The organism is Gilliamella sp. X-46 (assembly GCF_057063525.1).
Window position 1 is genome coordinate 1 of the sequence record NZ_JBXSQH010000009.1, and the last position, 57,671, is coordinate 57,671.

Below are 57,671 nucleotides of genomic sequence, written 5' to 3' on the forward strand. Positions count from 1 at the left end.
GGTATCTTTCCTTCCTAGAAAGGTGATTATAATACATAGCAATCTCCAAACTGTGGTGGTGCGAAGGAGCTAGTATAAATCACCTTTCTACTTTCTTCACTCCACCGTGTTTAAAATTGCACTTCATATTTGAATCCAGGGTTTTTAAAAGAAAAACATCTCCTCACAAAAAACACCCAACACTATTTTATTTATCATATTTCCCCATCATCTCATTAACTTAATTGAATTTATTCATCATGAGTAATTTTATGTAAACCTTCTTTGCTATGATTTATTCGCCTTGCAACTAAAAGAAGTGGTCAATTTTTTTTTATAAGCTATACTCTCAATAGGTTGCGGTAAATCAAAAATTAGTTTATCCATATTTTATAGACTAATCATTATAAGAAATACAAATAAGATAAACACTCTTGATATATAGGATATTATGCAACATAGCTACAACCGCTGTATATGGCGGTATTATTTTTTTAATCTTTTTCAGTATTTGTCTGGTCAACTTTTGAAAGTTGACCTTATATCTATCCTAAACCTCTGTAATGTAAAAACAAAAAATTGTCGTCACACTTTAGCTATAATTTTTAAAAAGTGGTCATGTTTTGGTTTAAAACCCCGATTGCGATTAACGCGTCATTCACGGTTACATTTATGGTTGACTTTTTTATTGTCACATAAAATATCTTTAACGTCGTTGATTTTGCTGCCATATTCCGTCAGTTTGCAGGCATTATCAGTTAATACTACCAATACTACCAATGCTATTAATGGTTCGGCGCCATATTTTACGTTTGATGGTGGCCGAACCAAAGCCACTACGACTGATAGTTTGTTAGGTATTACTTTATCCGACGGTACAACAATCACTCCTTCAACCAACTTTTCGACGCTCATAAACCCAATAGTATTGCCTAATGTAAACGAAACTTTTACTGATGTGGGTATGTTGATGCCAGTAACAAGAAACTCTATACTGCTAAGCTCGCTTGTTAATGCAAGGTATAACTATTGGGGGGATGATGATGGCGATGGGCAAGGAGCTAGAGGTGTAACCGCAACAGGTCGTTTAACTGTTGATATTCGGGATAAAAATAATCAAACCGTTGCTCGTAATGATACCTTAGATATTTGTAATGCACCTTATAAATTAGTATTACGTAACACTAATGGTAGTTTAACTACCCAGTACGGTGTGCCTAACCGTAGCATATTTACTGCCGATACAGTAACTTATTACATCAATCCAACATTATCCGCTAAAGTCTGTTATGCCAAGCCCGGGTTGCAAGAAGGTGTTGGTAGGTTTGCTGGTCCTGCTGATATGTGGGATTCAAGGAAAGGATTTATTAGCCAATCTATCTCTTCCGATTCTTATAATCTTAACTTCCCAACTGTGGGGGCTAATGGTTTATACTTTGATTTGGACATAGGAGGAAGTGGGCCGCTGACTTGGGCTCCTGTCACTCAGGGCGGTATAACCGCCAATATGACGCCTAATGCGAGCGGTACTAGTGTGCGTGTCATGTTAACCGGTCCTGCAGCCACTAACGATGAACAGAGTAATGATTTACCTGGCCGACTTCAAGCCGGCATACCTGTTTTACCCCAAATATTCGAATTACAAGGTAAAGATAGTCGTGGTAGAACCGTTGTAAAATATGGATTTGTTTTACAGAAGTGGTTTGTTAACCGTGGCTTGAGAACCGCGAAAGCGGCTAACATAACCGCTTGGTGTGCTAGTTTAGGTTACCGAATGATAAAAGTAAACGATGTCACCAATGCCGTTTGTGGCAATAATAGCTATTGTCAAGGCTCAGTTGGCGCTACACCGCCATCAAGTGGTAGCTATTACCAGCGTCGAATTAATGCTGGTTTGTTCAGCGAATGGGGGCGTATGTTAAATTATTCTGGTGCTGGTTTTTCTAATTCTGTTTATTGGACAAGTGATGTTACTGGTTCGCGTGCGTTTTATGTCTATGCATATAACGGACGAGTTTACCAAGGTAATCCAGCCACTGGCAACTATCATGGGCTATGTGTCTATCCTTAGGATTTCGTGTTTTACTCGCTCATCGTTGATAGGTGAATGGTGTGCTGACTTAATTAAGACGAAGTAAACAAAGAATAGTTGCCTAGCAAAGATGTTTTTTAATATGAAAACGGAATACGATAATAATATATACGCTAACGTGAGTGATAGCACGGTATGCTTTTCTACTTTTTGTCCGTGCTATTTTTTTGTATTTTGTTAATGCTTTAAGGTGATGAGATCTGTTTGTTCAATTCCTGTGTCGTAGGTGTCTTTTGAGTCAAAATACGTTGCTCTTGCATCAAAGAGGATTTCGTTGTTGAGTGAAATTCTTTTATAGTATTGTTCCAGTCGCTTATCCTGTGCCCAAGCGGGAATATTCGTATAATGATAGTAATAATAGACCCATTTCCCTGAGTCGACTTGGTAGTTGGTATATTCTATTTTGACGCTTTGAGTTTTCTCGATTTTATCTAGGATTATATTACCAAAGCAGAATGCCCCTTTACTGCCGATAAAGTATTTTTTCCCTTCTTCAGTTAATTGATATCTTAATCCTTCAATTTTGGTGGGGGATCTAGGCAGGGTGGTTATATCTGTATTGGCATCATAATATTGGGCTGTGATGTTTTTGGTTTTTAAGAATTTGAGATCGACAAATAGGTCGAGTATTTCAGTTTGTTTATCGAAAAACACATCGTTAGGAAAGATGTTTTGGTTATTTGGCAGGAAATAACATAATGCACGATTATCTTCTCTACTTAAAGTTTCTTGTAGCGATTGCTTATAATCTACATTATTGCAACCAAATAGTAATAAGCTGAAAGTAGTTATCAGTGGATATTTTAGATTCATGATCATTAATCTCAATAGTTTTTAACAATTAAGCCAATACCACGGCTATAGAGCTTTTTTGTTTGTTCATCATAATAAAACCTTACGGTATCGGTTTTTAATTCATTTTGGGGTATTAATTTGGGGGGTAATTTATCAATAACATATTGATATTCAATTTCAATATAATTGCTATACGGCGTTATTTTGGTTACCGACTTGACAATCACTTTGCCAAAACAAAATCCTGACGAACTCAAGTTAGCCCATTTTCTATAGTATTTTTTGCCTTCTTCGGTAAGGTTATAGATATAAACGATGCTATTTTTATCCATTCCGCTAATTTCAATTTGTTCTGTTAGCAAGCCTGCTTCTGTTAACGTTTGTAATAGGATCAATGTGTCAGAGTCGTATCGTCTGTCAAATATGTAATAAGGCGCAGTCATTACTATTGATATGCATTTTATTGGTTCGCCATTACCGTTTATGGTGTCAAATCGTTGTTGGATTTCGTTTTGCCATTGTTGTTCAGTTAAATTAAAAACCTCGGGCAGTTTTTCGAGTTCGGATTGGCTTTGTTGTGGCGGAGCATCGCACGCATTTAGAGTGAGTCCGATTATTGTTACAGCTATTGTGCTGAGAAGATATTTTATTAATTCCATAAGGTTTTTCCCTCTTTTATTGGGTATCGGTTTTCCCTGAAGGAAAATAACTCATGGTAACTATTTAATTCAGTTTGCGTCGGATATTTTTCAAAGAGTGTGGTTATCGGTAGTGGAAAGCAAAATTCTTTATCTAAATAAATAAATTTATTGGCAGATAATGCCGAGTCTTTTATTGATAATTTGCTGCAAGGATAAGTCGAGCTGATATCGGCCTTTTCAAAAACCTTAATGCGATTAAGCCAATCAAATTCCATGGGCTTAAAATCGTTATAATCGTCGTAATAATCGTTTTTGAACACAATGATGTGGTCTTTGGCAAATTTTATATATTCGATAATTTGACTGGTTCTGTTTTGATCGCTTTCTGCTATGTGATATCGATAGCCAAATTTTAAACTTTGGTTTTCAAAATCAAATTCAGGGTCGATTAACCATTCAAATTTTTGATAGTCTTTGTATTCTTTATAATCTTCTATTCTTGAAGAAATTTTTGTTTTTAAATTTTCGATGTTGGTTTTGTCATCAAATAACTTTTTGACTTCAAGTAAGTCAATAAATCCGAGTTTATAAACATTTATACATAATCGGTTTTGATTGTCATAAGCTGGCGCGACAAACCTGTCACAATGTTCTGTGTTAGATGGGTTGTATTTTTCACTATATATATATCCTTCAGGTATACTTAGTTCTGCGATACCTTCAATTTTAGTTGTGTTGGGACCTGTAAGATAAATATCACCTTTTTCGAATGTAAATGGATCGGTATTTTTGTTGGATTGAATTTGTGTAAAATAGCGGCTGATTTCGGGAACTTTATCTTTTGGTATTTCAATCGCTTTACTTTCTTGCTCTTTATGTCGATAACTGTTGTCGTTATCGGTTTTTGCTGATTGAATATAACGATCTAAAAGACATTCTCGCTCAAGGTCTGTTGGCCAGACTATTTTGTTTTCTGCATTTTTTAATACTTTTACATCGCGATGACAGTGACTGTTTTGTTCTGAACCAACGATGTCTTCGTAAAGTAAGATGTTGCCATTTACATCAAAGATCGATAATAATATTTGTTTATCATTATCATTATCACTATCACTATTTTTATCTTTATTTTTTGGAGTGGTTTTTTGGGCATAGTAGAGTTTTTCTGTGCCAACTTGAAGAAGGGTATAATTATTATATTCACCAATTGTTTTGCCCGTAATATCAATCAAACGTTTTTTAGAATTATCACTATCTTGTACCCAACTTGCTGTACCATATAAAGGCGATACGGCATAGTACTGATTTTGATAATGCATTTTCCCATCATAATCATAAATTTGATAAACATGATAACCATCTTGATAATTGCCTAGCCAAAAATAACCTGCTGAAAGGTTTTTGGGGATGCAATCAAAATTAGTCGTCCACGCTTTGGAACCAACATCGGTTTCTTTGCCTGTTTTGCTATTAACTAGATATTGGCTGTTATTTTTTTTACATAGCTGCATTATTGTATCGGATGTGATTATTTTGCATTGTGGTTTGGTTTGGGATTGCGTTTTTTGTGTCAGTGTTGTTTTAGGGAGTTTTTTAAAAAATTTACCTTGTAGATTTAAATAGCCTTCATCATATTCTGGGGTAGTTACTTCGGCATAACCGTTAATAAAGGGGCCGATTTCGAGATAATAACGCCCTTTGGGTGTAATTAGATTACCATCGGTATCAATGACAACCGATAATGCTGTGTCTTGATAATAATAAGCTATTCGTTCTTCGCCTAGATAAGTTAAGGTATTAATGGTTTTAAACTTCAATATGTCGCCTTTTTTTTCAAAAGCAAATTTAAAATTATCTATCTTTCTTATATTGCTGTAGAGGAGGCTATCGCGACTATTGGTTAACTGCACAATCCAATAATGATCTTGGTATGTTATTGAGTTAATGTTTTGGCTGTTATCAATAATTACTGTGCCATCACGATCAAATAGTAGGTTGTTATAAGTAATATATTGGCTAGCATTATCAGCTAACGCTAATGTTGAAGATAATAATAAGCTTAAGTTTGTTAGGTATTGGGCGAGCTTGATTATTTTTTTATTCATTATGGTAAGTAATTTTCCTTTTCAATTTTATTTTTGATTAAGTTGTTAGATAAACGATGCACATTTGAAAATGAATGATTTAATTGCATAATTTATTGATAGTTAATCTGTTTTTTATAAACACGTTGTTATTGAAAACATCTACTATGCGACAACTTAAACACTATTCCTTGGTTTATTACCGGTTGCTGATTATAATCTATAATATAGTCAATGAATTAAATCAAATTTATAAAATAGCATAAATTAACATAATGTAAATTTATTTATTCATAATAAATAAGATATTAGGTATGTATAAATATTTTTCTTATTAATACCTTGTCTATAAGTAAGTCTTCATTTCCGGATAACTAGGTCGCTTGTAAAGGTCGATTTGTTCATAGTCAAAAAATAAAGTCTATGCTAGACTGAATCAAACTCTGAAGCTCTTTTGCCTAAGTGATATTTCAATTCATATGGTGGATTAGCCGCGGTATAGCACAGAAATGGCTATGCTTCCCGATTTGGATAAGGTGTTTAAATATATGCAATTAGTTGATAATTATCAGCGTCGATTTCAATATCTGCGTTTGTCGATTACCGAGCTGTGTAATTTTCAGTGTCAGTACTGTTTACCCAATGGTTATCGACCTAACAAGGCTCATAAATTTTTGTCGCTCAGTGAGATTAATAATGTTGTTGCAACATTTACTGAACTCGGTGTGCGTAAAATTCGGTTAACAGGTGGCGAGCCCACTTTGCGTCGTGATTTTATGGATATTTTGTCGATGATCTCTGCTTACCCAAGTGTAAAAGAACTCGCTATTACAACCAATGGTTCTCGTTTATTAAAAAATATTCATCATTGGCATCAAGCCGGTTTGAATGCGATCAATATTAGTATTGATAGTCTGTCTCCGCATTTATTTAAATTAATTACCGGTCAAGATAAGCTTAAAGAACTAATGCAATGTGTGGATAGATCATTAGAAGTAGGTATAAAAAAAGTCAAAATTAATACCGTTTTGATGAAAAATATGAATGATAATTTAAAAGATTATTTGTCATGGATTAAATGTCATCCAGTCGAATTACGTTTTATTGAGCTGATGGAAACGGGCGAAAGCCTTGATGTGTTTAATCGCTATCACCAGTCCGGTAGTTTGATTGAAACACAGCTAATTGCACAGGGTTGGCAATTGCAATCTAAAAATCCGCTATCAGGTCCAGCTAAAGTTTATGTTCATGACGACTATCAAGGCAAAATTGGGCTGATTATGCCGTATTCAAAAGATTTCTGTAAAAGTTGTAATCGATTGCGCGTATCATCAATAGGTAAGTTGCATTATTGTTTGTTTGGTGATGCCGCCGTTGATTTGCGTGATTTGCTCCAAAGTCCAGCGCAAAAGCAACAATTAATTGCAAGAATCTTTTCTTCGCTAATGATCAAACCAGAAAAACATCTGTTACATGCTCATAATGTCGGTATTACGCCTAATTTATCCTATATTGGTGGATAATTGGGTATTTTGTTTTGGTACATTCATCAGTTGCCAATGCTGTATTGCCCAATCTAAAAGCTGCTGTTGTGTGGCATCTTGCCAATCTTTTGGCACACATTGCCCTAAAAATTGCAGAGCTTGAACGGTTAATGCTTTAAGATTGTTTAAATCAATCGGGTTGGCATGGTTTTGTTTTGATAGCTTATTGCCGTTGTTATCGAGTACTAGCGGTAAATGGCAGTAGCTTGGCACAGGAAAGCCGAACAGTTGATACAGTGAGATTTGTTTAGCGGTAACCGGTAATAAATCTGCTCCACGCACAATTTCAGTAATGCCTTGCTGATGATCATCTAATACCACCACTAAATTATAGGCAAATAAGCCATCTTTACGATGAATAATAAAATCTTCTTGTGCGTTAGCTTTTTCAACGGTTTGTAAGCCACGAATTTGATCAGTAAATTGAAAAATAGGATGATTTTGTTTTAAACGAATGGCAACTTGTTTATTATTGATAGATAAATGCCTTTCACGACAAAAATTATCATAGATACCATGGGTCAGACTTTGAATTCGCTGTCTAGTACAATCACAATAATAGGCTTGTTGGTTATCGATTAGCGTTTGTAAAATAGCTTGGTAACGTTTGCTGCACGATGATTGGTATAAAACCTCATCATCCCAATATAAATTTAGTGCTTCAAGAGTTTTTAATATTAGTGATGATGCCCCTTTGACTTCTCGTGGTGGGTCGATATCTTCAATACGAACCAACCATTTACCGAGGCAAGATTTAGCTTGGAGATAACTCCCTAGCGCCGTTACCAACGAACCAAAATGTAATGGTCCTGATGGTGAAGGGGCAAAACGACCGATATAATGCATAGGTCTAGTTGAGAATGATGGATGGAGCTGGTGTTACATGCCCATCTGTTTTTCGCGAAGTTCCGCAAGTGTTTTACAATCGATACATAAATCTGCTGTTGGTCTTGCTTCTAAGCGACGAATGCCAATTTCAACGCCACAAGATTCACAATAACCAAAGTCGTCTGATTCAATTTTCTTTAATGTTTTTTCGATTTTTTTGATCAGTTTTCGTTCTCTATCTCGAGCACGTAATTCTAAACTAAATTCCTCTTCTTGTGTTGCTCGATCGGCTGGATCAGGAAAATTCGCAGCTTCATCTTGCATGTGAGAAACTGTTTTCCCCATTTCATCTTGTAATTGAGTAAGCCATGCTTTTAATATCAATTCAAAATGTTTTAATTGTTTAGGGTTCATGTACTCCTCGCCTTGTTTTTCTTTGTAAGGCTCAAGCCCCGCAATTGAAAGCAGGCTAAGAGAAGATGTATTTAACTTTTGTTCCTTTTTCACAGCAATCCCCTTAAGTACAGATTATTTGCAAGCGGTAAACTATATCAATAAATTAGCTGTTGGCAAATTTTTTTTATTATTTTTTGTGTGTAAAAAATAAGCAAAATAGTGCAACTGTATGTTATTAATTAAGATAAGTAGTTATTCCCACTTTTTTAATCCATTTTTAGGGCATTTAGTTACTAAGTCGTACAGCTTATCGTTATCCGGTAAAACAAGTTTAGGACTGATGTCATATAGTGGGTAGAGCACAAATTCTCTGCTTTTCATGTGGTAGTGTGGAACGGTGAGCCTTTCACTTTCTAGTACTAAGTTGTCATACAATAAAATATCAAGATCTAAGGTTCTAGCTCCCCATCGATTGTCTTTACGTACACGACCTTGCGCTTTTTCAATTGATTGTAGTTCGTCAAGTAGTTCAATCGGAGATAAATTTGTCGTTAGTTCTATGACGGCATTAAGATAATCATTTTGATCTTGTGGACCAAGAGGTTTGCTTCGGTAAAAAGGAGAAATAGCCGTAACTGTTGTGTTAGGCAAATTTTTTAACGCTGCAATTGCACGATTGGCTTGTGACAATGGATCTTCAAGATTACTGCCTAAGGCGATATAACAAGTTGACATAATAAGATGTTAAATTTTGATTTGATTATTTTTGTAGGAAGCATTTTAACATATAAAATAATGGCTAAAAATGATTATATCAATGGCTAACATGTTATGATTTTAGGTTATTAGAATATAACTACTTAATCTTTAACTTATGGCTAATTATACGTTATTTTAGTTATCCATAAGTAAACCAATTTCCCTAATTGCTTATCGACTTTGCTTAGTTTGAGAGTTTTGCATGAATTTAGGTCAACAGTTAAGTTTTTTAATCAGAAATACGCCAATAATCAGTGACCCTCAAGTTATTGATTGTGCTATTAATGGGATAACTGATTATTTTGCTTGCACTTTACAAGCTTGCCATGAAGATGATGTTCATAAATTGCTAGCATGGATAGCAGATGAAGGCGGTAATGCCAGAGCTTGGCTAATTGGTCAGAAAAAGTTAGCTAGCGCAAGGCAAGCCGCGCTACTTAATGGTTTTCAAGCTCATTGTTTAGATTATGATGATGTACATTCAGATGTTCGTGGTCACCCCTCTGCCGTTATTTTATCTGCACTTATTGCCAGTGTTCGATTAGATAATGCTGAGCAAAAAATTGATGGTCGGCGTTTTTTAACCGCCTATGTTATTGGTATTGAAGTGATGGCCTTATTGGGGCAAAGCGTTAATCCACAGCATTATGAAAAAGGTTGGCATGCAACTATTACTTTGGGTGGGATTGCGGCAACAGCGGCTATTTGTTATCTCTATGATGAGTCGTTTTTATCGCAAGCATTAACGTTAGCGGCGACTCAAGCATCAGGTATGCGTTTGTTAATGGGCACGCCGATTAAGTTTTTGCATGCTGGGATAGCAGCCGAACATGCCATACAAGCGGTTGAGTGGTTAAGAGCGGGTATACATGCCGATCAGGATTTTTTAGATGATAAATTAGGTTTTTTGGCTATTTATGGACAAGGTAATACACGTTTTGATTTAAGTCATTGGGGTAAAACTTGGAAGATTGTGCATCCCGGATTATGGTTTAAAAATTATTCTTATTGTTCAGCTGCTGCTTATATTGCTGATGCGGGGCAATTGCTTTATCGGAATGCTAACTTTAGTGTTGATAAGATTGAGAGTATCACTATCTTTTTTTCTCCACCACAAAGTGATGCAGCGTTAATTTATCAAATGCCTTTGCTTGCTGAACAAGGGCGTTTTTCGGCTGAGTATGTTTTAGCATTAACCCTTTTAGGATTGCCACTTAGTTTTGAACAGTTTTCAGCAAAACCTATTGCACATGGCATAAAAAATTTGATGCAGAAGATGAAACGAAGCTATCAAATACAACTTACACCCCATCCACAGGCGTATAATCAACGTTATGTTGTTGTTGAGATTGTTAATAGTACAGGTGAAAAGTTGGACCAACGAATTGATATTCCAAAAGGTTCGCCAAAAAATCCATACAGTCAGCAGGAATTATCATTGAAGCTGGTCAAAGCCGTAGGTGATCAAAAGACTGCGTATAATTTATTGAAAGATATTCGTGCGCTTGCGGTCGGTTTAGATCTGCATACATTTTTATTATCACATCTTTTAACGCTTTAACGATTAAAAACTCATGCTATAGTTAAGTCAGTTTTTAATCGTTAAATTTCAAAATCGATTTCATCGGTTAATTGGCGCAAAAAGCGTTGTGTTATTTCATTTTGTGGATTATCGATTATTGATTTTGCCGGTCCTTGTTCAACAATTACGCCATCAGCCATAAAAATAACTCGGTCTGCAACATACTTAGCAAACTCCATTTCGTGGGTCACGATAATCATTGTGATATTTTCTTTAGCTAGCTGTAGCATTACTTGTAGTACTTCGTGTACACGTTCGGGATCAAGTGCGGATGTTGGTTCATCAAACAATAATACTTTGGGTCTGACTGCAAGTGCTCTTGCGATAGCAACACGTTGTTGCTGACCACCAGATAAGGTTATGGGATATTGTGTGCCGTAAGGTAACATGCCAACGCGTTTTAATAATGATAGACCAAGTTGTTCGGCCTCTTTTTTATCTATCTTTTGTCCAACAATTAATGGATAGGTGATATTTTCTAATGCGGTTTTATTTTTAAATAAATTGTAGTGCTGAAAGACCATTGCAGATTGCTTGCGTAAATGGGTTTCTTCTTTATTACTATAATGCTTAGCATCTAGCATTGCTGTGCCAATTTGAATGGTGCCGGTGTTTGGTTTTTCTAATAAATTTAAGCAACGTAATAAGGTCGATTTGCCCGATCCTGAAGGTCCAATAATTGCAACCACTTCGCCTTGTTCAATGTTTAGGTTGATCTCTTTCAAAACTTCATTATTAGCAAAGCGTTTAGATAAATGTGATACTGTAATCATAACTCGTCTCCTTAACGATGATAGGGGGCTGTGAGTTTCTGTTCTAACTGTTTTTGTATCCAAGAATAGATAACAACAGTCAACCAGTAAACAATACCTACAGCTAAATAGGTTTCAAAGTAGAGGAATGAGTTAGCGGTTAACATTTTTCCGGCTGCTAATAGTTCTTGCACGCCAACAAAAAAGGCGACAGACGAATCTTTAAGTAATGAGATAAACATATTACCGGTATTCGGTAAGGCATTGACCATGGCTTGGGGCAGTATAATACCTCGATAAACTTGTATTTTACTTAAACCTACTGTTAGCCCTGCTTCTTTCTGTCCGTGATCGACCGATTCTAAACTTGCTCGGAAAATTTCGGCTAAATAGGATGAATATTTTAAACTAAAGCAGATAATGGCCGCCGTTGTTGCCCCCATATGTTTTAAAACAGGAAAAATCTGCGGTAACCCGTAATAAATAATAAACAGTAAAACAACGGAGGGTATTCCTCTAAACAGAGATATAAACAGTGCGAAAATAGTATCGATAATCATTATTTTATTGCTACGCAGTAATGCAATCGCTAACCCTAATATAATGGCAAACATAATCGATATGATGGTAATAAAAAGGGTAACCGGCAGATAAGGTAATATCTGCGGAAACACACTTAAAAAATAGTTTACATTAAAATTCATAAGGTAATATCTTCGCCAAAATATTTAATTGCCAGATTTTTCAATGTGCCATTGGTGCGTAACTTTTCGATGGCTTGATTGAATTTTTCACGCAGTGCTTGACCTTTTTCATCTTTACTAAATGGAAAAGCAACTTGCTCAATAGTAATGGGTTCACCAACTAATTTGAAAGGTAGATTTTTACGCTTAATTTCAGCCAGTAATATTGGTTTTGAATTGACATAGCCATCAACCCGTTGATATTCCGTATCATACATTGCGCCATCTCGTGTCTCATAGGTCTTGATGGTGATATCATTGTTAGGAAAGGCTTTTTTTAGATTGTTTATATGATTTGAGCCTAGCACACCAGCAATAGTTTTACCTTTAAAATCAGATAATTGATTGATATTATTGTTATCTTTGTGAGTCACAATTTGGCTACCGTAAAAGCTATAGGTGTTGGAAAAATCATATTTGGCTTGACGAGCAGGTGTAATTGCAACCGCATTGGCTATAGTATCTAACCGCCCAGAATCAAATTGCCCCATCAAGCCACCAAATTCGGCAATGTTCCATTCGACTTTATAGCCTAATTCTTTGGCAATCGCCTCGGTAACTTCAACATCAAATCCGACTAATTTGCCATCTTGTTTATAGCCGTTTGGATAGCTTTGTCCTGTAGAACCCACTTTAATAATATTTTGCTCTGTGACTTGATGGTTGGATTGATTATCACAACCAATTAAGGTTAGGCTAGTTAATAAAAGAGCGGACAGTAGTGTACTTATTTTTTTCATTGTTTATTACTCCTTTTTTTCCATTCGGTATAGCTTTTATGATTTAAAATTTTTTCAAAATAGAGCGTAGTATGATCTGGAGTTAAATCTGCTTGCCCTATTTTTTTATAGCCTTTATTTATGTACGTCTGGGCAAGCCATGGATGATTTGCGGCGGTGCCTAACGTGACGGCAGGTAACTTTAGTTGGTTGATTAAAATTTGCCGTTCAACAAAATCCCATAATGCATTACCATAGCCTTGACCTTTATATCGTGGATCGGTTGCAAACCAACCTAAATGGGGTAATCCATAAGGTCCTGGATTATTGCCCCACGGAAAGCGAATGCTTAAAGTTGATAGTAGCTCACCATCTTTTTCAAATAAATACACGGCATTGGACTCAATATGGTCAGCAATCTGCGATTGCTCGACTGCTGCTGCGGCAAACTGAATACCTAATTGAGTTGTGGCTTTATAAGCACTATGCAGTAGGGCTTGATAAGCTGGAATATCTTTATCAGTCATTAAGCGAAAACTCATGCTAATACTCCACACTGTTGAGCATATTGAATGACTTGTGTTACTTTTTCAGGAGCAGATCCAAGATAGTTAATTGGATCTAACCAAGTATCAAGCTCGGATTCGGTAAATTCTTTGTTTAAACTTGGATCTTCTAATAATATCTCTTTAAATGGTCGATTTTGTTCAAACGCTTTCATAGCGCTTTGATAAACTAGCTGATGAGCAGTTTGTTTGCCTAATCGCTTACCAATTTCGAACATGACTTTTTCTGATAACAGCAAGCCATTTTGTAGTGATAAATTAGCTAACATCCGATCAGCATTGACTTTTAGATCTTTAAGTACCGCTAATGCTGTTTGTAGTTGCGCTGAAATGTAAAGGTTAATTTCGGGTAGTGCGATCCATTCGGCACGCCAGCTCATGGCATCGCGTTCATGTTCAACTTTCATTGATTCGTGAATTAACGCGACGCTTTTTAAAAGTGGAGCAGTCAAACTGGCTAGACCTTCTAATGCTGCTGGGTTGCGTTTATGTGGCATGGTGGTTGAGCCAATTTTTCCTGTCGAGAAGGGTTCTTCAACTTCGTTAATTTCTGTACGCATCAAGTTGTAAAATTCATTGCCTATTTTGCCTAATGTGCCACTGATTAGCGCGATGACTGATGCATATTCAGAAAAACGGTCACGAGCTGCTTGCCAACCAATATTAGGGGTATTTAGTCCGAGTAACGTTAATGCTCGCGATTCTACTTGTGGGCCTAATTTGCCTATTGATGCATACGTACAAATTGCGCCACTAATATTACCAACTAGTACCCGTTGTTTAATTTCACTTAAACGTTGTAAGTGCCGAATAAATTCATCTAACCATACCGCAAGTTTAAAACCAAAGGTTGTGGGGAGTGCTTGCATGCCATGTGTACGGCCAACCATGGGTAAATATTGATACTGTTTGGCCAAACGTTTTAGCTCAAGTGCCACTAGTTTACTATCGCGTTCAATAACTATAAATGATTGTTTTAATTGTAAAACAGTTGCAGTATCGACAATATCTTGTGTAGTTGCTCCGTAATGAATATATTGACCCGCATCACCGACTTGTTTTTGTAGTGCGTTAATGGTCGACATTAACGAGTGTTTGGCTTTTGCGGCTTCTTCGGCAATGTGTTCAATTGATAGTTTAGATGCATCGGCTTTGGCTATGATTGCATTGGCTGCTTCGGTTGGAATAACGCCTAGCTCGCCTTCCGCTTTAGCTAAAGCGACTTCGACGTCTACTTGTTTTTGCAAGCGATTTTGTTCTGACCAGATCGCCCTCATTTCGTTTGTACCAAAGTTATTGCCTAAAATTAAAAAATCTAAAATATGTGACGCCACCCAACTACCCTCAATCATGGTTATTATCCTGTTAAATAATTATTAGTAATTATTGAGAGATCGTCTAATAATCTGTTTGTCTATGGATATAACTAATTGGAATAAAAGATTAATAAAAATGGGTGATTTTTGAGATTAAGTTGTAATCAGGATACTTTTTGAGTCGTGAGGAGGAGAATACTAAACAAGTTAATATTTTGAAAAAAAAACGTTCGGGAAAGTTATTGATTTTATTATGTTTTTTATTTTTTTGTTTGCTTGATATTGTTAGCTATCGTCTTAATAATAATTAAAAATTAAATAAAATAAACAAGTTCTAACAAACCAAGAGAAAATAACCAAAACAAAAATTTTGTTTTGGTTATTTTAGTGTTTTTCTTGTGACTTAAACAACAATTTTTATAGGACTTGAACAATTGATTCGCAAAGTCTAGACATGTTATCTAACGTCATACCTGCGACATTGATACGTCCGGAATTAACAATATAGATGCCGTAATCGCTACGTAATTTTAGAACTTGCTCTTCACTTAAGCCGCTAAACGAGAACATGCCATTTTGTTTGACAATAAAACTAAAATCTTGATTAGCACCTTTATCTTGTAAGGTTTTTACAAATAGTTGGCGCATGCGGTGGATGCGTTGGCGCATATTGGTTAATTCATCAATCCATTCTTCTTTTAATTCATCGTTGTTTAAAATATACGAGACTATCTTAGCACCATGGGCTGGTGGGTTAGAATAATTCGCTCGAATGATGGTTTTTACCTGACTAAAAGCGCGATCGGCAATTTCAGCATTGGCAGCAATTAAGGTCAATGCGCCAGCGCGTTCATTATATAGTCCAAAATTTTTAGAATATGAGCTAGCAATAAGGAGTTCTGGATGGTTGTCCGCAAATAATCGTAGCCCATAGACGTCTTCTTCTAAACCCTGTCCAAAGCCTTGGTAAGCTAAGTCAAAGAGTGGTAACCAGCCATTTTTTAAGGCTAAGTCTGAGATGGCTTGCCATTGTTCTGGGGTTGGATCAATACCCGTTGGGTTATGACAGCAACCATGGAATAACACTGCTTCACCTGAGGCAACAAGGCTTAAGTTATTCATCATTGCATCAAAATTAAGGCTGTGAGTCTGAGGATCGTAATACTGGTATTCACGAACTTCAAGCCCTGCCATTTGAAATACACTACGATGATTTGGCCAAGATGGATTGCTGATCCAAACCCGTTTTACTTTTGTTCTGCGAGCTAAAAAATCGGCCATGATGCGTAAGGCGCCAGTTCCCCCTGGTGCTTGGGCTGTTTTTGCTCGTTCATTTTCATGACCAAAAAGTAGTCGTTGGGTTGCTGTATTAAAGGTGTTGTCGCCGTCAATTGCTAAGTAGCTTTTTGAGGTTTCATTAGTTAATAAGAAGTGTTCTGCTTTTTTTACACTTTCTAGAATAGGCGTTTTGGTGGTTTCATCTTTGTAGACACCAACACTGAGATTGATTTTATTAGTGCGTTCGTCTTTGTTGTAAAGATCGGCTAGCCCTAAAATGGGATCGGCTGGAGCTGCTGTTAAATATTCAAACATAATTCACCTATCAGATCTAATGACTTTTAACGCATTATATACACATTATTTTGTAAGTTACAATTTCGACAGTGGTATTCTATAAGTATGTTTTTGTAAACATTTCTTTAGTTTTTGCTTTTTTATATTTAGTGAAAAACAGTAATTTGGTTAAAAAATGAAATCAAATCATTAGTTAAGGTTGTTAATTCACCTGTAATTAAATCTTCTTTTACTACTTCACCGGTTAAGTTGTTAATTGAAATAATTTTAGTGCTGTCATCTGTTGAGGCAATAAAAATAGTCGGTATGCGTTTTAATCTTTTTTGTTGAGATAAATGGGCAATTAAATTTTGTTCTAAGTTTGAAAAATCATCATCATTCCAAGCTTGGAGCAAAACTAAATTAGTGTCATTAAACTTAGCTGTCATATTGCCCGCGTATTGTGTTCCGTAAAAAATATGCGTACTTGGGTGTAATTTAATACCAATAACTTGTTCAATAATGGTTAAGTTTCTAGGCGGTTCCAATAAGAAAGGTTGCCAATATACTGTTAGTTTTTCCGTTTTTAAAATGCAAGGTGAAGGTATTGCATGGAGGTCTTCACTTTGTGGGGCGTATTTGAATTGCTCAATCCAGCGAGTTGTAAAATTAAGTAAAGCCGTTTTATCAGTAAAATCCATAAACAAATATATCTCATATTTAGATTATTATGTTATTTAATCATAATTATACTGGTTAAATTCTGCTATACATAATTCTATTAATGTTTTTTTAATTAATTGGGTAATTAGTGAGAGAAAATTTTGTAAAAATGATTCAGATTAGTAGTCGTTTTAATATAAAATTTTAAGCAACTTAAAATAAGTTATTTATAATTTGGTAAAGGTTAATTAGAAATAGGAAAAGATGGATACTTACATTGTTTATAAAATAGCGAGTTTAATTTTCTTGCTATCCTTTGCCTAAACGTTAATAATAGAGAGGGATAACTTTATCCTTGTAATGCAGCAATGGCGTTAGACATTACAGTTTGTCAAAATAAAATAGTGTAAGTAGAATCATTATAATTAGATAATATGTTTATTTTAAACAGTTGCATAAAGATTTAGTTTATTTGCCAAACCAGTAAAGTATAGCGGTTTGCAAATTAACGATAATAACAATGTCAATAAATTATACAATCAGTTTTTTTGCAAAGTATTTAGTGCTTTTTAATTTAATATTTTGCTTGGGTATTATATTGATGTTGATTAAGTAGTATCGGGTTCACATAAAATAATAACAAAAATAACATAAATAAAATAATGAATACCGTGTATAAAATATTTAGTTAAGTACCATTATTCATCATTGTTAAAATAATCACTTATCAATAATAAGATTCTACCTATAAGTTAATTAAGATTAATGAAGAGTGTAGAATAATGAAAAGAATGCTAATCAACGCAACCCAGCAAGAAGAGCTGCGCGTTGCACTTGTTGATGGCCAACGCTTATATGATTTAGATATCGAAAGCCTTGGACATGAGCAAAAAAAAGCGAATATTTATAAAGGTAAAATCACTAAAATCAATCCAAGTTTAGAAGCGGCTTTTGTTTCTTACGGTGGGGAACGTGATGGTTTTTTACCTTTAAAGGAGATTGCAGAAAGTTATTTCCCATCTAATATTTCTGGTCGTCGTAGTATTAAGCATCTACAAGAAGGTCAAGAAGTTCTTGTCCAAATTGAAAAAGAGATTCGAGGTAAAAAAGGTGCGGCTTTAACCACTTATATTAGTTTAGCGGGTAGCTATTTAGTGTTAATGCCTAATGATCCACGTGCTGGTGGTGTTTCGCGTCGTATAGAAGGCGAAGAAAGAGCGGATCTTAAACGTATTATTGATGCTATCGAAAAACCTAAAGGTATGGGTGTTATTGCTCGAACTGCAGGTGTAGGTAAAAGCCAAGAAGAGTTGCAACAAGATTTAGATGCATTAGTTAATTATTGGATAGCAATCCAAAATGAGGCTAAAAAACACCCAGCCCCAAGTTTAATTCATAAAGAAAGCGATATTATTACTCGCGCATTTCGTGATTATTTGCGTGATGATGTTGGTGATATTTTAATTGATAACTCGAAAGTGCTTGAGATAGCAAAAAAACGGTTAGCTGATTTAGGTCGCGTTGAATACGTTAATCGCCTTAAATTTTATGATGGTGATGTACCTTTATTTAATCATTTCCAAATTGAAGGGCAGATTGAGTCGGCATTTCAGCGTGAAGTACGTTTACCTTCCGGCGGTTCAATTGTTATTGATACTACTGAAGCACTTACTGCAATTGATATTAACTCAGCTAAGTCGATTCGTGGTAGCGATATTGAAGAAACTGCCTTTAATACTAATCTTGAAGCAGCAGAAGAAATTGCGCGCCAGTTACGTTTACGCGACTTAGGTGGTTTGATTGTTATCGATTTTATTGATATGACACCAATTCGCAATCAGCGTGAAGTAGAAAATCGCCTTAAAGAAGCGATGAAGACTGACCGTGCACGTATCCAAACGACCCGTATTTCTCGTTTTGGTTTGCTCGAAATGTCTCGCCAACGTTTAAGCCCGTCATTACGAGAAGCAACTCATCATATTTGCCCGCGTTGTCAAGGAACGGGTACGGTTCGTGATAATAATTCATTGTCTTTATCGATTCTTCGATTAATTCAAGAAGAAGCGATGAAAGATAATACTGTACAAATCGATGTCATCGTTCCTGTACCAATAGCAAGCTATTTACTCAACGAAAAACGTCGCGCTATCACTAATATTGAAAGCATGCATCCTGATGTCAAAATTGTGATTGCCGGCGATGAAGAGATGGAAACACCGCTTTATAAAGTGATTCGTAAGCGTAGAGGCGAAGAAACGGATGTACTGAGTTATAATCTTCCAAAACTGATTCGTGAACTTGAAGAAGAGGAAGATGAACAACAAGCTGTTGAAGTTATTGTTGAACAAGCCGTATTGTCTGGCCCTAAAGTTGAAGCCTCTGTTGCACCAAGAGAAGATGCAACACCAAAAACTAAAAAATCAGAAGGTTTATTTAGTGGGCTATTTGGTAAGCTACGTAAATTGTTTGTTATAGAAAAAGCAGAACCTGAGCCAGAAGTTAAACCTAAAACAGCCAAAAGACGAGATAATCAACGTTCAAACAATCGACGTCAACGTAATAACCGAAACAATAGTGCGGCTAGCAATGCTAATATTGTTACAGCAGGTACTCTTGACGAGGTGAAAGAGACAAGTAGAAATAATAATCGTAGAGCTAAATCAAATACGAATTTGTCAAACTCAACAAATAATCTTAAGGTAGATAAAGTTGTTGACGAAGCAGTGCAACCAAAACAGCGTGAAGCAAAGCCAAGACGTCAACAACGTGCATTAGCTAAAAGTGTTCGTGTAAAAAATACTGATATAACGGTACAATTTCAGCAAGAAAAAGTAATCATTCCTTCTTTGTTGTTGCCTGTCATTGTCACTAAAGCAACTGAAGACCATATTGCATCAGAAACTCAATCAAAGCGTCAGCGTCGCACATCTAGGCATTTGCGAATGAATGGTCAACGTAATAAACGTCGTGTTCGTAATGTGGAATTAAAGCAGTCTCCAATGCCGTTACCATTTGCTGCTGCATCATTAGAATTAGCATTGGGTCGAGTTGTTGTCGATTACAGCCAAATAGTAAATGATGAACCAAATAGTGTTGTGCCTGTTATTCCTTCGCTTTTAGTTCCTGTTATTGTTAAAAATGACGAAGATGTAACTAGTCATAGTGTTGATACTGTCATAATTGATGAACAGTCAAAAAGTTCTTTATCTACAAATGTTCAAGAAGATTTTGAAGATAGCAAAAAAATTAGTGATGGAACTGATCTGATAACTCATGATTTACAATTAACAGGTTATTCTTCTTCAGCAATGGCTAAAGCGCCAGCACCAGAGTATGAAACTTCTGATGTTGGAATAAAATTACGTGAAGAGTCAGATTATCACTTTGAAGGTAAAGGTAATGCTGGTGGCTTAAGTGCACAAGATCATGCGTATGCCGCAGCAAGTAAACCGGTGATGCCGGATTAATCAATAGATAAATTAAAACACGGTGAGCGTTTGTCACCGTGTTTTGTTTATTTATAATAGTGATAAAGATAAATAATGATTATCTATATTTTTAAGAGAATAGTAACGTTTTTATTTATTATCTGCGTGCTGGCTCAGATTAGCTTCTGTTTAGTTTATTTTACTCCTTATTCAATGTCTAACTTTCATAATCTAAGTTTTATTGATGCCTATAGTGCTTTTTTTAAGCAGTTGCTGCAAGGTGAATTTAGGTTGTTAACGGGGGAAACAGTACTTTTTTTTCAGACGTTATTGGCTACATTTGAACTTTGTATCCTTGCTTTATTCGTTGCTCTACTTGTTGGATTACCTTTAGGAATTTTTCTTGGACTGAGTAATATTAACTGGTTAAATAATATGATTCGCTTAGGGTCTTTATTATTATATTCTTGTCCTATCGTTATGTTAGTTATTGTTGTTATGTATTGTCTGTCGCCAACTTGGACTATATCGATGAATTTTGATATATCACCATCAGTTACTGGGACTTCTTTACTGGAGATTTTGGCTTCAACAAAAGCATCTAAATGGAAAGAGTTGTTTGAGCAATTTCATTATTTAATTTTACCAATCATTCTTTTAGCTATTCAGCCAAGCATTATGACCATTCAATTAATCGGTCAAAATGTAAAAAACACATCAAGACAAAATTTTATAAAAATGGCGATTATTCGTGAGCGTTCACCGTTTAAAATTTTACGTCGACATTTGTTACCCAATTCAATCCCAGCCACTATTCCACAGTTGACTTATAATACAACAACGCTGTTATTTTCAACGATGGTTATTGAAATTTTATTTAATCGAGCAGGACTTGGGCAGTGGGTAATGATTGCTTATCATCATCATAATTATTTTATTATTTCTATTGCTATTTTAGCTTGTGGAACGGTTATTAGTTTATTAACGTTATTAGGCGAAATTTCGGCGATTGCAATTTATCCTTTGCGCCATAAGGAATATTATGTTTAGGCCAGCTAGTTTAATGAAAAACATTAAGTCATGCTTTAGTCGGCTACATGGTAATCTCTATTTAATTGTTGGTTTTTATGGCATATTGGCGATTACTTTTGTCGCATTATCAACTAAATGGTTTTTTCATGCTCATTTAAATCCTATATATCCTGCATTATTACCCCCCGCTTGGTGGCTTAATGGTGATATCAATCATATATTAGGTACGAATGCGAAAGGACAAGATATTTTTGATTATTTGCTAATTGGATATCGCTCAACTATTTCAATGACATTAAAAGTGGTATTTTATGTGGTTGTCATTGGTGGATTAATTAATTATTTAATGTTTTTTATATCGTTGATACGTCCTTTTGTATTATTCATTTTTAAATTTTGTATGGTAGTACCACCATTACTTGGTGTGATTGTGATTAGCTTATTGTTAGAAGATGATATTACTAATATGTTATTGGTGGTTGGATTATCTTATACTCCACGCTTTATTTACAATATTCATCAACGCGTTATTAATGAATGGAATAAGACGTATATTATAGCTTATAGATTGGATGGCTTATCTGCATTTTCAATTTTAAATCGTTTTATTTTACCTAATATTTTACCTATCTATTTGACCGAGATTGTTTCGTTATTTGGTTCAATCATTTTATCTCTTACCACTATAACTTTTTTAGGTTTTGCTAATGATGTTTCTCGGCCTGATTTGGGAATGATGATGTTTCAAATGAAAGATATTATTGCCACTAATTATTTAGCCTTTCTATCTCCCGGAATTGCTGTGTCTGCTACAATAATTTTTGTTTATTTGTTTAACTTTGGATTATATGGTCGGCGAGCAGGAACTTAATTATGGCATTATTAGACATTCGAAATTTAACCATTGAGTTTATTACGCCAGATGGTCTTTTGCGTGCAATTGATCGCGTTAATTTGAAGTTGTCTGAAGGCGAAATTCGCGGCTTAGTTGGTGAGTCAGGTTCAGGAAAAAGTCTTATCGCTAAAGCTATTTTAGGGGTAACTAATCATAATTGGAAAATTTCTGCTGATCGATTTTATTTTGATAATATTGATTTACTAAAGTTAACACCTAAACAACGTCGAAAAGTCATTAGTGATAATATCTCGATGATATTCCAAGAGCCGCAATCTTGTTTAGATCCTTCAATGAAAATTGGTCAACAATTGATTGACGCTATACCAAAACGAACCTTTAAAGGGCATTGGTGGCAGCGGTTATTTTGGCGTAAAAATCGTGCTATTGAACTGTTGCACCGAGTTGGTATTAAACATCATAAAGAGATATTAAAATCTTATCCATTTGAATTGACCGAAGGTGAGTGTCAAAAAGTGATGATTGCAATTGCATTGGCTAATCAACCCAAGCTATTGATTGCAGATGAGCCAACAAATGCGATGGAAGCAACAACCGAAGCGCAAATTTTTAGGTTGCTGGCTAGTATGAATCAAAATATGGGTACCACTATTTTGCTTATTAATCATGACTTGCAGATGGTAACTCGATGGACAGATCGTATTAATGTGCTGTATTGTGGGCAAACAGTTGAAGTTGCCGATAGTGAAGATTTAATTAGATCTCCTTATCATCCCTATACTCAGGCTTTAATTTATGCGATTCCTGATTTTGGCAAAGCGATGCCACATAAAAGTCCGTTAAATACCTTACCTGGTGTTATTCCGTCACTTGAACATTTACCGATCGGATGTCGATTAGGACCAAGATGTCCTTATGCCCAAAAAAAATGTATTTTAGCACCAGAATTAATACCGATAAAAGACCATTTTTTCGCCTGCCATTTTCCGTTAAATACTGATGAGTAACTGTAAATAATAGGAATACTCGATGAATCCAATATTAAAAGTACGTAACTTATCTAAGCAATTTAAAATCCATAAAGGTTTGTTTGGGCATTTACGTATTGATGCGGTGAAAGCATTATCGTTTTCTCTTAATGAAGGTAAAACCCTTGCAATTATTGGACAAAATGGTTCAGGAAAATCGACATTGGCAAAAATGTTAGTAGGGATGATAAAACCTGATAGCGGTGATATCTGGATTGATGGTAATAAAGTTCAATACGGCGATTATAGTCACCGTTGTCAACTGATTAGAATGATTTTTCAGCATGTTGAAAGTTCATTCGATCCTAGATTGCGTATTGGACAATTATTAGAGATCCCACTTAAGCATAATACCCATTATGATGCCCATGAGCGTGAAAAACTAATTAGTAGTGTATTAAAACAAGTTGGATTATTGCCCGAACATGCTTCTTACTATCCTTCAGTGATGGCGGCAGGACAAAAGCAACGTGTGGCATTAGCAAGAGCTTTAATTTTAAAGCCCAAAGTAATTATTCTTGATGAGGCTTTAGCAGCGTTAGATATTTCGATGCGCTCACAGATTGTTAATTTGATGTTGTCATTACAAGTTCAACAAAATATTTCTTATGTTTATGTAACACAAGATATTGGTATGATGAAACATATTAGCGACGAAATTTTAGTTATGCATAATGGCGATCTTGTTGAGTATGGTAATACTGCTGAAGTATTAGCTTCACCTTTAAGTGATATTACCCAAAAATTGATAAATAGCTATTTTGGTGAAGCACTGACTGCTGATACTTGGCGTACTGATACAAGGTCTTTTTAAGAAAGATCTCTTTTATCACCTATAATCATCAATAATATATGTATCTACTATTATGATTTAGTTTTAAATTTCATCTCTAATATTGTCAATAAAAATCTCGACAAATAATCTAAAACGCACTATATTTAGCTATATGGATTTCTAGACGTCTATTTTAGAGGTTTAAAATAACTTATCGTTTTTAGGAGCTTTTGTTATGCCTATTTGTATTCCTGATTCATTACCGGCTGTTGATGTATTACGTAATGAAAATGTATTTGTTATGACTTCATCACGCGCTAATACTCAAGAAATTCGTCCTCTTAAGCTTCTTTTTTTAAACTTAATGCCTAAAAAAATCGAGACTGAAAACCAGTTTTTAAGATTACTTTCTAACTCATCTTTACAAGTTAATATTCAGTTATTGCGTATTGACCAACGCGAATCAAAAAATACACCTGTCGAGCATTTAAATAGTTTTTATTGTGATTTTGATGATATTCGCGAACAGAATTTTGATGGACTAATTATAACGGGAGCACCACTAGGTAAGGTCCCTTTTTCTGATGTTGTGTATTGGCCTAAATTAACTGAAATTATAACATGGGCAAAAGAGCATGTTACTTCAACCATGTTTGTTTGTTGGGCTGTGCAGGCTGCTTTGAATGTATTATATGATTTACCAAAATTTACTCGTACCGAAAAATTATCCGGTGTTTATCAGCATCAAAATAATCAACCCAATGCTATTTTAACACGTGGTTTTGACGATACTTTTTTAGCTCCCCATTCACGATATGCTGATTTTCCTATTGATGAAATAAAAAAACATACTGACTTAACCATTTTAGCTGAATCTGATATTACTGGTCCTTATTTGATGGCAACTACAGATAAGCGGATGGTATTTGTGACTGGTCATCCTGAATATGACTCTGCAACACTGGCAAATGAATACTATCGAGACTTAAATGCAGGCATTCAACCTGATATGCCGTTTAATTATTTCCCTAATGATAATCCTCATTTAGCACCAAAAGCTACATGGCGTAGCCATGCCTATTTATTATTTAGTAATTGGCTTAATTATTATGTTTATCAGTTAACACCATTTGATTTAACTACCCGAAATTTAACAATTGATGATTGATAAATATAAGAAATGTTGAAAGGTTATCAGTTATGGCCCTTAAATATTTCAATAAGTTGTCGAATATTACACTAAATGTGGCTTTAGTTATGTGATTAAACTTGTAGCCAAAATGTCACAGGACCATCATTAATTAATGATACTTGCATATCAGCAGCAAATTGTCCCGTTTGGGTCGTTATTTGTTGTTTACATTGTTCGACAAAAAGTTGATAAAGCCTATCAGCTTCATCTGGCTTGGCACCTTTAGTAAAACTCGGACGCATTCCTTTTTTAGTGTCTGCCGCTAGGGTAAATTGAGAAACTACTAATACTTCACCATTAGCTTGTTTAACGTTTAAATTCATTTTTCCTTCGCTATCACTAAAAATGCGATAGCCTAATACTTTTTCACATAAACGAATTGCTTTTTGCTCGTCATCACTTTGCTCAACACCGAGTAAAATCAGCAACCCCTGATTAATTTGTCCAATAATGTTATTGTTTGTTGTGACGCTAGCTTGTTTTACTCGTTGGATTAAGGCAATCATAAATTAATTACTCTGTTGTTAAAGGTTGATTCTTAAAGGCGTGTTTTTTTTGTCGGTTATAGTCAGTTAAAGTTGCAGCAAACTCGGCACCGAACAAAATAATACACCATGAACAGTAGATCCAAACTAACATGATGGGGATAGATGATACTACTCCGTAAATGAGTTGGTATGTTGGAAATGAAGTAACATAAAGCGCAAATGCTCGTTTGCCTAATTCAAATAATATTGCAGCTACAAATGCTCCAATCATCGATTCTTTAAAAGGCACAGATTCGGTCGGAATAATGCTATAAAGCAACCAAAATCCGAATACAGAAATAATAAAGGGAAGGGTACTAAGTAAAATAGTGTTTGTTGTGGCTGTCGAAAACCAATTTAGTGAGAATATGTAAGAGCTCACAGCCACACTTGAACCAACTAAGATCGGACCTAAAGTTAAAATTGTCCAGTATATGGTTAGGTTATACATGAAAGAGCGTTTTCGTTTGGTTTTCCAAATATGATTAAGTGTTGTATTAATTGAGTTAATTAGTAATAGTGATGTAACAATTAAGCCAATTACCCCTAAAAAAGTCATTTTTTTAGTATTGGATATGAATTGTTCTAGATAATTTTGAATAGAATCACTAGCAGTGGGAACAAGATTTTTATAAATCAATTGTTTTAATGAAAGACTAGCTTCGTTAAAAATCGGAAAAGCTGACAATAAGGAGAAAATAACAGTAATAAGTGGTACTAGTGCAAGTATCGTAGTATAAGCGAGCTCAGCAGAAGAGGTTGTTAGACGATCGTGGTTAATACGATTCCATAACATTTTCATAAAGAGCTGTATTTGCTTAAGTGATTTCATTATTTTTTCTAGTTAGAAATGGCACAATCATTAATCCCATTACTATTTAATGAGTTTAATACCTTATCTGCATCTTTTTTGTTGGTATATGGCCCTATTGTGACTCGATATAACTGGCCTGGAGAAATATTAGCACTAATACCGGTCATTGCAAGCTTAGCCCTTAGTGTATCAGCATTAGACTTATCCTTAAATGCACCACATTGTAGTAGCCATTTATTGGTAACAGTTTGTGTTGGCGATGATGTTATATTTATTGTTTGATTTTGTGTCGCTGAGTTTTCTTTCGAGGAAGACACTGTAGTTTGAGTATTATTAATAAAACTATCCAAGATTTGTTGTCTTTCACTTGCAACTGAATTTGATGTTGAAGCGTAGTTTGCATTAGGGGTTTCTAACTCTTTAAGATATGTCCAACGCTCTTGAGGTTGCTCCGGTAGAGTTATTGTCGGAGCCTGAGTTTTTACTTTTGGCGCTTCAACGGTTTTTTTAGGCGTATTATTCGCAACAAAATAGAGAATAGCAGAAAATAGAATAATGACAATAATGGCCAAAAATATCATTAAATTAGGCGTATTTCGTGACTTATTTTTTTTTGACTGGCTCTTTTTTCTAACATAATCACGCTGAACCACAATAGACTCTCTTCTATTTTATTAACATTACATAAATAATTAGTATACAAATAAAAAAAGTGGTTTACACCACTTTTTGTCATTTTTTCTTTAACTATGATAGTTAACAATTAACAAATAAAGCTATCAACCCAATGCTTTAATTTGCTTAATTAAATTTGCTTTATGGCGCGCAGCTTTATTTTTGTGGATTAAGCCACGAGCCGCTTGACGGTCAACAACTGCTTGCATGTCTTTGAATGCTACTTCAGCTGTTTGTTTATCACCAGCTGCAACAGCTGCGTAAACTTTTTTAATATAAGTACGCATCATTGAACGGTTACTAGCATTATGTTTACGACGTTTTTCGGATTGAACCGCACGTTTCTTAGCTGATTTGATATTAGCCAAAGTCAACTCCCAAGTTTATATAAAAATTACATATTAATAAGGTGGCAAAATATGCCTGATTTTCTCTCTTTTGTCAATGCTGTTGCATAAAAAATATGATCGGTAATTTTTATCTTTATAATAAATGTTTACTATTCGACCAATAAAGCCTATAACCTAAAAAGAAATTTTATGTTAGAATATCGAAAGTTTTATTTTTATTCTATTTTATAAGAGGAAGTATCATGTCTATTATTAGAATGCAAGATCTTGATCTAAAAGGAAAACGTTTATTCATTCGCTCGGATCTTAATGTGCCGGTCAAAAATGGTAAGGTCACTTCCGATGCGCGTATTAAAGCATCATTACCTACTATTGAAGATGCCATCAAAAAAGGTGCTAAGGTAATGGTTACCTCTCATATCGGTCGACCAACAGAAGGAGAATATAACCCAGAATTCTCTTTACAACCTGTTGTTGATTATTTAAAAGAACATGTGTCATTCCCTGTTCGTTTAGTAAAAGATTACCTAGATGGTGTTGATGTTAAAGAAGGTGAATTAGTTGTTCTTGAAAACGTCCGTTTTAATGTTGGAGAAGGCAAAGATGATGAAACTCTATCTAAAAAATATGCCGCTCTTTGTGATATTTATGTGATGGATGCGTTTGGTACTGCTCACCGTGCTCAAGCATCTACTCATGGTGCTGGTAAATTTGCGCCAGTTGCTTGTGCAGGTCCATTATTAGCAGCTGAACTTGATGCATTAGGTAAAGCTTTAGATAATCCAGCAAGACCAATGGTTGCCATTGTTGCTGGTTCAAAAGTATCAACTAAATTAACTGTGCTTGATTCTTTATCAAAAATTGCTGACCAAATTATTGTTGGTGGTGGTATTGCTAATACTTTCATCGCTGCTGAAGGCTATAATGTAGGTAAATCACTTTACGAAGCAGATCTCATTCCTGAAGCTAAAAAATTGATGGCTAACTGTGAAATTCCTGTTCCAACTGATGTACGTGTTGCAACTGAATTTAGTGAAACAGCTACTGCAACTGAAAAATCGGTTAAAGATGTTAAGGAGAATGAGCAAATTCTTGATTTAGGCGATAAATCAGCTGAGGTATTAGCAGATATCATTAAAAATGCTAAAACCATTTTATGGAATGGTCCTGTGGGGGTTTTTGAGTTTCCTAATTTCCGCCGAGGTACTGAAATTGTTGCGAAAGCAATTGCTGATAGCCAAGGATTCTCAATCGCGGGTGGTGGTGATACCTTAGCGGCAATTGATTTATTTGGTATTGAAGATAAAATCTCTTATATTTCAACTGGTGGTGGTGCTTTTCTTGAATTCGTTGAAGGTAAAAAACTACCTGCTGTAGCTATGTTAGAGGCTAGAGCAAAAGCGTAATACTGGTTCAATAGGAAGGATGGGGAAAATACTCATCCTTTATTTTTATGATAGATAAATTTATAGGTAACAAAATGACTACAAAGATTTCTGATGTCGTTAAACCTGGTGTAGTAACTGGTGATGATGTTCAAAAAGTATTTCAAATCGCTCGCGAAAATAATTTTGCATTACCCGCAGTTAACTGTGTAGACACTAATACAATCAATGCTGTTATTGAAACAGCAGCAAAAGTAGGTTCTCCTGTTATTGTCCAATTCTCAAACGGAGGGGCCCAATTTATTGCCGGTAAGGGCTTAAAATTAGAAGGGCAAGAATGTGCTATTCTAGGGGCAATTTCTGGTGCAAAACACGTTCACCTTATGGCTGAAAAATACGGTGTTCCGGTTATTGTTCATACCGATCACTGTGCTAAAAAATTACTTCCATGGATTGATGGTTTGCTTGAAGCTGGTGAAACGCATTTTGCTAAAACAGGTAAACCTTTGTTTTCTTCTCATATGATTGATCTCTCAGAAGAAACATTAAAAGATAATATTGACATTTGTTGTCAGTATCTTGCTCGTATGTCTGCAATGAAAATGACATTGGAGTTAGAATTGGGGTGTACTGGTGGTGAGGAAGATGGTGTTGATAACAGCCATATGGATAGTTCGGCACTTTATACTCAACCAGAAGATGTTGCATACGCTTATGAACGTTTAAGTGCTATTAGTCCTCGTTTCACTATTGCAGCATCATTTGGTAATGTTCATGGTGTTTATAAACCAGGTAATGTTAAGTTAACGCCTAAAATTTTAGATAATTCACAAAAATATGTATCTGAGAAGTTTAGTTTACCTGCAAAATCATTGAACTTTGTTTTCCATGGTGGTTCTGGTTCTACACCTGAAGAAATTGCTGAAGCAGTAAGCTACGGTGTTATTAAAATGAATATTGACACTGATACACAATGGGCAAACTGGTCTGGTATTTTAGATTACTACAAAGCAAATGAAGCTTACTTACAAGGACAATTAGGTAATCCAGAAGGTATCGATGCTCCAAACAAAAAATACTATGATCCGCGTGTGTGGTTACGTAAAGGACAAGATTCTTTAATTGCACGTTTAGAGCTAGCATTTAAAGAACTTAACGCAATAAACGTTCTTTAATTTTTGTGTTTATTTAAACTAAAACAGGGCTATCGCCCTGCTTTTCGTTTATTCTATTTTAAATTAAGTCTTGCATTTTTATTTGAGTTATAGGATAATCTTGCCCTCATTTAACTTAGGGGAGCTGTCTATTTATTAATAGCTATTATTAATAGAGGCGTTTGCACCCGAGCAAAGGAAACTAAAAATGGCAAAAAAAGTACAAGCTTACATCAAGTTGCAAGTAGCAGCTGGTGCAGCAAATCCTAGTCCACCAGTTGGTCCAGCTCTTGGTCAACACGGTGTTAATATCATGGAGTTCTGTAAAGCGTTTAATGCAAAAACAGAAAGCATGGAAAAAGGATTACCAATTCCTGTTGTAATTACAGTATATTCAGACCGTTCATTTACATTCGTAACTAAAACGCCTCCGGCTGCAGTTTTATTAAAGAAAGCTGCTAAAATCAAGTCTGGTTCTGGCGAACCTAACAAGAAAAAGGTAGGTAAAGTAACGAGTGCGCAAATTCGCGAAATCGCTGAATTAAAAGCTGCAGATATGAATGGTGCTACCATTGAAACGATGATGCGTTCTATTGAAGGAACAGCTCGTTCAATGGGCTTGGAAGTGGAGGGTTAATCAATGGCTAAATTATCTAAGAAAGCTAAACTTATCCGCGAAAAAGTGAATGCGACTAAGCAATATGAAATTAATGAAGCTATCGCTTTATTAAAAGAACTCGCTACCGCTAAATTTACAGAAAGTGTTGACGTTGCCGTTAATTTAGGTATCGATTCACGTAAATCAGACCAAAATGTTCGCGGTGCAATTGTACTTCCACATGGTACTGGACGTAGTGTACGCGTTGCTGTCTTTACTCAAGGGGCAAATGCAGAAGCAGCTAAAGAAGCAGGTGCTGAATTAGTGGGTATGGACGATCTTGCTGATCAAATCAAAAAAGGCGAAATGGATTTTGATGTTGTTATCGCATCACCTGACGCTATGCGTGTTGTTGGTCAATTAGGTCAAATTTTAGGACCACGTGGCTTAATGCCAAACCCTAAAGTTGGGACTGTTACCCCTAACGTTGCTGAAGCTGTAAAAAATGCTAAAGCAGGTCAGATTCGTTACCGTAATGATAAAAATGGTATTATCCATACAACTATCGGTAAAGCTGATTTTGATGCAGATAAGCTTAAAGAAAATTTAGAAGCATTACTTGTTGCGTTAAAACGTGCAAAACCAGCATCTTCTAAAGGTGTATTTGTTAAGAAAGTGAGTCTTTCTACTACAATGGGTGCTGGTGTTGCTATTGATCAAGCAACATTGAATGCAACTGTTTAATGATTTTTATCGTTAAACAAAGAAATCGGTTGGTGTCTGGCCTTAACCAGACCCCGTCCAAGACCGTAGGTGTAGTTGAAGTTTGACTACTTAATTTTCCTACGTAGACGGTGACAGAACCTGATAAGATATATATAGAAGGATTCTGCTCATCGTGGTTGTGCTAGTTACATTTGTAGCTAGTGAAAATTAGTCTAGGCTTTTGCCTAGTATAATCCAGGAGCAATACCAATGGCACTAAATCTTCAAAATAAACAAGAAATTGTTGCTGAAGTTAATGAAATCGCCAAAGGTGCGCTATCTGCAGTTGTTGCTGATTCTCGTGGCGTAACTGTAGAAAAAATGACTGCATTACGTAAATCTGCTCGTGAAGCGGGTGTTTATATGCGTGTTGTTCGCAATACGCTATTACGCCGTGTTGTTGAGGGTACTCAATACGAGTGTTTAAAAGATACGTTTGTTGGTCCTACTCTAATTGCATTTTCAAATGAGCACCCAGGTGCTGCAGCGCGTCTCTTTAAGGCGTTTGCGAAAGAAAATGACAAATTTGAGATTAAAGCCGCAGCCTTTGAAGGTGAGTTAATTACTGCAGCGAACATTGATCGCCTAGCAACATTACCTACTTATGAAGAAGCATTAGCTCGCTTGATGTCAACCATGAAAGAAGCCGCAGCTGGCAAATTGGTTCGTACTCTTGCAGCGGTTCGCGATCAAAAAGAAGCTGCTTAATTGGCAGTTTGATTGTGAATTTTATCAATTAAAAAAATGTAAATTTGGGAAACTATATTATGTCTATCACTAAAGAACAAATTTTAGATGCAGTTGCTGAAATGTCTGTTATGGATGTTGTTGAACTTGTATCAATGATGGAAGAAAAATTTGGCGTTTCTGCAGCCGCAGCAGTTGCAGTTGCAGCAGCAGGTCCAGCTGAAGCAGCAGAAGAAAAAACTGAATTTGATGTAATCTTAAAAGATGTTGGCGCTAATAAAGTCGCTGTTATCAAAGCAGTTCGTGGTGCAACAGGTTTAGGCTTAAAAGAAGCTAAAGATCTTGTTGAATCAGCTCCAGCAACAGTTAAAGAAGGCGTTAGCAAAGCTGATGCTGAAGAACTTAAAAAAGCGCTTGAAGAATCAGGTGCAGTTGTTGAACTTAAATAAGTTTATCAACAACGCGGCAAATGGCTGGGGGTTTTATACCTCCAGCCTTTTTGCGCTATAACAAGTTAAAGAATTTTATTTGAAGATTATCAATAAAAGTAATAAAGAGATAGTATATTTATTAAGCCTAATCAATTGATATTTATAGATATTTTCGATGAGGTGTCAGGTGTTATCAATTAGTGGTAGTATTCCTGATGAATATTTAATCATGCTAAAATAGCAGATAAGCAAGTTGAGGAACTAATGGTTTACTCTTATACCGAGAAAAAACGAATTCGTAAGAATTTTGGTAAGCGTCCACAAGTCTTGGATATACCGTATCTTCTTTCTATTCAACTTGATTCGTTCCAGAAATTTATTGAGCAAGATCCAGAAGGACAATATGGCTTAGAAGCTGCATTCCGTTCAATATTTCCGATAAAAAGTTATAGTGGTAACGCTGAGTTACAATATGTGAGCTTTAAGATGGGCGAACCTGTGTTTGATGTTAAAGAATGTCAAATCAGAGGGATCACTTACTCAGCACCGTTGCGCGTAAAATTACGTTTAGTTATTTATGATAAAGATGCGCCAGAAGGAACAGTTAAAGATATTAAAGAGCAAGATGTCTACATGGGCGAAATCCCTTTAATGACGGACAATGGTACATTTGTGATTAATGGCACAGAGCGTGTAATCGTATCACAATTACATCGTAGTCCTGGTGTGTTCTTTGATAGTGATAAAGGTAAAACACACTCTTCTGGTAAAGTTTTATATAATGCTCGAATTATTCCTTATCGTGGCTCTTGGCTTGATTTTGAATTTGATCCAAAAGATAATCTTTTTGCTCGTATAGACCGTCGTCGTAAACTTCCAGCAACAATTATTTTGCGTGCGTTAGGTTATGAAACAGAAGAAATTTTAGATATCTTCTTTGAAAAAACTGTTTTTGAAGTTAGCAAATCTAAGTTAAAGATGGATCTTGTTCCAGAGCGTTTACGTGGTGATACAGCACTATTTGATATTGAATCAAAAGGTAAAATTTATGCTGAAAAAGGCCGACGTATTACCGCTCGTCACATTCGTGAATTAGAAAAAGATAAAGTTAGCAAAATTGATGTACCAGTTGAATATATCGTTAATAAAGTTCTGGCTAAAAATTATATTGACGAAGAAACAGGAGAGGTAATTGCTTTTGCCAATACACCGATCTCATTAGAGCTATTACTTCAATTAACCAATGCTGGATATAAAAAAATAGAAACTTTATTCACTAATGATTTAGATCATGGTGCATTTATTTCTGAAACATTAAATGTCGATTCAACTCGTGATCGACTAGGTGCGTTAGTTGAAATTTATCGCATGATGCGTCCGGGCGAACCACCAACAAAAGAAGCCGCTGAAGGACTATTTGATAATTTATTCTTCTCTGACGAACGTTATGATTTATCCGCTGTTGGGCGTATGAAGTTTAACCGTTCTTTAGGGCGTGATGATATTGAAGGCGAAAGCGTTTTAACGAAAGATGATATTGTTGACGTAATGAAGAAATTAATCGCTATTCGTAACGGTCACGGTGAAGTTGATGATATCGACCATTTAGGTAATCGTCGTATTCGTAGTGTTGGCGAAATGGCAGAAAACCAATTCCGTATTGGTTTAGTTCGTGTTGAACGAGCTGTGAAAGAGCGCTTATCTTTAGGTGATCTTGATTCACTAATGCCACAAGATATGATTAATGCTAAACCAATTTCAGCAGCGATTCGTGAATTTTTTGGTTCAAGTCAGCTATCTCAATTTATGGATCAAAACAACCCATTATCTGAAATTACCCATAAACGTCGTATTTCAGCATTAGGTCCAGGTGGTTTAACGCGTGAACGAGCAGGGTTCGAAGTACGTGACGTACATCCAACGCATTATGGTCGTGTATGTCCAATCGAAACGCCTGAAGGCCCAAATATCGGTTTAATTAACTCATTAGCGGTTTATGCTCGTACCAATGAGTATGGATTTTTAGAAACACCATACCGTCGAGTGATTGATGGTGTCGTAACTGACGAAATTAATTATTTATCAGCAATTGATGAAAGTGAATTTGTGATTGCTCAGGCAAACTCAAACCTTGATGAAGATGGTCGTTTTAAAGAAGACTTAGTGACTTGTCGCTTAAACGGTGAGTCCGGCTTATATAGTCCAGAACAAGTTCATTATATGGACGTATCAACCCAACAAATCGTATCAGTTGGTGCATCATTAATTCCATTCCTTGAACATGATGATGCGAACCGTGCCTTAATGGGTGCGAACATGCAACGTCAGGCAGTACCAACGTTGAAAGCGGAAAAACCGTTTGTTGGAACCGGGATGGAGCGTGCTGTTGCGGTTGACTCAGGTGTAACAGCTGTTGCTCGCCGTGGTGGTACAGTTCAATATGTTGATGCATCACGTATAGTGGTTAATGTTAACGCTGATGAAATATATGCTGGTGAAACTGGTATTGATATTTATAACTTAACTAAATATACCCGTTCTAACCAAAACACTTGTATCAATCAAATTCCATGTGTGGAATTAGGCGAAAAAGTTGAACGTGGCGATGTTCTTGCCGATGGTCCATCAACTGACTTAGGTGAATTGGCATTAGGTCAAAATATGCGAGTGGCTTTCATGCCATGGAATGGTTACAACTTTGAGGATTCTATTTTAGTTTCTGAAAAAGTGGTACAAGATGACCGTTTTACATCAATTCATATTCAAGAATTATCTTGTATTTCTCGTGATACGAAGTTAGGTGCAGAAGAGATTACGGCGGATATTCCAAATGTTGGTGAAGCTGCATTATCTAAACTTGATGAATCAGGTATTGTTTATATCGGTGCTGAAGTTCAAGGTGGCGATATTCTGGTCGGTAAAGTAACTCCTAAAGGTGAAACACAATTAACGCCAGAAGAAAAATTGCTGCGTGCAATTTTTGGTGAAAAAGCATCTGATGTTAAAGATACTTCATTGCGCGTACCGAATGGTGTTTCAGGTACAGTTATTGATGTTCAAGTGTTTACTCGTGATGGTGTACAAAAAGATAAACGTGCGCTTGAAATCGAAGAGATGCAACTTAAACAGGCAAGAAAAGATTTAACTGAAGAACTTAAAATCTTAGAAGCTGCATTGTTTGCTCGTATCCGTGATGTACTAATTTCGGGTGGAATCAAAGCTGATAAATTAGATGCTTTACCACGTGAAAAATGGTTAACAATCGGTATTGCAAATGAAGATAAACAAGCTCAATTAGAACAGCTTGCTGAACAGCACGAAGAAATCAAAGCTGAATTTAATAAAAAACTTGAAGCTAAACGCATGAAGATCACACAAGGTGATGATTTACAACCGGGTGTGCTCAAAATTGTTAAAGTTTACTTAGCGGTCAAACGTCAAATTCAGCCAGGTGATAAGATGGCTGGTCGTCATGGTAACAAAGGGGTTATCTCTAAAATTAACCCAATTGAAGATATGCCATATGATGACAAAGGTCGTCCTGTTGATATCGTATTAAATCCACTAGGTGTTCCGTCTCGTATGAATATTGGACAGATCCTAGAAACTCACTTGGGTATGGCTGCTAAGGGTATTGGTCAGAAGATTGATGCGATGTTAAAAGAACAGCAGGAGTTAGCTAAATTACGTGAGTTTATTCAAAAAGCTTATGATCTTGGTTTAGGCGCTGCACAAAAAGTTAATGTAGCAGAATTCACCGACCAAGAAGTCATGAATTTGGCGCAAAACTTGCGTAATGGTATGCCACTAGCAACACCTGTGTTTGATGGTGCTAAAGAGCAAGAAATTAAAGCCTTACTAGAGCTGGGTGATTTACCAACTTCAGGTCAAATTACGTTGTATGATGGTCGTACAGGTGAACAATTTGAACGTCCAGTTACTGTAGGTTATATGTATATGCTTAAATTGAATCACTTAGTTGATGATAAAATGCATGCTCGCTCTACTGGTTCATACAGTCTGGTTACTCAACAACCATTGGGCGGTAAAGCTCAATTTGGTGGTCAACGTTTTGGTGAGATGGAAGTATGGGCACTTGAAGCATATGGTGCAGCTTATACCTTACAAGAAATGTTAACCGTTAAATCAGATGACGTAAACGGCCGTACTAAGATGTATAAAAATATTGTAGATGGTGATCATCGTATGGAGCCTGCGATCCCAGAATCATTTAATGTACTATTAAAAGAGATCCGTTCGTTAGGTATTAATATCGAGTTAGATGAAGAATAATTTTTGCTAACTTAAATGATTTCTATTTATAGGGATAACTTATTAGCAATAATAAGTTATCTAATTGGTTTAACTCCATAGGAGTCAATTGTGAAAGACTTACTAAAGTTTCTAAAAGCACAAACAAAAACAGAAGATTTTGATGCTATCAAGATAGGCCTTGCTTCTCCTGATATGATTCGTTCATGGTCTTTTGGTGAAGTTAAAAAACCTGAAACAATTAATTATCGTACGTTCAAACCTGAGCGCGATGGATTGTTTTGTGCGCGTATTTTTGGACCAGTAAAAGATTATGAATGTTTATGTGGAAAATATAAACGTTTAAAACACCGCGGTGTAATTTGTGAAAAATGTGGAGTTGAAGTAACTCAAGCTAAAGTACGTCGTGAACGTATGGGACACATTGAACTAGCATCACCAACTGCCCATATTTGGTTTTTAAAATCATTACCATCTCGTATCGGTTTATTACTTGATATGCCTCTTCGCGATATTGAACGAGTGCTTTACTTTGAATCATTTATGGTTCTTGATGGTGGTATGACGAACCTTGAACGTGGTCAGATTTTAACTGAAGAACAATATTTAGATGCGTTAGAAGAGTTTGGTGACGAATTTGATGCTCGCATGGGGGCAGAAGCTATCCAAGAGTTATTACGTAATATTGATGTGCAAGCAGAATGTGAAGCACTACGTGATGAACTCGCTACCACTAATTCTGAAACTAAGCGTAAAAAGCTGACCAAACGTATTAAGATTATTGAAGCATTTATTCAATCAGAAAATAAACCTGAATGGATGATTCTGAACGTATTACCTGTGTTGCCACCAGATTTACGCCCATTGGTTCCACTTGATGGCGGACGTTTTGCAACATCAGATCTTAATGATCTTTATCGCCGAGTTATTAATCGTAATAACCGTTTAAAACGTTTATTAGACTTGGCTGCACCAGATATCATTGTACGTAATGAAAAACGTATGTTACAAGAATCTGTCGATGCGTTATTAGATAATGGTCGTCGTGGTCGTGCGATTACTGGTTCAAACAAACGTCCATTGAAGTCACTTGCTGATATGATTAAAGGTAAGCAAGGTCGTTTCCGTCAAAACTTATTAGGTAAACGTGTTGACTATTCTGGTCGTTCTGTAATTACTGTAGGTCCATACTTACATTTGCATCAGTGTGGTTTACCGAAGAAGATGGCTCTTGAATTATTCAAACCATTTATTTACGGTAAATTAGAGCGTCGCGGTTATGCAACAACCATTAAAGCAGCGAAGAAAATGGTTGAGCGTGAAGATGCAATTGTATGGGATATCTTAGATGAAGTTATCCGCGAACATCCAGTATTACTAAACCGTGCACCAACATTGCATAGATTAGGTATTCAAGCATTTGAACCGATTCTAATTGAAGGTAAAGCCATTCAATTACACCCATTAGTTTGTGCGGCGTTTAATGCTGACTTCGATGGTGACCAGATGGCGGTTCACGTTCCATTAACGTTAGAAGCACAATTAGAAGCTCGTGCGTTAATGATGTCAACCAACAATATTCTTTCACCGGCAAGTGGTGAGCCTATCATCGTTCCTTCACAGGACGTGGTTTTAGGTCTTTACTATATGACTCGTGATAAAGTCAATGCCAAAGGTGAAGGCATGATATTAACCGGTCCTAAAGAAGCTGAAAAGCTATATCGTTTAGGTCTAGTTGAATTACATGCTAAGGTTAAAGTCCGTATTACTGAAAGCCAACGTAATAGTGTAGGTGAGTGGGAAGATACCACCTCGGTGGTTGATACAACAGTTGGTCGTGCAATTTTATGGTTAATTATGCCAAAAGGGATGAGCTTCTCTGTTATCAATCAACCTTTGGGTAAAAAAGCGATCTCTAAAATTTTAAATATCTGTTATCGCCAATTAGGCATGAAAGATACGGTTATTTTAGCTGACCAAATCATGTACACTGGTTTTGCTTATGCGGCGCGTTCAGGTGTATCAGTTGGTATTGATGATATGGAAATTCCAGCGAAGAAATCACAAATCATCAACGAAGCTGAAATTGAAGTCGCTGAAATTCAAGAGCAATTCCAATCTGGTTTAGTAACTGCAGGTGAACGTTATAACAAAGTTATCGATATTTGGGCTGCCGCTAACGAACGCGTTGCTAAAGCGATGATGGATAACTTATCAACTGAAAAAGTAATTAACCGCGAAGGCGAAGAAGAAGTTCAATCTTCTTTCAATAGCATTTACATGATGGCCGACTCAGGTGCGCGTGGTTCTGCAGCACAGATTCGTCAGCTGGCTGGTATGCGTGGCTTGATGGCAAAACCAGATGGTTCGATTATCGAAACACCTATCACTGCGAACTTCCGTGAAGGATTAAACGTACTTCAATACTTTATCTCTACGCATGGTGCGCGTAAAGGTCTTGCGGATACTGCATTAAAAACAGCGAACTCAGGTTATTTAACTCGACGTTTAGTTGATGTGGCACAAGATTTAGTGGTGATTGAAGATGACTGTGGCACCTTAGAAGGCGTGGTGATGACACCTGTTATTGAAGGCGGTGATGTTAAAGAGCCACTTCGTGAACGAGTATTAGGTCGAGTCACAGCTGAAGATGTATTAAAACCTGGTAGTGCAGATATCTTAATTCCACGTAACACATTGCTTGATGAAAGTAAATGTGACTTACTTGAAGCAGAATCTGTTGATAGTGTTAAAGTGCGTTCAGTGGTTTCTTGTGATACTGATTTTGGTGTGTGTGCAAAATGTTATGGTCGTGACTTAGCACGCGGTCACTTGGTCAATAAAGGTGAAGCAATCGGTGTTATTGCGGCGCAATCAATTGGTGAGCCAGGTACACAGTTAACCATGCGTACGTTCCACATTGGTGGTGCGGCATCGCGAGCGGCTGCTGAATCAAGTGTTCAAGTTAAAAACAAAGGTAGCATTAAATTAACTAATGCTAAATTTGTAACTAACCCAGACAAGAAACTGGTAATTACCTCACGTAATGCTGAATTAACCATTATTGATGACTTAGGTCGAATGAAAGAAACCTACAAAGTGCCTTATGGTTCGATTTTAAGTAAAGGTAATGGTGTTTCGGTTGATGCCGGTGAAACAGTGGCTAACTGGGATCCACATACTATGCCAGTTATCTCTGAAACTAAAGGTTTTGTTCGTTTTGTGGATATGGTTGATGGTCAAACTATTACTCGTCAAACTGATGAATTAACTGGTTTATCATCTATTGCAATATTAGATGTAGCAGAACGTACTGGTGTAGGTAAAGATTTACGTCCAGCTATCAAAATTGTTGATGCTAAAGGTGATGATATCTATCTTGCTGGTACAGAAATGCTTGCGCAATACTTTTTACCTGGTAAAGCACTAGTACAGTTAGAAGATGGCGCTGAAATCAATATTGGTGATACACTTGCTCGTATTCCACAAGCATCTGTTGGTACCAAAGATATCACCGGTGGTTTACCTCGGGTTGCTGATTTATTTGAAGCACGTAAGCCAAAAGAACCGGCTATCTTGGCTGAAATTGACGGTATCATTTCATTCGGTAAAGAGACAAAAGGTAAACGTCGCTTAATTATCACGCCATTAGATGGTAGTGAACCATATGAAGAGATGATTCCAAAATGGCGTCAACTTAACGTATTTGAAGGCGAACAAGTTGGCCGTGGTGATGTGATTTCTGATGGTCCTGAATCTGCGCATGATATTTTACGTCTACGTGGCGTTAATGCGGTAACTCGATATATTGTTAACGAAGTTCAAGAAGTTTATCGTCTACAAGGTGTAAAAATTAACGATAAACACATTGAAGTTATCGTACGCCAAATGTTACGTAAAGCAACGGTTATTCATCCGGGTGGCTCTCGTCTACTTGAAGGTGAACAACTTGAAGTTTCACGCTTGAAGATTATCAACCGTGAACTTGAAGCGCAAAATAAAGAACCAATTGTTTACTTACACGATTTACTTGGTATTACTAAAGCATCATTAACGACTGAATCGTTTATTTCTGCCGCTTCGTTCCAAGAAACAACGCGCGTCTTAACTGAAGCAGCAGTAGCAGGCAAAAATGACGAATTACGTGGCTTAAAAGAAAACGTAATTGTTGGTCGATTAATTCCAGCTGGTACGGGTTATGCTTACCATAAAGAACGTTTACGTAAACGTGCAATGCCATCAACTGATGAGATTCAAACAACAATTTCAGCGGAAGAAGCAACCGCTAATTTAGCTGAATTGTTAAATTCTGCTGAAGAGAATCAATAGTCTCATTCGGTTTAATATACAAATAGCACGCATGGCGTGCTATTTTTTTATGTCATGTTATAAAACTATAAAAGGAGATCGGTATGTATATTGTAATGAACCGTTTTAAAATTAAACGGGGTAGCGAAGATACATTTATTGAAATATGGCGAAATCGTGATAGCCATCTGAAAGAAATGAAAGGGTTTAACCGTTTTTACTTTTTACAAGGAAAAACAGAAGAAAATTATACACTATTTTCTTCATTTACTGAGTGGCAATCTAAAGCTGATTTTGAAGCTTGGGTTAATTCTGAACACTTTAAACATACCCACCGTAATACGAATAACCGACCAAATAACAGTGATATTTATTTTGAGTCGGCACAATTAGAGTGTTTTGACGTTATATTATAATAAATTCAGATCTCAAGTTTGACATAAATGCAAAAAAGATAATTTAGCTATTTATCATTTATTCAGTCAGTCCAACAAAGTTTTGTGAGCAATAATAAATTGATTTGGACGCCGATATGACAATAACAAAGGTACCTAAAATCTAGCAGTAAACGTCGGATTTATTATATAACTAGTTGATTTTATTTAAAGTGCAAAAAATAAAAACTTCAATAAAATCAATACCTTTCCTGACTGATTTTTAGTTAATAAAATATAGCCAAGCACAAGTGTGTAAAGGTTTTTATATTCCTTGACAGGAACATTCCCCTTTTCTTAAACTGTTCGTAAAATAAACAACAATTTCAGGCGTACGGATGAAAATCAAATCGTTATTAATCATTGTAGTGTTAGTTGTTATTGGGGCGTTTATCTATTTTACAAGTTACAATGGCATCCAAACAAAGGACGAAAAGGTGGTGGCCGCATGGTCTGAAGTACTCAATCAATACAAGCGTAGAGCTGATTTAGTCCCTAATTTAGTCAATACCGTAAAAGGTTATACCACACATGAAAAAGAAGTTTTAATCCAAGTAACTGAAGCTAGAGCAAAAGTCGGATCGATTCAGATTAATGCTGATCAGCTAACTAACCCTGCTACATTCTCAAAATTCCAACAAGCACAATCAGAATTGAGTTCAGCATTAAGTCGCTTAATCGCAGTAAGTGAAAACTATCCAGAACTGAAAGCCAACACCCTTTATCAAGATTTAATGAGTCAGCTTGAAGGTACTGAAAATCGCATTACTGTTGCGCGCGGGCGATATATCGAAGCGGTGCAAACATTTAATATCTATATCCGTAAGTTACCGACTAAATGGATTGCTGATAGCTTAGGAAAACAACCAAAACAGCAATTTACGGTTGATGATGAAAAGCAAATGTCTAATCCTCCCGCAGTGAATTTTGGATAATTATTATCGTGAAAAAATATTTTCTATGTAGCATATTGTTCATAATTAGTTGGCTCAGTTATGGGCTAACTGATATTCCCGCATTCAAACATCGAGTGATTGACACGACTAATACATTAACATCGTCACAATTAAGCACACTTGAAGCAAATTTGAGTGATTATGAAAAATCACAGACAGACGGGAAACAAATAGCGGTTTTAATGATCGCTAAGCTTGATAATGAAACCATAGAACAATATGCAGATAGAGTCTTTATTCAATGGAAAATCGGTGAAAAAGGACAAGATAATGGTATCTTATTACTAATAGTAAAAGATGACAAACGTATGCGCATTGAAGTTGGTTATGGATTTGAAGGAACCATTACCGATTTAGTTGCTAGCCATATTATTCGCGAACAATTAGCTCCACAGTTTCAGAAAAATAACTATTATCAAGGTATTGACAATGCATTGTTGGTACTGAAACAAAAAATTGATAATTCTAACCCAAAAGATGATGATACTCAGGGCCAAAATCTCAATACTTTATTGGCGGGGGACTTTGGTTCCAAACTAATTAACTATGGACTAGTATCATTTTTTATCTGTTTCTTACTAACCAGTCTATTTATCACCAAAGTCAGTGCCAAACGAAGTTTAGGAACAGGTTTACTCAACGGACTGTCTATTGGTGGATTTACTTTATGGCAAGGTTACCCAGTACATATCGCATTACCTCTGTTATTTTTAGCTTTCGTTGTCAGCACCATGATAAGCGGCATTTTAACTGCTAGAGGTGGCGGTGGTGGCAGTAACCGCCGTGGTGGGGGCGGTTTTGGTGGGTCTGGTGGTGGCTTCGGTGGAGGATCTGGTGGCTTTAGCGGTGGCGGAGGCGGCCGCAGCGGAGGTGGGGGGGCATCCGGTAGTTGGTAATACAATTAATCCTATCACAACATCTAGTTAAATATTAACGACTAAAAAACACTCAGAAAAGTTATTGATTTTATTTGAATTTTTGTTGATTTTTAGAGCTTTTAATTAAAGGATAAATAGATTTTCCCAGTCAATCTTAGGCTAGGCGTGCTTTTAAGTGGAAAGCTAACTTTAGCTTATTTTATGATCTAAATCACAAAATTGAACATAAATTAAATTTGTAAATTATTAATTTAAGAATAACAAAGCCTGTCTATTACTGCACTTTCCTATCTTTATAACAAATTTCCTGTTGTTGATGGAAAAAGTCTCTATCCAAATTGATTCTCATTTCATTTAGGCTTAAATCATCCTAAAACAATAATATGTACATAGATTATGAACCAAATAAAATTCCGAATGATCGAAGATAATCTTGATCCAGAATTAGTTACAAATCAAACTATTGAAATAATTAATGATTGGTTATCTGAATGTCAAATTTTTCAAAATGATATCCAAAAGGCGATGTTGTATTCCCACGTTAAAGCTATGGTGGAAAGAGCAAAAAACTTAGAAAGGCTTCCCGAAGTCGATCCAACACTTTTTGGTGAGCTTTCAGAAGAATCATTATCGTTAGCACGTAGAACGGTACAATTATTCAATAAATTACCAATGGAAGAGGCTTATTTATTAGCGGTGCATTATGAAGTCGCTAAGGCAAACTAAAACAAATACTAGACATTCTAAAATGAAAATTAAATAGGAGAAATATTATGGCTGAAGTAGTCATTGTTATTGGCGATAGAATGGGAAAAGGGCAAAAAATTGCAGAAGGTATTAATTCTGTAGAGGGGTGTCGTGCAATTGTCATTCCCGGTATGGCTGCAGATATGAAATTAGGCGATGTAATGAACAGCGAAAAGGCTGATTTAGGACTTTCTTTTTGCGGTAGTGGTGGAGCAGGTGCTATTACGGCACAAAATAAATATGGCTACCTACAACGCCATGGTATGCGATCAATTGAAGAGGGCGAAACAGCTATCAATGAAGGATGTAAAGTTCTCGGTTTTGGCTTTATGGACACAAAAGAGCTAGGACAACGTATCGCAAAAGCATTTTTGAAAAAATATCCACGTTCATAAGCGGAAAATCAGCATGAAAAAAGAGCAGATACTTGTCAGAGTAAAAGGTCATGGTAATGCTAAGCAACAAGCATTTGCTATCGCTTTAAGTCAGGTTCAAAAACAAGTATTGAAAAATACCAATAATATTATGTTGCGCATTGAACCGATTGATGTTCAAGTTGTATCAGCAGTAGAAAAGACAACCATAGAGCGTTTTTTGTTTGTTTTTTTACCAAGAAAAAAGACTTTTTATGAAATCACGCTTGATGTATCTGTTAATGTAACTTTTGTTGATTTAAGTGACATTGAATTTACCACTAAATAACATAACGTAAAAGGGAAGTTATGGAAATTTTAATTATTGCATTCAAGTCTATTATTATCGGTGGACTTTGTGGTTTTAGCGTTGGTGCTGGGGCGGCTCGAATGTTTCACGCGCCAACGTATCAAGGTATGGGAGCATTTCGCACATTAGGTGAGCTTAATTCTTGCGAAGGGGATCCTGCTGCACATTTTTCTTTTGGCCTCGGATTTTTCTTTAATGCTTGGGCTTCATCTGTTGCCGCTGGCTCTTTTACTCAAGATGTTGATCATCGTATCATTCCAAATTGGGGGGCAGCGTTACTGATGGTAAAAAATCGTAATATTACCGAAACGTTACATGATCCGAAAAAAATGGCATTTGTGTGCACAATTATTGGTGTACTTGTTGTGCTATTTTTAAATACCACAACTTCAGCAATCCCCGATTCGTTGAAGATTACAGCAACTAAAGTACTTGTTCCTGCTGCCAATTTACTTGTAGCAACTGTCATGCCGGTTATCTTTTGGTTAGCTGCGTTAGACGCTGGGCGAAGAAGTGGTTTTTGGGGAACACTATTTGGCGGGCTTGCACAGTTAATTATGGGGAATGCTGTACCAGGACTTGTATTAGGTATTTTGATAGGTAAAGGTGTGGATGATAGTGGTTGGAATCGTGTGATGAAGATCATGTTGGTTGCCGTTATTATCTTATTTGTCATGAGCGGATATTTCCGTGGCTTTGATATGAAGATGATTAACTCTTTTAGAGATGGTCTATCTTATTGGTTTAAATAGTATAGGGAACATGTTATGAATACAGAAACAACCATTAATAAGAGCTTTTGGTATGCCGATTGGTCATTCCCTATTATCTGTGGATTATTATCTGCTGGGATTTTTGCTGGGACGCATACTTTTTATGTTTATGGTATTGGTGCATTTAATGAAATCGCTTTTGTCGCCATGCTTAAATCAGGAATGACAACAGGCGATTATGGTGCAGTGGCTGCTTTTGGGGCGAGCTTTTTATTTGCTCGAGTCATTGAAGGGTCGTTAGTCGGTATATTAGATATTGGTGGTGCCTTACAAACTGGTATTGGTTTAGGCGTTCCTGCATTGCTTTTAGCGGGCGGTTACACATTACCTGTTGAAAACTTTTTTGCTGCGTTGGTAACCGGTCTTGTTTTAGGTGTATTGATTGGGTTTATTATCATTATTATTCGTAAATTTACGCTAAATAGTGGCGGTGGCTCAACATTTGGGGCTGATGTCATGATGGGGGCGGGTAATGCATCGGGAAGATTTTTAGGGCCAATGATTATTTTATCGGCGATGGTTGCCTCAATTCCAATTGGTATTGGCTCATTACTTGGTGCGCTTATCTTTTATGTATGGAAAAAGCCTATCACTGGTGGTGCAATTTTAGGTGCAATGATTTTTGGTGGGATCTTCCCAATTGCGTGATTTTAATACTCCTTTGTCATTGCCTAAATTACAGAGGATTTGGATGTAATTATGTATGATTTAGTGATAAAGAAAGCAAAATTAATTGACGAATCGATCGTTGATATTGCAGTTCATTTAGGCAAGATTGTTGAGATTAGTAAGAACATTACAGAACAATCACAACAGATTTTAAATTTATATGCTAAACACTACATTAGTGCTGGATGGATTGATTCTCACACTCATTGCTTTGCTCGTTCACCTATTTATTACGATGAACCTGATTTGATCGGCACTAAGGCTGGTGTCACCTCGGTAGTTGATGCCGGTAGCGTTGGTGCGCTTGATGTTGATGAATTTTATCAATTAGCGCAACAAGCCAACACTCATGTTTATTCCTTTTTAAATATCTCGAAAATAGGGCTGATACGACAAAGCGAACTTGCCGATATGCGTGATATTGATGTGCCTTTATTCGACACAATGTTAGCCAAATATTCTCATTTTATTATTGGAATAAAAGTGAGAATGAGTCGTAGTGTGGTTGGTGAAAATGGAATATTACCGTTGGTCAAAGCCAAAGATATGCAAAAAAAGAGTGGATTACCTTTAATGATTCATGTGGGAAATAATCCGCCAGAGCTTGATGATATTGCCGATCTGTTAACAAAAGGAGACATCATCACTCATTGTTTTAATGGTAAGCCGAATCGAATTTTTGATAAAGAAAATAATCTTCGCGATTCAATAAGTCGGGCTATTAAGCGAGGCGTAATTTTAGATATTGGTCATGGTGGTGAGAGTTTTAGTTTTGCTGTTGCTGAGAGGGCTAAATGCCTTGATATTTACCCAAATACGATTAGTTCTGATATTTATTCTAAGAATCGTATTCAAGGGCCAGTATTTAGTTTGGCTAATGTTATGACTAAGTTTATTTGTTTAGGTTATAGCAGGAAGAGAATTATTGATAGTGTTACAAAGAATGCAGCACAAATTTTACATCTTGAAAATAAAGGAGAATTATCCATAGGCTATGATGCTGATCTCACTATTTTTGACATCAAACAGGAAATAGTTTCGTTATCGGATTCAGAAGGTGAAGTTCGTCAAAGTCATGAACAGTTTGTTCCTTTGGCATGTGTTGTAGCTGGGAGTACAGAACATACTGTGCGTATTGAAATAACAGAAGAAGGTAGTAAAAATGGACTTAAAATCTCAAACTGAAACAGATATATATAGTAAATATCACTTAAAAAAAGTGATTAATGCTTCAGGTCGTATGACTATTTTAGGTGTATCGACACCAAGACCGGAAGTGGCAGAGACTGTATTGCATGGTTTAAATGAGTATTTTGAAATTAAAGACTTAGTCGATAAAACGGGACAATATATCGCTAAATTACTCAATGTAGAAAACGCGGTTGTTGTATCATGTGCTTCAGCGGGCATTGCTCAAGCTGTTGCAGGAATAATTATCAAGGATGACTATGATCTGCTATTTAACTTACATTCATCAGATAAATATGTTCCTCGAGAAATTATTATTCCTAAAGGTCATAACGTTAATTTTGGTGCACCGATTAGTACGATGGTTTCATTAGGTGGCGGTATTGTGGTTGAAGCGGGTTATGCTAATGAATGTAAACCAGAACATATTGAGTCTTTAATTAATCCAGACACAGCAGCCATTTTATATGTTAAGTCTCATCATTGTGTGCAAAAAAGTATGCTATCAATTGCGCAAGCTGTTTGTATTGCTCAAAAACACAAAATTCCATTAATTGTCGATGCTGCAGCTGAAGAAGATTTACAAACATATTATCAACAAGGTGCCGATTTAGTTATTTATAGCGGAGCAAAGGCGATTGAAGGGCCTACCAGCGGTTTAGTTGTTGGTCGTCAACAAGCTGTCGAATGGGTAAAACTTCAGTCACAAGGTATTGGACGACCAATGAAAGTTGGTAAAGAAGGTATTTTAGGGTTAACCAAAGCAATTGAACTTTATATTACCAAACCAATACATGAAACAGGACAACAAATGGTAACTAAAATGACCCCATTTATTGATAATTTAAATGCTCTTGATGGAATATCGGCCAACGTCGTTTGGGATGGCGCAGGGCGTGATATCGCACGCGCAGAAATAGCGTTTGATGCCAGCGTGATAGGTAAAACTGCAATCGAAATGGTGGATCTCATGAAACAAGGCGAAATTGCAGTTTACTTCAGAGAATATAAAGCCAATGAAGGCAAAGTTGATGTCGATGTGCGTAGTGTAACATCAGCTCAACTCGATATTATTTACAACAAAATTAAAAATATTATTCAAGGAATAAAATAATGCAACTGATTCCCAATTACTATAATGATCGTGTTTGTTTAAACGTATTGGCCAATTCTATTGATAATGCCAGAGCTATTTATGAAGCAGCAAAAACACATGTTGTTGTCGGTGTTTTGTCTAAAAATTATCCAGATAATGCCTCAGCTATTGCCGATATGAAAAAATATGCTTTAGCGATCGATAATGCAATTTCAGTCGGACTTGGTGCAGGTGATCCAAATCAGTCAATAATGGTTTCTGAAATTTCTGCTGTACTTCAGCCGCAACATGTTAATCAAGTTTTTACTGGTGTGGCAACAAGTAGAGCTTTGTTGGGGCAAAATAAAACAGTAGTTAATGGATTAGTTTCACCAACAGGGAAAGTTGGTTTAGTTAATATTGCAACAGGACCGCTAAGCTCTAAATCTTCAGATGCGATTGTGCCTGTAGAAACGGCAATTGCTTTATTAAAAGATATGGGCGGAAGCTCAATAAAATATTTTCCTATGGAGGGGTTAAAGCATCAAGATGAATTTGAGTATGTCGCAAAATGTTGCGCAGAAAATAATTTTTACCTAGAGCCTACAGGTGGTATCGATTTAGATAACTATGAGTCGATCTTAAAAATTGCTTTAGATTCGGGAGTGAAAAAGATCATTCCACATATCTATAGTTCTATCATTGATAAAGTGACAGGCGAAACTCGAATCAGTGATGTCAAACAATTGTTATCAATTACCCAAAAATTAGTAGGATAAGAGATGTCATCTAAAGTGTTGTTTCCTTATCAGCGATTAGCGTATCTTTTTGATACGATAAAAAATGAGATACTACCTCAGCAAGAGCTAGCAAATCGTTTTTCTGTGTCTACACGAACAATTCGGACTGATATTTCAGCACTTAATGATATTTTAAGTAATTATGGTGCTCAAGTAGAATATACCAAAAATATAGGTTACCAGCTTGTGGTATCTGATCCTAATTGTTATGCGACATTACCAATTACACAAACAATAGAGCAGGTTCCACGAACAAGTAAAGAGCGAGTTTCTGCCCTATTGATTGCTTTTTTAACTCAATCAAACTCTGTTAAATTAGATGATATTGCTGGAGAATGGTTTTTAAGTCGTAGTACTTTACAGAATGATGTTATTGAAGTTAAGCAGTACTTAGATAAATATAATTTATCTCTTGAAAATCGACCTTATTATGGGATGCGATTGATTGGTGAAGAATCATCTATTCGAGCATGTTTAACCGATATTCTATGGCGATGTCATATGGTCGAAGATACTATAACGGTAGATAGACTTAGACAAACTATTTTGAATGATATTGATCTAAATTATCTGGAGAGAATTTTACAAAACCAATTTGAACGTTTTGAATTAAAGTTAAACGCCGAAGGGCAAGGGTATTTACTTTATAGTTGTGCAGTTTCTATAACTAGAATTACTCAAGGGTATGAACTCCTTGAATATCAAGTCGATAAAATAAATACGACTGTTATTAGTGCTGCTCGTGAAATTTCTGAAGGGTTTTCTTACTTTCTAAGCAGTGTGTTTTCAGATGCCGAATTTAACTATTTATGCGTGCAAATTGCTTCCAGAACGATTATGGATTCTCCTAATCAAACAAAAAGCTTGGCATTGGTTAATCATATTTTATCTTATATAAATGATTCTTATCACTATAATTTATGGGATGATAAAAAATTATACCAGGACATGCTAATCCATATTTCTTCAATGTTATCAAGGATTAAATATCAAATTAGAACAACTAATCCTTTATTGTATGAAATTAAACAATATTATCCTTTTGCGTACGATATTACGTTGTCTGCACTTACTAATACAGAAAAGTACACTGAATTTAAAATGACGGAAGATGAAATTAGCTATTTAGCAATTCATATTGGTGTGGCATTAGAGCGTAATTACAGTGCTGGTCATGAAAGATATGCTCAAATTTTATTAGTTAGTGAACTGGGTAATTCTACTCTAAGAATGATTGAGTCAAAAATTAAGCGAGATTTTCCACATGTTCAGATTAATCGTGTTCTTTCTTATAGAGAGTATGAACAGCTTTTAGATATTGAAGAAGATTTTGTCGTATCAACAGTTCGTTTAACAGAAAAAAATAAACAAATAGTTAAAATTGCACCATTTCCTACACTTTATCAACTTGAACAGTTAGGAAGGCTTGCAATGATCGATCGAACTATGCCTTATATTATTGAGCGATTTTTTGATGAAAATTTTTTTCTGATTATCGATAAACCTATTACACAAAAAAGCCTTTTAAAAAAGGCTTGCCAACGACTTGAACAATCAGATTATGTCGATGAGAATTTTTATCCTTCTGTAATTGAACGTGAAGCAATTGTTTCAACATTATTAGGCGAAAACATCGCTATTCCTCATACCGTTGGTCTATTGGCAAAAAAAACAATGGTAACAACGATTTTGGTACCGCGAGGTATTGCATGGAATAAAAATGAAATTGCACATGTTATTTTTTTGTTAGCAATTAGTAAAGATGAGTATGAAGATGCTATGCGAATCTATAATTTATTTGTTAATTTTGTTAATGAAAGAGCAACTAAGCGTTTATTAAATAGTAAAAATTTTGATGACTTCAGGGCTATTGTTAAAGATAGTTTTAGTCGATTATCATAATATGTTTATAGACCATGAAAATGTATGATTTAGATGAAACTGTTTTACAATAATAAAATTACATAAATTTAAAAAATATTAAGGTTAATGTCCAATATTTAAATCAAATTATATTATGATCTAGCATTGACGAAAACCTTATTTAAAGGTAATATGCGCGCCTTATATATTGTGTTCTTTTAAGAGACATAAGAATAACTTTAAGGTAGAATGCATATTCTATGCAAAATAAATTGCCATTAACAATTGACCCGATTAAAGCGGCACAAAAAAAACTTGATTATGTTGGATATTATCCAATGCAAAGTGTGACAAGGGTTGAACGTCCAAAAAGCGATATTGAGTGCAGCTTATCTTTTTATTATGATGAGCAAAAGCTTTGTGTTATTGCAATTGATGCAAAAATTACGTTAGAGCAGATCTGCCAACGTTGTTTTAAACCTTTTATCACAGAAGTTTATGTGATAAATAAATTTAGTCCTGTTAAGAGCGATGCTCAAGCAGAGGCACTACCGGAACATTATGAGCCCGTTCTGATGAACGAGTTTGGCGAAGTAGATATATTAGCGTTACTTGAGGACGAAATCATTCTCTCGTTACCAATTGCGCCGGTACATGATAGTAAACACTGCGAAGTGTCAGAGGCTGATATGGTATTTGGTGACATTCCAAGTGAGAATGAAAAACCGAATCCATTTGCAATTTTAGTTAGTTTAAAGAATAAGGGGTAAATCCATGGCTGTTCAACAGAATCGTAAAACTCGTGCAAAACGTGGTATGCGTCGTTCTCATGATGCATTAACTGTTGCTAATATCTCAGTTGATGAATCAGGTAAAACACATTTACGTCATCATGTAACCGCAGATGGTTATTATCGTGGTCGTAAAGTGATTTCTAAATAATTATTACCTAATTAGAAATCCTCAGGTGACATTTTGGATAATCTAACCATTGCGTTAGATGCTATGAGCGGGGACTTCGGTCCTCGTGTTGTTGTTCCTGCTGCAATACAAGCACTAAATTGTTATCCAAACCTTTCTGTTTTTCTGGTGGGAGAACCAACAGAAATTGGTCTTTTTTTGTCAAAAGAAAATTCGAAACTTGTTTCTCGATATCAAGAAGAAGGCCGGTTGATATTGACCGAATCAAAGACCGTTATTACTAATGATATGCAGCCTTCTTATGCGATTCGTCATAGTCAAGGATCGTCAATGAGGATAGCTCTTGAGCTGGTTAAAGATAACAATGTTCAAGCTTGCGTGAGTGCGGGTAATACTGGTGCTCTGATGGGGCTATCTAAACTCTTATTGCACTCTTTAACGGGTATTGATCGCCCTGCTTTAGTTGCTACTATTCCAGCTTTAAATCATCAAAGTACAGTTGTACTAGATTTAGGGGCTAATGCTGAATGCGATAGTGATATGCTTGTGCAATTTGCAATAATGGGGCAAATTTTAGCTAAGACTGTGCTTAAAATTGAACATCCTCGGGTTGCATTACTCAACATTGGTGAAGAAGACATTAAAGGGTTGGATAAAATACGTGCGGCTGCTTCTATTTTAAAATCAAACAATCAAATTAATTACATCGGCTATTTAGAAGGTAATGAACTTCTTACAGGTAAAACTGATGTGTTAGTCTGTGATGGTTTTGTTGGTAATGTGACGTTAAAAACAGTAGAAGGCTTAGTTAAAATTTTTATGTCTTCATTTAAGTCGTCTCTTGGCCATAATTCATTATTAATGAAGCTATTAAGTAAATGGTTACAAAGGAAGATATCAAAAAACTTTGGTTATTTAGATCCTGGACGATATAATGGTGCTTGTTTGCTTGGGCTGAAAAGTATTGTGATTAAAAGTCATGGTAGTGCCAACCAAAAATCATTTTTTGCAGCAATTGAACAAGCTATTTTGGCTATACAAACAAATATACCTGAGAAGATTGCGACGAGCCTTTCTTCCGCACTACCCAAGAGCGAATAATTAGATGTATACAAAGATATTAGGAACAGGGAGTTATCTTCCAAAACAGATAAGAACTAATGCAGATCTTGAAAAAATGGTCGATACCAGTGATGAATGGATCACAACACGTACTGGTATTAAAGAAAGAAGGATTGCAGAGCCAAATGAAACAGTAACAAGTATGGCTTATGACGCTGCTATAAATGCAATTGAAATGGCCAATATCGATAAAGAAGAAATCGGTATGATCATTGTTGCAACGGCGACTTCGGTCAATGCATTTCCAAGTTCAGCTACAGAATTACAAGCCAAATTAGGTATTGGTGATGTTGTTGCGTTTGATGTATCCGCCGCTTGCTCGGGATTTGTGTATGCGCTTGATATTGCCGATAAATATATTAAAAGTGGCGTAATTAAATATGCCTTAGTTGTTGGTTCAGACATGTTAACTCGTGGCGTAGATCCAAGTGATCGAGGTACCATTATCATTTTTGGAGATGGTGCTGGAGCGGTTGTTGTTGGGGCATCAGAAGAGCCGGGTATTATTGCTTCACACCTTCATGCTGATGGTCGTTATGGTGATTTATTAAAATATCCGTATGTTGATCGTCGAGATATGCATGATCCTGTTTATATGACTATGCATGGTAATGAAGTATTTAAGATTGCAGTTAAAGAGCTTTCCAATTTGGTTGATGAGCTTTTAACTGAACATGCGTTTAACAAAGCAGATCTAGATTGGCTTGTACCACATCAAGCTAATTTAAGAATTATTTCCGCAACTGCTAAACGTTTAGATATGGATATGAGTAAAGTGATTGTCACATTAGATAAGCAGGGGAATACTTCTGCCGCTTCTGTGCCTTGTGCTTTAGATACTGGTGTGCGAGATGGGCGAATTCAACGAGGTCATCTAATTTTATTAGAGGCCTTTGGTGGTGGGTTTGTTTGGGGATCTGCGCTAGTTAGATTTTAGTTTACGATGTATTTTTAATGATCAAGGATTTAAATAATGACCAAATTTGCAATGGTATTTCCAGGACAAGGCTCACAAGTAGTCGGTATGTTAAAAGATCTTGCTGGTGATTTTCCGATTGTGAAATCAACATTTGATGAAGCTTCTGGAGTACTTGGTTACAATTTGTGGGATTTAGTACAAGAAGGTCCTACAGAAGAATTAAATAAAACTTGGCAAACACAACCTGCATTGCTTGCTTCATCTGTTGCAATATTTAGAGTGTGGCAAAGTGTTAATGGTGCTCAACCTGATTTTATGGCCGGGCATAGTTTAGGTGAGTATTCTGCGTTAGTTTGTGCTGGTGTGATTGATTTTAAAGATGCTATTAAATTAGTTGAGTTACGTGGTAAATTAATGCAAGAAGCAGTACCAAGCGGTACTGGAGCTATGTATGCAATAATTGGACTTGATAATGATTCAATTCGCAATGCATGTGAGCAAGCTGCTCAAGGTCAAGTTGTTGCACCAGTGAATTTTAATTCGCCTGGACAAGTCGTTATTGCAGGTAATAAAGACGCAGTTGAACGTGCAGGTGTATTATGTAAAGAAGCTGGCGCAAAGCGAGCATTACCTCTTGCTGTTAGTGTACCTTCCCATTGTGCATTAATGAAACCTGCTGCAGATAAATTAGCCATTGCATTAAATAATATTGAATTTAGTGCACCAAAGTTTGCGGTTATCAATAATGTTGATGTAAAAGTTGAAACATCTGCAGAAAAAATTAAATCGGCATTAATTGCTCAACTTTATAGCCCGGTACGTTGGACTGAAACTGTAGAAAATATGGCAAAACAAGATGTAAAACTTTTAGTTGAAATAGGGCCTGGTAAAGTATTAACAGGATTAACTAAACGTATTGTTGATACACTTTCTGGTATTGCGGTTAATGATAAAGCATCATTAGAAGCGGCATTAGAAAATACAAAGTAAAAATAAAGAGGTAGTTATGAATCTATCAGGAAAAATTGCTTTAGTTACAGGTGCAAGTCGTGGTATCGGTAAAGCTATTGCTGAAAAGCTTGTTTCTTGTGGTGCAACTGTTATTGGTACCGCAACAACAGAAAAAGGCGCTGAGGCTATTAGCCACTATTTAGGCTCAAATGGTAAAGGTTTAGCCTTAAATGTGACCAATGAAGAATCAATCGAATCTGTGATTAATACAATTAAAATGGAATTTGGTGATATTGATATTCTTGTTAATAATGCAGGTATTACCCGAGATAATTTGCTAATGCGAATGAAAGAAGATGAGTGGCAAGATATTTTAGATACTAATCTAACGTCTGTTTTCCGTTTATCTAAAGCATTAATGCGCACAATGATGAAAAAACGCTATGGCAGAATTGTTACTATTGGCTCAGTAGTTGGTACAATGGGGAATGCCGGCCAAGCTAACTATGCGGCTGCGAAAGCAGGATTAATTGGTTTTAGTAAATCGTTAGCTCGCGAAGTTGCATCTCGTGGTATTACGGTTAATGTTGTTGCACCTGGTTTTATTGCAACTGATATGACTGATGCATTAACCGAGGAACAAAAAGCCTTAACATTGGCACAAGTTCCTGCAGGACGTTTAGGAGAGCCTGCAGAAATTGCCAATGCAGTTGCCTTTTTGGTTTCTGATGAAGCATCTTACATTACTGGTGAAACTTTACATGTCAATGGCGGCATGTATATGGTGTAATTGAGTAGAATAGTGTAAAATAAAGCAACGTTTTAATGATTTGAACAAAAAATAAGCAGTTGGGTTGGAAAATGATTGGCATCTTTTTCAACATTTTATAAACTTACATTCACCGCCACTTTCGGCGATTTTTATAGGAAAAAAAAGAGTATGAGCACTATTGAAGAGCGAGTTAAGAAAATTATTGTTGAGCAACTTGGTGTAAAAGAGGAAGAAGTTAAAAACGAATCTTCTTTCATTGAAGATCTTGGCGCTGACTCTCTTGATACAGTTGAATTAGTTATGGCTTTAGAAGAAGAATTTGATACTGAAATTCCTGATGAAGAAGCTGAAAAAATCACAACTGTTCAATCAGCAATTGATTATATTACTGCGAATCAATAAGGTTAGCAGAGTTTTCACCATAGGCGGTCAAATGATCGCCTAGTTTGTATCAGTATCTTTAATTCTTTAATTAGAGAAAATTTGGTATAAATTGGTAGAAAATTTAAAATAAAATTTTCAATGATTCAAATTTCATTTCAATCCTTTTCTGGAGGACAATGTGTCTAAACGCAGAGTTGTTGTCACCGGAATGGGCATGATATCTCCAGTAGGTAATACAGTTGAGTCCACTTGGCAAGCACTTTTAGCAGGTCAAAGTGGTGTCGAGCTCATAGAACACTTTGATACTGCCCCTTTCGCAACGCGCTTCGCCGCAATGGTTAAAAACTTTAATGGCGAAGATTATAATATTTCACGTAAAGATGCGCGTAAAATGGATTATTTTATCCAATACGGTATTGCTGCAGGTATGCAAGCAATGCAAGATGCTGGCATTGAGATCACCGAAGAAAACGCAGAACGAATTGGTTGTGCGATAGGTTCAGGTATTGGTGGACTTGGGTTGATTGAAGAAAACCATAGTGCATTAGTCAATGGTGGACCGCGTAAAATCAGTCCTTTTTTTGTACCATCAACAATTGTTAATATGATTGCTGGTCATCTATCCATTATTTATGGATTAAAAGGTCCAAGCATTACTATCGCAACAGCATGTTCTTCTGGTGTGCACAATATTGGTCATGCTGCACGTATGATTGCATATGGTGATGCAGATGCAATGTTAGCTGGTGGAGGGGAAAAAGCAAGTACTCCACTTGGCATTGGTGGTTTTGGTGCTGCTCGTGCATTATCGACCAATAATGATAATCCTAAAGGTGCCAGTCGTCCATGGGACAGAGATCGTGATGGTTTTGTGCTTGGTGATGGTGCTGGAATTATGTTCTTGGAAGAGTATGAGCATGCAAAAAAACGCGGTGCTAAAATTTACGCTGAACTGGTTGGGTTTGGTATGAGTGGCGATGCTTATCATATGACTTCTCCACCTGAAAACGGTAGTGGTGCCGCATTAGCAATGAAATGTGCAATTCGCGATGCAGGAATTATGCCTGAGCAAGTGGGTTATATCAATGCCCATGGTACATCGACACCTGCTGGCGATAAAGCTGAAACTGAAGCAGTAAAAAGTATTTTCAAAGAAAATGCCAACAAAGTTATGGTTAGTTCAACTAAATCAATGATTGGACATTT

Annotated in this window: 54 protein-coding genes and 1 riboswitch (1 of these 55 running past the window's edge); of the genes, 37 read left to right on the forward strand and 17 right to left on the reverse strand. The window is 36.1% G+C overall.

Annotated elements, in window-relative coordinates:
* The first annotated feature begins 667 nt into the window (after positions 1-667).
* Positions 668-2,050, forward strand: a complete 1,383-nt coding sequence (locus tag ACYIAJ_RS07280) for a hypothetical protein (RefSeq protein WP_483564588.1) — start codon at positions 668-670, stop codon at positions 2,048-2,050.
* Positions 2,051-2,248: 198 nt separating this feature from the next.
* Here ACYIAJ_RS07280 and ACYIAJ_RS07285 read toward each other — a convergent pair whose 3' ends face one another.
* The 3 genes from ACYIAJ_RS07285 to ACYIAJ_RS07295 are packed head-to-tail and all read right to left on the reverse strand — an operon-like array spanning position 2,249 to position 5,612.
* Positions 2,249-2,884 carry a hypothetical protein gene (locus ACYIAJ_RS07285; protein ID WP_091350117.1) on the reverse strand — a complete coding sequence of 212 codons (636 nt, stop codon included), beginning with the start codon at positions 2,882-2,884 and terminating at the stop codon, positions 2,249-2,251.
* 11 nt (positions 2,885-2,895) lie between these two features.
* Complete coding sequence (locus tag ACYIAJ_RS07290; RefSeq protein ID WP_483564589.1) at positions 2,896-3,525, reverse strand: hypothetical protein; 630 nt, start codon at positions 3,523-3,525, stop codon at positions 2,896-2,898.
* On the reverse strand, positions 3,516-5,612 hold the full coding sequence (locus ACYIAJ_RS07295; RefSeq protein ID WP_483564590.1) for a hypothetical protein: 2,097 nt from the start codon (positions 5,610-5,612) through the stop codon (positions 3,516-3,518). The genes ACYIAJ_RS07290 and ACYIAJ_RS07295 overlap by 10 nt, the downstream gene beginning before the upstream one ends.
* Positions 5,613-6,020: 408 nt before the next feature.
* A riboswitch (molybdenum cofactor riboswitch) is annotated at positions 6,021-6,146 on the forward strand.
* Between ACYIAJ_RS07295 and moaA the strand changes: the two genes are divergently transcribed.
* Positions 6,140-7,114 (forward strand): GTP 3',8-cyclase MoaA, encoded by a 975-nt coding sequence (gene moaA / locus ACYIAJ_RS07300; RefSeq protein WP_483564591.1) that lies wholly within the window; start codon positions 6,140-6,142, stop codon positions 7,112-7,114. (Overlaps the previous riboswitch by 7 nt.)
* Here the strand turns inward: moaA and gluQRS are convergent.
* The 3 genes from gluQRS to folK all read right to left on the reverse strand — a co-directional run bounded on the left by gluQRS (position 7,094) and on the right by folK (position 9,094).
* Positions 7,094-7,981, reverse strand: coding sequence for a tRNA glutamyl-Q(34) synthetase GluQRS (gene gluQRS / locus ACYIAJ_RS07305; RefSeq protein ID WP_483559902.1), 888 nt, complete (start codon positions 7,979-7,981; stop codon positions 7,094-7,096). The genes moaA and gluQRS overlap by 21 nt on opposite strands.
* A gap of 33 nt (positions 7,982-8,014) precedes the next feature.
* Positions 8,015-8,470, reverse strand: a complete 456-nt coding sequence (gene dksA / locus ACYIAJ_RS07310; RefSeq protein ID WP_483559900.1) for an RNA polymerase-binding protein DksA — start codon at positions 8,468-8,470, stop codon at positions 8,015-8,017.
* A gap of 141 nt (positions 8,471-8,611) precedes the next feature.
* Positions 8,612-9,094, reverse strand: coding sequence for a 2-amino-4-hydroxy-6-hydroxymethyldihydropteridine diphosphokinase (gene folK / locus ACYIAJ_RS07315; protein ID WP_483564592.1), 483 nt, complete (start codon positions 9,092-9,094; stop codon positions 8,612-8,614).
* Positions 9,095-9,320: 226 nt separating this feature from the next.
* Between folK and ACYIAJ_RS07320 the strand changes: the two genes are divergently transcribed.
* Positions 9,321-10,679, forward strand: a complete 1,359-nt coding sequence (locus ACYIAJ_RS07320) for an MmgE/PrpD family protein (RefSeq protein WP_483564593.1) — start codon at positions 9,321-9,323, stop codon at positions 10,677-10,679.
* 41 nt (positions 10,680-10,720) lie between these two features.
* Here ACYIAJ_RS07320 and ACYIAJ_RS07325 read toward each other — a convergent pair whose 3' ends face one another.
* From ACYIAJ_RS07325 to syd, 7 genes are all read right to left on the reverse strand, one after another.
* Positions 10,721-11,473, reverse strand: a complete 753-nt coding sequence (locus ACYIAJ_RS07325; RefSeq protein WP_483564594.1) for an amino acid ABC transporter ATP-binding protein — start codon at positions 11,471-11,473, stop codon at positions 10,721-10,723.
* A gap of 11 nt (positions 11,474-11,484) precedes the next feature.
* Positions 11,485-12,156 carry an amino acid ABC transporter permease gene (locus ACYIAJ_RS07330; RefSeq protein WP_160403326.1) on the reverse strand — a complete coding sequence of 224 codons (672 nt, stop codon included), beginning with the start codon at positions 12,154-12,156 and terminating at the stop codon, positions 11,485-11,487.
* Positions 12,153-12,935: an amino acid ABC transporter substrate-binding protein gene (locus ACYIAJ_RS07335; RefSeq protein ID WP_483564595.1), complete on the reverse strand. Its 783-nt coding sequence runs from the start codon at positions 12,933-12,935 to the stop codon at positions 12,153-12,155. The genes ACYIAJ_RS07330 and ACYIAJ_RS07335 overlap by 4 nt, the downstream gene beginning before the upstream one ends.
* On the reverse strand, positions 12,932-13,456 hold the full coding sequence (locus ACYIAJ_RS07340) for a GNAT family N-acetyltransferase (RefSeq protein WP_483564596.1): 525 nt from the start codon (positions 13,454-13,456) through the stop codon (positions 12,932-12,934). Before ACYIAJ_RS07340 ends, ACYIAJ_RS07335 begins: the two co-directional genes overlap by 4 nt.
* Complete coding sequence (gene purB, locus ACYIAJ_RS07345; protein ID WP_483559959.1) at positions 13,453-14,814, reverse strand: adenylosuccinate lyase; 1,362 nt, start codon at positions 14,812-14,814, stop codon at positions 13,453-13,455. Before purB ends, ACYIAJ_RS07340 begins: the two co-directional genes overlap by 4 nt.
* A 399-nt stretch (positions 14,815-15,213) precedes the next feature.
* Positions 15,214-16,389 (reverse strand): amino acid aminotransferase, encoded by a 1,176-nt coding sequence (locus tag ACYIAJ_RS07350; protein WP_483559889.1) that lies wholly within the window; start codon positions 16,387-16,389, stop codon positions 15,214-15,216.
* 128 nt (positions 16,390-16,517) lie between these two features.
* Positions 16,518-17,051 carry a SecY-interacting protein gene (syd, locus tag ACYIAJ_RS07355; RefSeq protein ID WP_483559888.1) on the reverse strand — a complete coding sequence of 178 codons (534 nt, stop codon included), beginning with the start codon at positions 17,049-17,051 and terminating at the stop codon, positions 16,518-16,520.
* A gap of 744 nt (positions 17,052-17,795) precedes the next feature.
* Between syd and rne the strand changes: the two genes are divergently transcribed.
* The 6 genes from rne (at position 17,796) to metA (ending at position 25,300) form a co-directional block, all read left to right on the forward strand.
* Positions 17,796-20,480 carry a ribonuclease E gene (rne, locus tag ACYIAJ_RS07360; RefSeq protein ID WP_483559886.1) on the forward strand — a complete coding sequence of 895 codons (2,685 nt, stop codon included), beginning with the start codon at positions 17,796-17,798 and terminating at the stop codon, positions 20,478-20,480.
* Positions 20,481-20,555: 75 nt separating this feature from the next.
* A complete protein-coding gene (locus ACYIAJ_RS07365) occupies positions 20,556-21,491 on the forward strand; it encodes an ABC transporter permease subunit (RefSeq protein WP_483559884.1) in 936 nt (311 codons plus the stop codon).
* Positions 21,484-22,344: an ABC transporter permease subunit gene (locus ACYIAJ_RS07370; protein WP_483564597.1), complete on the forward strand. Its 861-nt coding sequence runs from the start codon at positions 21,484-21,486 to the stop codon at positions 22,342-22,344. The genes ACYIAJ_RS07365 and ACYIAJ_RS07370 overlap by 8 nt, the downstream gene beginning before the upstream one ends.
* A 2-nt stretch (positions 22,345-22,346) precedes the next feature.
* Positions 22,347-23,336, forward strand: coding sequence for a peptide ABC transporter ATP-binding protein (locus ACYIAJ_RS07375; protein WP_483559880.1), 990 nt, complete (start codon positions 22,347-22,349; stop codon positions 23,334-23,336).
* Positions 23,337-23,358: 22 nt separating this feature from the next.
* Positions 23,359-24,171 (forward strand): peptide ABC transporter ATP-binding protein, encoded by an 813-nt coding sequence (locus tag ACYIAJ_RS07380; RefSeq protein WP_483559879.1) that lies wholly within the window; start codon positions 23,359-23,361, stop codon positions 24,169-24,171.
* Between the two features lie 196 nt (positions 24,172-24,367).
* Positions 24,368-25,300, forward strand: a complete 933-nt coding sequence (gene metA / locus ACYIAJ_RS07385; RefSeq protein ID WP_483564598.1) for a homoserine O-succinyltransferase MetA — start codon at positions 24,368-24,370, stop codon at positions 25,298-25,300.
* Between the two features lie 95 nt (positions 25,301-25,395).
* On the opposite strand, the gene dtd is transcribed toward metA, so the two are convergent.
* From dtd to rpsT, 4 genes are all read right to left on the reverse strand, one after another.
* Positions 25,396-25,830 carry a D-aminoacyl-tRNA deacylase gene (gene dtd / locus ACYIAJ_RS07390; RefSeq protein WP_483559877.1) on the reverse strand — a complete coding sequence of 145 codons (435 nt, stop codon included), beginning with the start codon at positions 25,828-25,830 and terminating at the stop codon, positions 25,396-25,398.
* Between the two features lie 7 nt (positions 25,831-25,837).
* Positions 25,838-26,683 (reverse strand): virulence factor BrkB family protein, encoded by an 846-nt coding sequence (locus ACYIAJ_RS07395; RefSeq protein ID WP_483564599.1) that lies wholly within the window; start codon positions 26,681-26,683, stop codon positions 25,838-25,840.
* 8 nt (positions 26,684-26,691) lie between these two features.
* Complete coding sequence (locus ACYIAJ_RS07400) at positions 26,692-27,318, reverse strand: SPOR domain-containing protein (RefSeq protein ID WP_483559873.1); 627 nt, start codon at positions 27,316-27,318, stop codon at positions 26,692-26,694.
* A gap of 126 nt (positions 27,319-27,444) precedes the next feature.
* Complete coding sequence (rpsT, locus tag ACYIAJ_RS07405; protein WP_091350046.1) at positions 27,445-27,708, reverse strand: 30S ribosomal protein S20; 264 nt, start codon at positions 27,706-27,708, stop codon at positions 27,445-27,447.
* A gap of 224 nt (positions 27,709-27,932) precedes the next feature.
* On the opposite strand from rpsT, the gene pgk reads away from it, so the two are divergent.
* The 28 genes from pgk to fabF all read left to right on the forward strand — a co-directional run.
* A complete protein-coding gene (gene pgk / locus ACYIAJ_RS07410; RefSeq protein ID WP_483559872.1) occupies positions 27,933-29,096 on the forward strand; it encodes a phosphoglycerate kinase in 1,164 nt (387 codons plus the stop codon).
* A gap of 74 nt (positions 29,097-29,170) precedes the next feature.
* Positions 29,171-30,250 carry a class II fructose-bisphosphate aldolase gene (fbaA, locus tag ACYIAJ_RS07415; RefSeq protein WP_483564600.1) on the forward strand — a complete coding sequence of 360 codons (1,080 nt, stop codon included), beginning with the start codon at positions 29,171-29,173 and terminating at the stop codon, positions 30,248-30,250.
* Between the two features lie 187 nt (positions 30,251-30,437).
* Positions 30,438-30,866 carry a 50S ribosomal protein L11 gene (gene rplK, locus ACYIAJ_RS07420; RefSeq protein ID WP_034884321.1) on the forward strand — a complete coding sequence of 143 codons (429 nt, stop codon included), beginning with the start codon at positions 30,438-30,440 and terminating at the stop codon, positions 30,864-30,866.
* Between the two features lie 3 nt (positions 30,867-30,869).
* Entirely contained in the window at positions 30,870-31,571 is a 702-nt protein-coding gene (gene rplA, locus ACYIAJ_RS07425; protein WP_065638974.1) for a 50S ribosomal protein L1, read from the forward strand.
* 231 nt (positions 31,572-31,802) lie between these two features.
* Positions 31,803-32,300 (forward strand): 50S ribosomal protein L10, encoded by a 498-nt coding sequence (gene rplJ, locus ACYIAJ_RS07430; protein ID WP_065635705.1) that lies wholly within the window; start codon positions 31,803-31,805, stop codon positions 32,298-32,300.
* 59 nt (positions 32,301-32,359) lie between these two features.
* Entirely contained in the window at positions 32,360-32,728 is a 369-nt protein-coding gene (gene rplL, locus ACYIAJ_RS07435; RefSeq protein WP_085247025.1) for a 50S ribosomal protein L7/L12, read from the forward strand.
* Positions 32,729-32,974: 246 nt separating this feature from the next.
* The gene (rpoB, locus tag ACYIAJ_RS07440; RefSeq protein WP_483559868.1) at positions 32,975-37,003 is read left to right on the forward strand and encodes a DNA-directed RNA polymerase subunit beta; all 4,029 of its coding nucleotides are present in this window, start codon (positions 32,975-32,977) and stop codon (positions 37,001-37,003) included.
* A gap of 90 nt (positions 37,004-37,093) precedes the next feature.
* The gene (gene rpoC / locus ACYIAJ_RS07445; RefSeq protein WP_483559866.1) at positions 37,094-41,311 is read left to right on the forward strand and encodes a DNA-directed RNA polymerase subunit beta'; all 4,218 of its coding nucleotides are present in this window, start codon (positions 37,094-37,096) and stop codon (positions 41,309-41,311) included.
* Between the two features lie 83 nt (positions 41,312-41,394).
* Positions 41,395-41,706: an antibiotic biosynthesis monooxygenase family protein gene (locus ACYIAJ_RS07450; protein WP_085247022.1), complete on the forward strand. Its 312-nt coding sequence runs from the start codon at positions 41,395-41,397 to the stop codon at positions 41,704-41,706.
* 356 nt (positions 41,707-42,062) lie between these two features.
* The gene (locus ACYIAJ_RS07455; RefSeq protein WP_085247021.1) at positions 42,063-42,659 is read left to right on the forward strand and encodes a LemA family protein; all 597 of its coding nucleotides are present in this window, start codon (positions 42,063-42,065) and stop codon (positions 42,657-42,659) included.
* Positions 42,660-42,667: 8 nt separating this feature from the next.
* Complete coding sequence (locus tag ACYIAJ_RS07460) at positions 42,668-43,576, forward strand: TPM domain-containing protein (protein WP_483559864.1); 909 nt, start codon at positions 42,668-42,670, stop codon at positions 43,574-43,576.
* Between the two features lie 378 nt (positions 43,577-43,954).
* Entirely contained in the window at positions 43,955-44,284 is a 330-nt protein-coding gene (locus ACYIAJ_RS07465; protein ID WP_483559862.1) for a transcriptional antiterminator, read from the forward strand.
* Positions 44,285-44,331: 47 nt separating this feature from the next.
* Positions 44,332-44,700 (forward strand): SFCGS family glycine-rich protein, encoded by a 369-nt coding sequence (locus ACYIAJ_RS07470; protein WP_160403972.1) that lies wholly within the window; start codon positions 44,332-44,334, stop codon positions 44,698-44,700.
* A gap of 13 nt (positions 44,701-44,713) precedes the next feature.
* Positions 44,714-45,007 carry a DUF4312 family protein gene (locus ACYIAJ_RS07475; RefSeq protein WP_483559860.1) on the forward strand — a complete coding sequence of 98 codons (294 nt, stop codon included), beginning with the start codon at positions 44,714-44,716 and terminating at the stop codon, positions 45,005-45,007.
* A 20-nt stretch (positions 45,008-45,027) separates the two neighbouring features.
* Entirely contained in the window at positions 45,028-45,780 is a 753-nt protein-coding gene (locus ACYIAJ_RS07480) for a DUF4311 domain-containing protein (RefSeq protein ID WP_160403970.1), read from the forward strand.
* 15 nt (positions 45,781-45,795) lie between these two features.
* Complete coding sequence (locus tag ACYIAJ_RS07485; RefSeq protein ID WP_160403969.1) at positions 45,796-46,449, forward strand: DUF4310 family protein; 654 nt, start codon at positions 45,796-45,798, stop codon at positions 46,447-46,449.
* A gap of 51 nt (positions 46,450-46,500) precedes the next feature.
* Positions 46,501-47,655 carry an amidohydrolase/deacetylase family metallohydrolase gene (locus ACYIAJ_RS07490; RefSeq protein WP_483559856.1) on the forward strand — a complete coding sequence of 385 codons (1,155 nt, stop codon included), beginning with the start codon at positions 46,501-46,503 and terminating at the stop codon, positions 47,653-47,655.
* Entirely contained in the window at positions 47,633-48,772 is a 1,140-nt protein-coding gene (locus ACYIAJ_RS07495; RefSeq protein ID WP_483559854.1) for a DgaE family pyridoxal phosphate-dependent ammonia lyase, read from the forward strand. Before ACYIAJ_RS07490 ends, ACYIAJ_RS07495 begins: the two co-directional genes overlap by 23 nt.
* On the forward strand, positions 48,772-49,512 hold the full coding sequence (gene dagF, locus ACYIAJ_RS07500; protein ID WP_483559853.1) for a 2-dehydro-3-deoxy-phosphogluconate aldolase: 741 nt from the start codon (positions 48,772-48,774) through the stop codon (positions 49,510-49,512). The genes ACYIAJ_RS07495 and dagF overlap by 1 nt, the downstream gene beginning before the upstream one ends.
* Before the next feature lie 3 nt (positions 49,513-49,515).
* A complete protein-coding gene (locus ACYIAJ_RS07505) occupies positions 49,516-51,435 on the forward strand; it encodes a BglG family transcription antiterminator (protein ID WP_483559852.1) in 1,920 nt (639 codons plus the stop codon).
* 221 nt (positions 51,436-51,656) lie between these two features.
* Positions 51,657-52,166 (forward strand): 23S rRNA accumulation protein YceD, encoded by a 510-nt coding sequence (yceD, locus tag ACYIAJ_RS07510; protein WP_483559850.1) that lies wholly within the window; start codon positions 51,657-51,659, stop codon positions 52,164-52,166.
* A gap of 4 nt (positions 52,167-52,170) precedes the next feature.
* Entirely contained in the window at positions 52,171-52,338 is a 168-nt protein-coding gene (gene rpmF, locus ACYIAJ_RS07515) for a 50S ribosomal protein L32 (RefSeq protein WP_025316508.1), read from the forward strand.
* A gap of 33 nt (positions 52,339-52,371) precedes the next feature.
* A complete protein-coding gene (gene plsX, locus ACYIAJ_RS07520; protein WP_483559848.1) occupies positions 52,372-53,418 on the forward strand; it encodes a phosphate acyltransferase PlsX in 1,047 nt (348 codons plus the stop codon).
* A gap of 4 nt (positions 53,419-53,422) precedes the next feature.
* Positions 53,423-54,376 (forward strand): beta-ketoacyl-ACP synthase III, encoded by a 954-nt coding sequence (locus ACYIAJ_RS07525; RefSeq protein ID WP_483559846.1) that lies wholly within the window; start codon positions 53,423-53,425, stop codon positions 54,374-54,376.
* 36 nt (positions 54,377-54,412) lie between these two features.
* Positions 54,413-55,348 (forward strand): ACP S-malonyltransferase, encoded by a 936-nt coding sequence (gene fabD / locus ACYIAJ_RS07530; RefSeq protein ID WP_483559844.1) that lies wholly within the window; start codon positions 54,413-54,415, stop codon positions 55,346-55,348.
* A 16-nt stretch (positions 55,349-55,364) separates the two neighbouring features.
* Entirely contained in the window at positions 55,365-56,099 is a 735-nt protein-coding gene (gene fabG, locus ACYIAJ_RS07535) for a 3-oxoacyl-ACP reductase FabG (RefSeq protein WP_483559842.1), read from the forward strand.
* Positions 56,100-56,249: 150 nt separating this feature from the next.
* Positions 56,250-56,483 carry an acyl carrier protein gene (acpP, locus tag ACYIAJ_RS07540; RefSeq protein WP_034910452.1) on the forward strand — a complete coding sequence of 78 codons (234 nt, stop codon included), beginning with the start codon at positions 56,250-56,252 and terminating at the stop codon, positions 56,481-56,483.
* A 160-nt stretch (positions 56,484-56,643) separates the two neighbouring features.
* A protein-coding gene (gene fabF, locus ACYIAJ_RS07545) for a beta-ketoacyl-ACP synthase II (protein ID WP_483559839.1) crosses the window boundary here: on the forward strand, positions 56,644-57,671 show its 5' portion. It continues 217 nt past the right edge of the window; 1,028 of the gene's 1,245 nt are visible here — the first part of the coding sequence; the start codon lies at positions 56,644-56,646; its stop codon lies off the right edge, out of view.

What these genes read in the sequence shown, in the direction of transcription:
- ACYIAJ_RS07285 (WP_091350117.1), bottom strand. Translation starts at nt 2,884, where the DNA reads ATGAATCTAAAATATCCACTGATAACTACTTTCAGCTTATTACTATTT.
- ACYIAJ_RS07290 (WP_483564589.1), bottom strand. Translation starts at nt 3,525, where the DNA reads ATGGAATTAATAAAATATCTTCTCAGCACAATAGCTGTAACAATAATC.
- ACYIAJ_RS07295 (WP_483564590.1), bottom strand. Translation starts at nt 5,612, where the DNA reads ATGAATAAAAAAATAATCAAGCTCGCCCAATACCTAACAAACTTAAGC.
- moaA (WP_483564591.1), top strand. Translation starts at nt 6,140, where the DNA reads ATGCAATTAGTTGATAATTATCAGCGTCGATTTCAATATCTGCGTTTG.
- gluQRS (WP_483559902.1), bottom strand. Translation starts at nt 7,981, where the DNA reads ATGCATTATATCGGTCGTTTTGCCCCTTCACCATCAGGACCATTACAT.
- folK (WP_483564592.1), bottom strand. Translation starts at nt 9,094, where the DNA reads ATGTCAACTTGTTATATCGCCTTAGGCAGTAATCTTGAAGATCCATTG.
- ACYIAJ_RS07320 (WP_483564593.1), top strand. Translation starts at nt 9,321, where the DNA reads ATGAATTTAGGTCAACAGTTAAGTTTTTTAATCAGAAATACGCCAATA.
- ACYIAJ_RS07325 (WP_483564594.1), bottom strand. Translation starts at nt 11,473, where the DNA reads ATGATTACAGTATCACATTTATCTAAACGCTTTGCTAATAATGAAGTT.
- ACYIAJ_RS07330 (WP_160403326.1), bottom strand. Translation starts at nt 12,156, where the DNA reads ATGAATTTTAATGTAAACTATTTTTTAAGTGTGTTTCCGCAGATATTA.
- ACYIAJ_RS07335 (WP_483564595.1), bottom strand. Translation starts at nt 12,935, where the DNA reads ATGAAAAAAATAAGTACACTACTGTCCGCTCTTTTATTAACTAGCCTA.
- ACYIAJ_RS07340 (WP_483564596.1), bottom strand. Translation starts at nt 13,456, where the DNA reads ATGAGTTTTCGCTTAATGACTGATAAAGATATTCCAGCTTATCAAGCC.
- ACYIAJ_RS07350 (WP_483559889.1), bottom strand. Translation starts at nt 16,389, where the DNA reads ATGTTTGAATATTTAACAGCAGCTCCAGCCGATCCCATTTTAGGGCTA.
- syd (WP_483559888.1), bottom strand. Translation starts at nt 17,051, where the DNA reads ATGGATTTTACTGATAAAACGGCTTTACTTAATTTTACAACTCGCTGG.
- rne (WP_483559886.1), top strand. Translation starts at nt 17,796, where the DNA reads ATGAAAAGAATGCTAATCAACGCAACCCAGCAAGAAGAGCTGCGCGTT.
- ACYIAJ_RS07365 (WP_483559884.1), top strand. Translation starts at nt 20,556, where the DNA reads ATGATTATCTATATTTTTAAGAGAATAGTAACGTTTTTATTTATTATC.
- ACYIAJ_RS07370 (WP_483564597.1), top strand. Translation starts at nt 21,484, where the DNA reads ATGTTTAGGCCAGCTAGTTTAATGAAAAACATTAAGTCATGCTTTAGT.
- ACYIAJ_RS07375 (WP_483559880.1), top strand. Translation starts at nt 22,347, where the DNA reads ATGGCATTATTAGACATTCGAAATTTAACCATTGAGTTTATTACGCCA.
- ACYIAJ_RS07380 (WP_483559879.1), top strand. Translation starts at nt 23,359, where the DNA reads ATGAATCCAATATTAAAAGTACGTAACTTATCTAAGCAATTTAAAATC.
- metA (WP_483564598.1), top strand. Translation starts at nt 24,368, where the DNA reads ATGCCTATTTGTATTCCTGATTCATTACCGGCTGTTGATGTATTACGT.
- dtd (WP_483559877.1), bottom strand. Translation starts at nt 25,830, where the DNA reads ATGATTGCCTTAATCCAACGAGTAAAACAAGCTAGCGTCACAACAAAC.
- ACYIAJ_RS07395 (WP_483564599.1), bottom strand. Translation starts at nt 26,683, where the DNA reads ATGAAATCACTTAAGCAAATACAGCTCTTTATGAAAATGTTATGGAAT.
- pgk (WP_483559872.1), top strand. Translation starts at nt 27,933, where the DNA reads ATGTCTATTATTAGAATGCAAGATCTTGATCTAAAAGGAAAACGTTTA.
- fbaA (WP_483564600.1), top strand. Translation starts at nt 29,171, where the DNA reads ATGACTACAAAGATTTCTGATGTCGTTAAACCTGGTGTAGTAACTGGT.
- rplK (WP_034884321.1), top strand. Translation starts at nt 30,438, where the DNA reads ATGGCAAAAAAAGTACAAGCTTACATCAAGTTGCAAGTAGCAGCTGGT.
- rplA (WP_065638974.1), top strand. Translation starts at nt 30,870, where the DNA reads ATGGCTAAATTATCTAAGAAAGCTAAACTTATCCGCGAAAAAGTGAAT.
- rplJ (WP_065635705.1), top strand. Translation starts at nt 31,803, where the DNA reads ATGGCACTAAATCTTCAAAATAAACAAGAAATTGTTGCTGAAGTTAAT.
- rplL (WP_085247025.1), top strand. Translation starts at nt 32,360, where the DNA reads ATGTCTATCACTAAAGAACAAATTTTAGATGCAGTTGCTGAAATGTCT.
- rpoB (WP_483559868.1), top strand. Translation starts at nt 32,975, where the DNA reads ATGGTTTACTCTTATACCGAGAAAAAACGAATTCGTAAGAATTTTGGT.
- ACYIAJ_RS07450 (WP_085247022.1), top strand. Translation starts at nt 41,395, where the DNA reads ATGTATATTGTAATGAACCGTTTTAAAATTAAACGGGGTAGCGAAGAT.
- ACYIAJ_RS07455 (WP_085247021.1), top strand. Translation starts at nt 42,063, where the DNA reads ATGAAAATCAAATCGTTATTAATCATTGTAGTGTTAGTTGTTATTGGG.
- ACYIAJ_RS07465 (WP_483559862.1), top strand. Translation starts at nt 43,955, where the DNA reads ATGAACCAAATAAAATTCCGAATGATCGAAGATAATCTTGATCCAGAA.
- ACYIAJ_RS07470 (WP_160403972.1), top strand. Translation starts at nt 44,332, where the DNA reads ATGGCTGAAGTAGTCATTGTTATTGGCGATAGAATGGGAAAAGGGCAA.
- ACYIAJ_RS07475 (WP_483559860.1), top strand. Translation starts at nt 44,714, where the DNA reads ATGAAAAAAGAGCAGATACTTGTCAGAGTAAAAGGTCATGGTAATGCT.
- ACYIAJ_RS07480 (WP_160403970.1), top strand. Translation starts at nt 45,028, where the DNA reads ATGGAAATTTTAATTATTGCATTCAAGTCTATTATTATCGGTGGACTT.
- ACYIAJ_RS07485 (WP_160403969.1), top strand. Translation starts at nt 45,796, where the DNA reads ATGAATACAGAAACAACCATTAATAAGAGCTTTTGGTATGCCGATTGG.
- ACYIAJ_RS07490 (WP_483559856.1), top strand. Translation starts at nt 46,501, where the DNA reads ATGTATGATTTAGTGATAAAGAAAGCAAAATTAATTGACGAATCGATC.
- ACYIAJ_RS07495 (WP_483559854.1), top strand. Translation starts at nt 47,633, where the DNA reads ATGGACTTAAAATCTCAAACTGAAACAGATATATATAGTAAATATCAC.
- dagF (WP_483559853.1), top strand. Translation starts at nt 48,772, where the DNA reads ATGCAACTGATTCCCAATTACTATAATGATCGTGTTTGTTTAAACGTA.
- ACYIAJ_RS07505 (WP_483559852.1), top strand. Translation starts at nt 49,516, where the DNA reads ATGTCATCTAAAGTGTTGTTTCCTTATCAGCGATTAGCGTATCTTTTT.
- yceD (WP_483559850.1), top strand. Translation starts at nt 51,657, where the DNA reads ATGCAAAATAAATTGCCATTAACAATTGACCCGATTAAAGCGGCACAA.
- rpmF (WP_025316508.1), top strand. Translation starts at nt 52,171, where the DNA reads ATGGCTGTTCAACAGAATCGTAAAACTCGTGCAAAACGTGGTATGCGT.
- ACYIAJ_RS07525 (WP_483559846.1), top strand. Translation starts at nt 53,423, where the DNA reads ATGTATACAAAGATATTAGGAACAGGGAGTTATCTTCCAAAACAGATA.
- fabD (WP_483559844.1), top strand. Translation starts at nt 54,413, where the DNA reads ATGACCAAATTTGCAATGGTATTTCCAGGACAAGGCTCACAAGTAGTC.
- fabG (WP_483559842.1), top strand. Translation starts at nt 55,365, where the DNA reads ATGAATCTATCAGGAAAAATTGCTTTAGTTACAGGTGCAAGTCGTGGT.
- acpP (WP_034910452.1), top strand. Translation starts at nt 56,250, where the DNA reads ATGAGCACTATTGAAGAGCGAGTTAAGAAAATTATTGTTGAGCAACTT.